The sequence below is a fragment of the Enterococcus sp. 2G9_DIV0600 genome (genome assembly GCF_002140615.1).
Lineage (GTDB): Bacteria > Bacillota > Bacilli > Lactobacillales > Enterococcaceae > Enterococcus_D > Enterococcus_D innesii.
In genome coordinates this window covers 1,403,092-1,460,762 of the sequence record NZ_NGLL01000001.1, presented here as the reverse complement: position 1 = coordinate 1,460,762, position 57,671 = coordinate 1,403,092, and the positions used below count along the sequence as shown (strand labels likewise).

Sequence of the window (57,671 nt, the reverse complement as noted above, 5' to 3'; positions counted from 1 at the left end):
TGCAGCAAACTCCTCTCCACTTTGTTCACATAAGAGCTTTCAATGCGGACAATTGGCTGGGGCTGATTGGCAAATTCCGCCGCAAAGACGGCATCTTCCAATACAAACACACGTTGACAAATTTGTCGGACGGCCGATAGTTCATGACTGACAAAAACGACTGCTGGCTGGAACGTCTGTTGAACTTTTTGCAGTAAAGCAAGTACATCGGCTTTCGTATCTTCATCCAGCGCACTAGTGGGTTCGTCACACAGCAAGATTTTCGGCTCACGGATCAACGCCCGTGCGATAGCTACTCGTTGTTTCTCCCCACCGCTCAACTTGGCTGGATAAATGTCGACTTTGTCTTCCATCCCAACAAATGAAAGCATCTCCAACACCTTCTCCGATGATTTCCCCATTAACTTCAAGGGCAAATAGACATTTTCAAAAACGGTTCGATTGTGTAACAGATTGTAATTTTGAAAAATCATGCCGATTTCTTGTTGCGCATGTAGCAGCTGTTTTTTGTTCGATGCATCGATTTTTTTGCCATCAAAAAGTAATTCCCCGCTGTCTGGGGTTTCAATCAAGTTTAAAAGCCGAAGCAACGTCGATTTTCCTGAGCCACTTTTGCCGACGACCCCAACGATTTCCCCTGCCTGAACCGAAAAAGACAAACCATCGAGAACCTTTCGATCGTAACGCTTTGTGAGATTGATCGCTTCTAACATCTTTTTCCTCCTAATCAAACAGCAATGCTAAAAATTCAGAAGTGGTCATCTGATGGATAAATTGCTCGATGGCGATTCCCTCTAGCAAGCGGCTGATGGTACTTTGTTCAAAATCAACCCCTTGCAACATTGCTTCCAGTTCACTGATCTCTTTTTGCCCAAAAAAGTCACCCGTAATTTGGAGTGCTGCGATCTTGCCTTTGTTCACAGTAAAATCGACTTCAACGATCCCTACTTGTTCAAACCGCTTTCTTTTTTGCCATTCAAATGCTGGGGCTTCATTGAAAATCCACTCATTATTCGCATACCGCTCTTCAAACAACGTTTGGATCGCTTGTCGATCGGTTTCCGTCAAGACGATCTCTTGATCACTGATTTCATCGATGGTGGCTACTTCGTAGATATGGCAAAGGAGTGTATCTCGAAATTCCTTGGTATCCATTGATTGGTATTGCTCTGCCAAATAAGGTTTGATATTCGTCACACTTTTCCGCACGGATTTCGTTGCTTTAGAAGCAATTTTTTCTTGGGCAACGTGTAGAACGTTCGTCAATTCTTCCAGGTTCACATCATACATCAATGTGCCATGAGAATACGTCCGGCCTTTTTTTGTATACATCGCATTGCCAGAAAACTTTTTCCCATCAATGAACAAATCATTGCGACCGTGTACTTCAATATCCTTGGCTCCCATTGCCGCTAACCCCTTCATGATAGGTTGCGTCGCACTTTGATAATCGCCAAAACTTGTGGCATCTTTTTTAGTGACAAAACTAAAACTCATGTTGCCTAGATCGTCATAAACCGCTCCACCACCAGATGTCCTGCGAGTCAAAACGATATTACGGCTTCGCAAATACTCAAAATCGATCTCTTGATACGCATTTTGATTTCTACCGATTATAACACATGGTTTTTGTATGTATAACAGAAGACAAGGTTCTGAAACATCTATGTTATCCATCAAGTACTCTTCAGTTGCCAAATTGTAACGGATATCTTCACTAAGCATACGATAAAATTTCATTATAAGCCCCTCGTTCTCATTAGATTTCTATGGACATTCTCGCTTTTCTTTCGAAAAAATGCAATCAAATTGCTTGAAGATAAGATACACATGTTTTTTTATCTGTTTTTAAACTGTATTATTGATTAGATTTATCGTAACCGTTTCTTACAAACAAATCAAGGGGAATAAGTAAAAAAGGAACAAAAAAGACCAAAGCAAATGCCTTGGTCTTCCTCATTTCATTTATACGGAGCTTTAACGGCGCGGCTCGTCTTCCTCAAAATCTTTGCGGAAATAGCGGCGTTCTTCCTCAGGTTCCACTTCGCCGTCTTCAGGGTCGTGGAAGATCACCCGAATCTTCAAGACCCGTGAGCCTTCCATTTCTTCAGAGATCAGCTTTACGTTGTCCACTTCAAAGGAAAGTTTTTCTCCTTCATCAGGGATCAATCCTAAAGCAGTGATCAAATATCCCGCCATCGTGTCCACATCACTCATATGCAAGCTCATGTTGAAGGCTTCATTAAAATCATCGATCAACATGCGGCCTTGAATGACATATTCTTTATCAGAGATTTTTTCATAAAGTTCTTCGACTTCATCTGATTCATCATCGATCTCGCCGACGATTTCTTCAAGCAAGTCTTCTAGTGTAACCAACCCAACGACGCCGCCATATTCATCAAGCAAAATCGCCATTTGGTTTTGGGTTTTCTTTAATTCATAAAGCAAATCATCGATAAAGACCGTTTCTGGCACAAACAATGGTTCTTGTAGAATTTGTTTGATGTCCATCGTATCAAAGCCGTATTTGTACGCACACTTCAATAGATTTTTGGTATGTAGAATCCCTACGACTTTATCTTTATCTTCATTATATACAGGAATACGAGAATAATTTTCTGCTAAAATTTCAGTCAAAATTTCTTCTACTGAGTCATTGATGTCCACCATAAAGGCTGAGGTTCTAGGAACCATGACTTCCCGGGCGACTTTCGTGTCTAATGAAAAGATCCCTTGTAGCATCTCTAATTCATCTTCTTCAAAGACCCCTTCTGTTTCCAACATATACCGCATTTCATCACGGGTCATCTTCGTGTCTTCATCGTCAAATTCCATTGGAGTGATGCGCGCCAATAAACTTGTCGAAGCAGATAAGAACCAGACGAAAGGTTTGGCAATAATCCCGATCGTTCGAATGACACCAGAAGTGAACTGGGCAACTTCTTCTGATTTGTTCATGGCGATCCGTTTTGGATACAACTCACCGAAAACGATCGACACATACGTCAAGATCGCTAAAACGATAATGTTTGCTAAGCTTTTAGCTGCTGTTCCCCCACCTAATAAAGGTGCCAAACGGGTCGACAAGGTATCTGCCAGAGATGCCCCAGATAAAATATTCACCAAGGTAATCCCAACTTGGATCGTTGACAAGAAATTTGTTGGATTATCAATGATTTTCAATAATTTTTGTGATTTGACATTTCCTTCTTCCGCTTTTTGCTCGACACGGTTTTTGTTGACTGAGACGACTGCGATCTCAGAGGCCGCTAGAAAAGCGTTGATCAATGTCAAAACGATCAATAATAAAATTTGCGCTAGAAGCGACTGACTCTCGGGGTCAGCATTCATAATAGCATTCTCTCCTTATTTTTTCATTTTCTAAAAAAAATCGTGGGCTTAGCCCACGATAAAATCCTATCACAAAGTTTTTTTCTTTGCAATAAAAAACACCAGTCATTGATTATTCAATCAACCGTTCCTGATTTTTCTTAATTTTGTCATCTTTGATTAGGCGAACAATAAAGACGACAATCGTTCGGCAAATCGCATAAAATGGCACACCTAAGAAAATTCCTAATAAGCCAGCTAGATTACCAGCAACTAATAAGACCAAAATGATCGTTAACGGATGGATCGCCAATGATTTGCCGATCACATTCGGGTAAATAACATTTCCGTCTAATTGTTGGACGATCAGAACCACGATACAGCATAGTAGCGCTCGGAAAGGTTCATCAAAGACCGTCACTAATACCGCCGGAATCAAGCCAAGATAAGGACCTAAATATGGGATCAAGTTCGTAACCCCTGCGATCACACCGAATAAAAAGGCATAATTGACGCCAATCATCCAGTAACCGATGAAGGTGAAGGTACCAACAAAGATACATTCGATTGCTTGCCCACTGATGTAGTTGGACAATGTTTTGTTTAGGTCGCCCAGCAAGCCAACGATCTGCTCTCGTCTTCTTTCTGGAAAGACAGTTTTCAGATTAGGAACCAGCTTTTCCCCATCCTTCAGCATGTAAAACAAGATAAAAGGTACGGTCACGATGATCATTGTTGCGGAAGCGATCGTACTGACGATCGATCCTAAACTGGTGGATAATCCACTAAGAAACTGCTGTAGCAATGAGCCGTAAGAAAGATTTAGGTTTTCTAATTGCTGGGCGATATCGATTTGTTTGAAGAATGGATCATCTGCGATTCTTGAGATCCAGCTCTCCATATTCTTGGCAAATGTTGGAATATTTTCTGCCAATGAAGAAATCTGACTCACCAAATTAGGAATAACACTGACGAAAATCAAGATGATGGCTGCTACTAATAACAACAGAACGAGTATGACAGCAAACAGCCGTTTTATTTTGGTGGTTTTCATCAAAAATAAGACGATTGGATTTAGCAGATAATAGAGAAAGCCAGCAATCAATACTGGTGCAAATAAAGTAGAAAAAAACGTGCCGATCGGTGCAAATAGAAAATTGACTTTACTTAACACAAATACAAGTGTCACTAAAACCAATGCTTCCAAAGACCAAAAGAACAGTTTTGATTGTTTAAATTTGTCGAACAAAAGATTCCCTCCCTTTTTTATAACATTATAGATGATTTTGAAAAAAAAAGCTTGCGACTTTAGCCGCAAACAAAAGAAATTTGTAAAAAAAGTGGTATACTATTAAAAATAACGGAGAAATATTAGCTGAGGTGAGTTTTTTATGCATATCGCACAAACAAAAGATACGCTAAGTGACATTTATCTGGCGTCATTGAAAATACGAAATCAAGTGTTCGTGAAAGAGCAAGGTGTTCCATTAGCATTGGAAGTAGATGAAAATGAAGCATTGGCAGTCCACTTCGTCTTATATGACGATGATAATGAAGCAGTCGCAACCTTGCGTTTCTTACCTATCTCTGATCATGAAGTGAAGTTGCAGCGAATGGCAGTCCCCGCTGCTCATCGTGGTTCAGGTTACGGCAGACAACTGATCGAAGGTGCGGAAGCCTTCATTCAAAAACAAGGAGTCAAAAAGGTCACTTTAGGCGCTCAATTAACCGCCAAAGAGTTTTACTTGAAGTTAGGCTATCAGCCTGAAGGCGATGTCTTTTTAGACGCGGATATGCCCCATATCAAAATGAGCAAAACCTTTAACGAGAAGTGATTACTTAAAACAGCGACCATAAAACAGATCCTTCCTCTGTTTTGTGGTCGCTGTTTTTTTATTCCTCTGCTTCCACGATCTCTTTAATCGCTGCCAGCAACGCTTGCGCCACCTTTTGATCATAGCCGTCACTCGTGATCACTGACAGATCGGTGTCACTGTTCAAATAGCCTAACTCCAATAAAACTGCTGGAATATATTGTTCTCGCAAAACATAATAGTTACCAAAACGGGTACCGTTGGAACTCAATGCCACCGAGGAACTCAAATTGGCAGTGATCGTTTCTGCCATCTCTTTTGCCCCAGTATAGTAATAGTATGTTGTCAGTCCTTGATTGCTGTTTGGTATTTCTGAATTATCGTAATGAATGCTGATAAATAGATCTGGTTCTTCTGAAAGAGAAGCAGCGGTAATATCTGACAGCGAGAGATAACGATCTTCGGTGCGTGTATAACTGACTTGAATACCTGCTTTGGTCAGTGCTTCGCCGATCGTTTGGACCGTTGCTAACGTCAAATCTTTTTCCATGATCGTTTGATCCGTCGAAAGTGCCCCAGAATCTTCGCCGCCGTGACCTGCATCAAGGACGACTTTGAAGTTCGATAAATCTTTTGGTACTGCCGAAAGCGCGACTTCTTGAATCGATGCTGATTGCTTTTCAATGTAACCTGTTACCCCATCATCTGTTTGAATTTCAACCATCTCTTCTGTTTGACTGATGAAGGTTGCCCAACTTCCTCGATGGATTTTCCCAATGACTGTCTCTTGACTTGTTGTCTGATAGATCGATACATAATCGTTCTCACTTTCAACCGCTGCATCGTATTCTGAGGGATCTACATAAATTCGGACCATACTGACAGTCTGAGCGGTCTCTTCTGTTTGAGCGTTAGGCTCAGTTTGAGAAGTACTTTCTTGACTCTCCTCCCGAGCGGATTGGTCATTTCTCAACACAGCAAACCCCGCTACAAAAAGCAGAATCATGGTGGTCCCGATAACAAGCTTCCCTTTTTTCTTCATGTGCTTCCCCCACTTATTTTCTTAGTCTCTTTATCATGGGACTATCAGCTTAAACGGAACTTAAAGCCTGCTGATGGAAGCATTCCTTTAGAGACACAAAAAAACTCCAACCAATTTGGTTGAAGTTTCTTGGGAAAAATGAGCGATCCGACCCATTTCACTTATTTTTGAGACAACTGCTTGTAGCGATCATACCAAATGTCCACATACCCTTGCGAAAAGGGTCCTTTGCCATTATTGATCCAATCTACTAAAATTTTGACATTTTCTTTCAAGATAAAATCAATGTCTTGCGGATATTGCATAATCTTACTGTGCAATTCATACTCATCCACATCTAGTAAACGTTTCTCGCCATCAGGAAATACTTTGATATCAAGGTCATAATCGATATATTTCAATGCCTCTTCATCAAGTAAATACGGTGAAGCAAGATTACAATAATAGGAAACCCCCTTCTCTCGAATCATTGCAATAACATTAAACCAGTATTTTTTATGAAAATATACAATTGCTGGTTCACGGGTAACCCAGCGTCTTCCATCTGATTCGGTCACTAGTGTATGATCGTTGACCCCTATCACTGAGAATTCACTGGTCTTTAAGACCATCGTATCCCGCCACGTTCGATGCAAATTGCCGTCATGTTTGTAGCTTTGAATGCTGACAAACTCTCCTTCTTTTGGAACTCGCATAGCAACCCTTCCCTCAGCAAGAAAACTTGCGTTTTGTTTGGGTGTTCATTACACCGACATCGTTAATATTATAGCAATAAAAGAAAGCTTTGCCTAGAAATCTTTATCGAGTTTCTGATATTTCTTTAATTGCTCGACTAATTTCTGCTGAGGTTTTGGAAAAACATAGTTTTGAAAGGACTCTTTGGCAGCCCATTCGCTGTCTTGTAACGTGAGCTCTCCCCGTTTTCTGCCATAAAATAAAAGGACATGCCATTTCAAATGACTAAAGATATGCGTGATCTCACCAAAATGTCGTTTTTGCCAAACGACAGGCAGATCAGAAAAAATCTCGAGTGCATCATCTTCGGCAATCAAATCTAACTGCAACTGCTCCTCTTTTGCCCATGTCCGCTGCAAAGCCTCATATTGTTCTTTCGTTACTTCTACCAATGGGAAATGCCACATAGAGGCCAATAAGCCTGTTTCAGGTCGCTGCACAAGTAGAAACGAGCCTTGATCTTCGATGGCGCCTGCGATGTAGTAGACATCCTTGGGCTTAGCTTTTTTCGATTTCACTGGAAAGTCTGTTTGTCGATTCTCTGCATAAGCAAGACAGTACTGACTGATGGGACACTCTTCACATTTCGGTGTGGTGGGTGTACAGATTCGTGAGCCAAGATCCATCAAGGCTTGATTAAACTCACCGGGTTCATCGTGGGAAATGATCGTTCTCATCGCCTCGTCGAATGGTCTTCGGCTGCTAGCTTTCGCAATATCTGCTTCGATACAAAATAACCGACTGACGACCCGCATCACATTTCCATCGATCGCCGGTTCTGGTAAGCCAAAAGCAATACTGCCGATAGCACCAGCTGTATAGGGACCAATTCCTTTTAGTGAACGAATCTCCTCAATTGAATCGGGCATTTTCCCGTCGAATTCTGCCACGATTTGCTGGGCAGCCGCCTTCAGATTGCGGGCACGAGAGTAATAACCTAGACCTTCCCAAACCTTTAACAGCTTTTGTTCTTCAGCTTCAGCCAAGTCTTGGATCGTTGGGAATTGCTCCATAAAACGGTAAAAATAGCCAATCACTGTTTCCACTCGTGTTTGTTGAAGCATGATCTCTGAGATCCAGATTGCATACGGATCGTTGGTCGCCCGCCAAGGAAGATTGCGTTTTTCTTTATGATACCAAGTTAAAAATGTTTCTTGGAACGTCTCGATTTTTTCTTCATCCCAAGTTTCCCATTGCTTACTCATCCATTACTTCCTCATCTAAGAATCGTTGTATATCATCGATGGCAAACCCTTTTTGATAAAGGCCTTGCTTGATTTTCATTTTTCGTTTCATCAAGGGCAAACGTTGATGCCGCCGCATAAGGCGAGCACCTTCCCTTTGGAGCGCTTCATTTTCTTGGTCTTCATCTTTTTCCATCGGTAATTCATCCAAAATCATTTGAATGACTCCTTGATGAAAACCTTTTTGCATCAAATGCATTTTTATCTTTTGGATCATTTCTTTATGGCTTTTATTGTGAAAACGACGCATCGCTTTTTCAGCCGTATGATAACCGACTTCAAACTGCATTTCCTCGGTATACAAAGGCAGTACTTCTTGAATCACGGGATCTTTCAAGCCTTTTTTTCTCAATTGCTGGCTGATGACCACGGGTCCTTTATCACTCATACGGACTTGGGTGCGAATGTAGCTCTCTCCATAGTTTTTGTCATCGATCAAATTCAGCTCTTTTAGACGTTCAACAACTAAGTCTCGGTCTTGTTTTTCGATTTCTTTGTCTTTCAAATAGGTACGGACTTCCATTTCAGAACGCAGCTGATAGCTGATATAGTTCATGGCTTGCTGCAATCCTAAATCAAATCCTGCACTTTTTTTGATTTCTTTTAATTCTTCTTCACTCAGTTCCTTGCCTTTTAATAGCCGAAAACGGACCAAAAGATCTTCTGAGACCCGCAGCGTTTCACCTTCTGATGTCGCCACTTCATAAAAGGGTCCTTTTCCTTTATTGATACGAATAATTGTATTCATCTTCTTCACCTCGCGAACGTACATTCTATTTTACCACAACTACAATGAAATTCCTTCTAATCAAGCTGAAAAAATGTGGTAAAATGAACTGACTATTTTATTTAAGGAGTTCACATGGCAAATACACAAGTCCAGCTTGGACAAAAACTACAACTAACGATCAAACGCTTAGGGATCAACGGAGAAGGCATCGGTTATTACAAAAAGCTAATTATCTTTGTTCCCCGTGTTCTACCGGGGGAACAGGTCATTGCCGAAGTCACCAAAGCCTCTCCCCGCTTTGCTGAAGCCAAGATGACCAAAATCGTCAAGCCCAGCAGCGATCGCATCCAACCACCGTGCAAGTTTTATGACCGATGCGGCGGCTGCCAATTGCAGCATTTAGTCTACGATAAACAATTAGATTTCAAAAAAGACCTCTTGAAACAAGCACTTGAAAAATTTAAGCCAAATGGCTACCAACAGTTTGAACTAAGGGATACTTTAGGCATGGATGTTCCTTGGCATTACCGCAACAAAGCGCAATTTCAATTGCGTTACAACAGTCAAACCAAACGTATCGAAGCAGGTTTATACGAAATGGAATCCCATCGCTTAGTCGCCATTGATGATTGCCTCGTACAAGAACAAGATACGCAAAAAGTGATCAACGGCATCGTCCAGTTGTTGAATAAATACCAGATTCCCATTTACGATGAACGCAAAAACAGCGGCATTCTACGAACATTGATGGTTCGGATCGGGATCGCGACTGGCGAAGTTCAAGTCGTTTTCATTACCAATTCTGTCAAACTGCCACAAAAAAATGCGCTGATTCGCGAAATCAATCAGCGCTTGCCGCAAGTCGTTTCCATCATGCAAAATGTGCAAAACAAAAAAACATCAGTCGTCATGGGAGAGGAAACGATTCATCTTTGGGGCAAAGAAGCGATCGAAGAACGGTTGAATGAACTGACCTTCGACTTGTCCGCCCGCGCATTCTTCCAGCTGAATCCGCAGCAAACCAGCGTCTTGTATCAAGAAGGGTTAAAAGCCCTTGACTTGAGCAAAAATGAAACAGTCGTTGATGCCTACTGCGGCGTGGGAACGATTGGGTTGAGCGTGGCTCCTTATGCCAAAGAAGTCCGCGGTATGGACATTATTCCTCAAGCAATTGAAAATGCCCAAGAAAATGCGCGCCGCATTGGTGCCCAAAATACCCATTATGAAACGGGTACTGCGGAGGAGCTCTTACCAAAATGGTTCAATGAAGGCTTCAGACCTGATAGCATCATTGTTGATCCGCCGAGAACAGGCTTGGATGAACGATTATTGAAAGCTTTGCTGAAACAGCCACCGAAGAAGATGGTCTATATATCTTGTAATGTTTCTACTTTAGCAAGAGACTTAGTCCAACTAGCCAAAGTGTTTCACGTAGAATATCTGCAATCAGTAGATATGTTTCCACAAACCGCCCGCTGTGAAGTGGTAGTAAAATTGACCCGCAAATAAACATTCGCCTGACAACTCATCTTATGATCTGTCAGGCGAATGTTGTTTTCGTTGTCTTTTAAGCATAACGATTAATTGATTTGTAAGACGAGGACTTTCGTGGCAATAAAGGTGTCCCCTACTCGCTGCCCATACAGACTTACCGATCGTTCAAGCTGCAGATCTGCACGTGACCCCTCCACAATTCGAGAATTATGTGATTGTGCATCATATAGAATTACTTTTATCTCAGTCTCGCTAGTAATCGTAAAGGATAATCTTTCCTCAGATGCGATCGCCATATCAAAGACTTCGCCGTCTTCCCCTGTTCCTTGAGAAATGTTCGTCAACTCCATCTCAAAACGATCACCATCAATAAGAATGAGTGTGCCCGTTTCATCTGCTTGTGCCAATTCCTCATTCGCTCGCTCTGCATCTATCTGAGTCACTTGTTGCGCTTTTGTCTGATCGGTTTGATCGTGATTATTTTGGGTCTCGTCTCCACTTTGACTTGTTTGCGTTTGCGGCGTATTGATTTGGTTGTTGATCGGTACGTTGTCGTTGTTTGTCTGTGGGTCATTCGCAGCAACACCACAACCACTAAGTAATGCCACAAACAAGATAATTGCTGTTTGTTTTTTTATCATAAAAAACACCTTCCTTTTATTCATAGCGTAATGCTTCGATCGGTTTTAATTTCGACGCTTTATAAGCGGGTAAGTAACCAAAAATAGTACCGATCAGCATTGAAAATGACACACTGATCAAAATGGATAACAATGAGATCGTCATCGGATACTCTAACAGACGCAAAGCGATCAGACTGATCAACAGACCGACGATGATGCCAATCAGCCCCCCGATCACCGATAAAACGATTGCTTCAGTCAAAAATTGCTGCAAAATCACTTTACGTTTGGCACCCAATGCTTTCTTCAAACCGATCTCTCTGGTACGCTCTGTCACACTGACCAGCATCGTATTCATTACACCGATCCCACCGACGAGTAAGGAAATGCTAGCAATTCCCCCCAGTAAAATCATATTCGATCGATTGATATCATCGGTCATTTTCTGCACTTCATCATAGTTGCGGATGGAAAAAACAAAATCTGAAGGCGGAATACTCTTGGTCAATTCATGGCTGGCTTGAACGACTGCTGATTCTAAGATGTCCGCATTCGTTGCCTGAAACAGCACTGTTGGCCTTTGGTTGAGCTTTCCTTCGACGAAACTTTGGCTGCCTCGAGGGATGAAGACATATTTCCCTGACAGTTGCTCCGTGTCAGAAACAGCTACGCCAACGATGCGAAAGGGCGTCCCATTGATTTCGATCAGTTGATTGATAGGATCACGATACGAGAAAAAAATTTCCGCCAAATCTTTCGTAATCACCGCAACTTGCTTTTGTGTCTGCAATTCGGTTTCAGTCATTGCTCTGCCAGCAAGGATCGTATGGGGCAAAATTTCAAAGAACCCGCCATCCATGCCTAGCACTGTCGTATCGGTTTGCTGGTCTCTTTGGAAAACTGTCAGATTGGCTTCATAGAACAAGCTAACGTTCTTGGCGTGATCAATAGTCAACAGCTTTTGCAGCTCTCCTTCTGATAGTTGCGGGGCGTAATCAGGCAAACGGTCATTTCTGCCGCTTTCGCCCGCTAAAAAAGCACTTCTGGCGTCATATTCAATCCGCATCGAGTTAGTATCACCACCAATCAGCTGCTTTTTCATGTTCTCAGTATTTCCGTTGATGATACTCACAATGGAAATGATGGAGGCAATCCCGACAATGATTCCTAGCATCGTCAACAAGGAACGCAAACGATGCTGGTAGATTGCTTGAATGGCTAAGCGAATATTTTCGGTCATCTTGTGCCCTCCTCAACAACTTCACCATCTTTAATGACGATTTGCCGCTTTGCATAGTCCGCGACTTCTTGTTCGTGGGTAATCAAAACCACTGTTTTTCCTAGATGATTCAGCTTAGTAAATAGCGCCATGATCTCATGACTATTAGCGGTATCTAAAGAACCCGTCGGCTCATCCGCTAAGATCACATTTGCTTCTCCTGCTAATGCCCGAGCGATCGCTACTCGTTGTTTTTGCCCCCCTGACAACTGATTGATCCTAAAATCGATCCGATCCCTCAATCCGACACTTTCTAAAGCGTGAATTGCTCGAGTCGTTCGTTCTTCCTGATTGACACCAGCATACAAGAGCGGTAAGGCAGCATTTTGTAAAACGGATAGTTTGGGCAACAGTTCAAAATTTTGAAACACGAAGCCGATTTTTTGATTGCGGATCTCGGACAGTTCATCTTCACTCATTTGACTGGTATTTTTACCATCAAGTAGATAGCTGCCCGTTGTTGGCGTGTCTAAACAGCCAATAATATTCATCAAGGTCGACTTGCCTGATCCTGATCGGCCCATGATGGAAACAAACTCGCCAGCATTGATTGTTAAGTTGATTTTTTTCAAAACGTGAATCTCGCTAGTGCCCTGTGGGAACGTTTTGCAGACATCAATCAGTTGGATCATTTGGTCTCACATCCATTCCTTCTTGGATCCGAACTGTTGGGAAGACGAGCGCCACTTGCATATCCAGTTCACTTTCTAACAGATACATGGCTTCATCCGTTTCATCTTCCATGATTTCCACGGATAGTTTACTAATTTTATGGTCCTCAACGACGTAGATGAAGGGCCTATCTTCTTCATAAAATACGAAAGATTTGGGCAGCTTGATCGCGGTTTGCTCTTCCTCAATGCGTTCTACAAAACAATGGATGCCAATACTAGGTGGCTCCACACTTTCATCTAAAACGACCTCAAAACTAAATTGCGACAAATTAGGGTTTGCGCCTTGTTCTTCAACCACTACCGAAGGCTCTTTCATATCCCCAACTCGGGTGATCTTTCCAGTCCATCGCTGACTGCCGCCATTACGGTCTCTAAGTTCAAATTTTTGACCAGGCTCAAGTTGATTGCGACGAAATTCATCCACAGTCCCTTTTAAAAAGAGACGACTGGTATCAACGATCGTCATAAAAGGATTCTCTGGAGCCGCTTCACTTGCGCTTCGATTCATTTGTCGTTCGTCCACGTCTTTAACGATTCCATCAATTTCGGCTTCCACGACGTCTGAGCCATGCTGCTCTTTGACTGAACGTAGTTCTAATTCTGCCCGTTCCAGCTCTAATTCGGCATCGCCAATGCTGCTTTCCAAGTTTTGCGCTTCTAGCAGTAATTGACTTTGCTGCATTTCCAAATCGGTTTTACGATCTTCCAGCCCTTCTTTGTCCTCTTCTTCCGCACTGGCAATTTTTTGTTTCGTCTCCTCCAGCTGATTCGTGACCTTATTGTATTGTTCCCATTTTTGATTCGTTTGCCGTCTTGCTTGTTCCACAGCTCTCGAGCGATTTGCCGTCGCCTGTTCTGCTTCTTTAATGGCCAAAGCCCCCTCAGGGTTAGAGTAAACAAAAAGAGCTTGCCCTGCTTTGACTTGATCCCCTGCCTCTACTTTTTTCTCAACAACTGATCCTCTTGAGCTATCCACTTTGACTTCAACCGTTCTTGCTGGTTCAACGACTCCTACTAAGTAAAAATCTGCTCTCGGTTGCAGATCTTGCAAAGTTATTCGAGTGATGGAAGGGTCTTCACGACGAGCAATCCCCCAGGCACTCGTCCAGCCTAAACTGCCGATGATCAGTAAACTACTGATGATCATGAAACTCTTTTTTGATTTGTTCATATGCTTTCTCAAACATCTCACCTTCCTGATTGGTTAATCGAATGACCACCTTTATTTAACCATTGAATCAATTTCCGTTTTGAACGTTTCTCTTAATTTCTGCTGAAGATTTCTTAAGAAAATAGAATTTTTCCATTCTTTTTTTATTAATATGAAGATTTCTTAAGAAGAATTAGCTATTCGCTCCTACTCCTCTTTGCTATAATCAAGAAAGAATCAAGAACGAGTTAGAAAGGACTGTTTCATGCGTAGTAAATATTCTTCATTTGTCTTTTTTCTGGTTGGCTTCTTCTTATTGGTAGGTGCCTTATGGCTATTAAAGGAAACGAGACTCATTCAAATGGTGCTGGATAATTTTTTGTCAAACCTTGTTACAGATGGCATTGTGGAAACAAGTGATGGCGAAGGAGGGATGATCGTTGGTACCTTTGTCGACTGGCGCCCTATTAAACAATTGTTCTTAGCATTCTCCTTCTTTCTCGTTTTTGCCGTTACCTTGATTTGCTATTTTAGTTATCGTTATGTTTCAAGGAAAAAAATTGCAAGGATCGCCGAAGGAATTCAGCTCTTTTTCTCTCAATCGGAAGCAAGTTCGACGGGCAGCCTAGCAATCGATCATGAATTATTAAAAATAAAAGATACGATGAACCGCAATGAGGCTCTTTTAAAGGAAGAAACACAACGCACCAAGGACTTGATCACCTATTTGGCGCATGACTTGAAGACTCCCTTAGCTTCAGTGATCGGCTATCTCAATCTATTGTTGGATACGAAAAACTTGACCCATGAACAAATGACGCAATCCTTGACGATTGCTTTAGAAAAGTCTGAGCGTTTGGAAACGCTGATGAATGAATTTTTCGACATCACCCGTTTTAATCTGCAAGACATCCAATTGTATCAACGGGAACTTGATTTCGTCTTCTTACTGAAGCAAATCCAAGAAGAATTCTATCCGCTGCTTAAAGAAAAAGAACAAACCATCTGCTACTCTGGACCAGAGAGCTTGAAATTAAAAGCCGATAGTGAACAGTTAGCGCGAGTGTTAAACAATCTGTTAAAAAATGCCATTGCCTATGCGCCTGATCAAACCACGATCACAATGCAGCTAACCGTAGACGAACAAGCAGCCACTTTCATCCTAGCAAATCAAAGTGAGCCGATCGAACAAGAACAATTGGAGGCATTATTTGAAAAATTTTATCGTCTGGATCAAGCTCGTTCAACCAAGACAGGTGGAGCAGGTCTCGGATTGTCGATCGCCAAAGAAATTATTTTGGCGCATCAGGGAACGATCCGAGCTGCTAGCAAGAACAATGAGATTCAAATGATCGTCACATTGCCTTTAGCGACAAACCAACACGAAAAAACTAGAAAGTCAGTTAACTGAAAAGGAAGGTCAATACGAGTGGAAAAGATACTTTTAGTTGAAGATGAAAAAGAAATTTCAGATTTGATTGCCTTTTATTTACGAAACGAAAATTTTTCTGTCATCACTTGTGCAGATGGGCATGAAGCTCAGGTACAGATCGAGCAAAATAGCTTTTCTTTGGCGATTCTTGATGTCATGCTGCCAGATATCACAGGCTTTGACCTGTGTAAAATCATCCGCAAAAAGCATCATTACCCAATTATTATGTTGACAGCTAAATCTGAGGAAATCGATAAGATCACTGGTTTGACAATTGGTGCCGATGATTACATCACGAAGCCCTTTCGTCCGTTGGAAGTGATCGCTCGGGTGAAAGCTCAGATACGTCGCTCGACCCAATACAACGGCTCAGATCAAAACAAATTGATCGTGAGGGAGTTGGAATTAGATATCAATAAGCGAAGATGTTTCTTGCAAGAAGAAGAACTTTCCCTGACGCCCATCGAGTTTTCCATTTTAAAATTATTGATGGAGCGAAAAGGCCAAGTGGTAAGCTCTGAGGAAATGTTTCAAGAGGTTTGGGGAGAAAAATATTACACGTCTTCCAATAATACCATCATGGTCCACGTTCGAAACCTTCGGGAAAAAATGCACGATACCCACAAGAAGTCCTCTTATATCAAAACCGTTTGGGGGATCGGCTATAAAATTTAACACCAAAAACCGTCCTTTCATTGTACGAAAAGGACGGTTTTCTTGGGACTGAACACAAGCAAATCGAGAAACATAGAAAAAAGCCAGAACTGATTCTTTGCTGGGCTCCCCGTCAAGTGGACAATGAAATAGAATAAAATTATTTTGACGACTGTCTACCGAAATTCGGTAGGCAGTTTTTATGTTTTTTACTTTGTTTAACCTCAACTTTGCTCGACTGGCCTCCTTCTTGGTTAAGCGGATTTATTCTATTCGCTTGTCCAAGAGGGGGAGTGATTAAGCTGCCATTAATAATTCTTGATGAACTTGGATCGGTGTTTTGCTCTTCAAACATCGTTGATAGCGACCATTGTTGTAATAGTTCATGTATTTCTCGATCATTTCAACGAGACTTTCTCTACTGATAAACTTTCGCCGATAATATTTTTCTCGCTTAAGCATTCCCCAGAAGCCTTCCATTGGACCATTATCGGTACAACGGGCGACACGAGACATACTCTGCTTCATTTTCGCTTTCTTTAGCTTTGTGCAAAAAACTTTACTTGTATATTGAAATCCGCGATCGCTATGAAATAGCGGATGAGCGGTTGGTTCGGCGGCGACTGCTTGATCGAAGGTATCAAAGACTAATTTATTGTCATTTTTGTCGCTGATGACAAATGAAACAATGCGACGATCGGCGAGATCGAGAATAGCGCTCAAATAGATTTTCTTCACTTCAGCCCCTTCATAATACTTGAATTCACTCACATCTGTTAGCCATTTTTGATTCGGTTGATCCGCATTGAACTTTCGATTCAAATAATTTTTCGCAATATGATACGGAGTCTTGGATGCCTTAGTGATACTATTGCCTGAATGCTTGATGGTTGATTGGATTTGAAGTTTGCGACAGATTCGAAGAATACGCTTGTCATTCACTTGAAAGCCATAATCATTCACGAGATCTTCACAGATTCTGCGATATCCTTTATCGTTGTCTGCTTCATAAATATAACGAACAAGGTCAGCCAACTGTTCATTCAATACCACTTCAGGCAGTTTGGGATTTTTTAACCAACGATAATAGGCCGATCTTGTGACATGGAGCAGGGTACACATGGTGTTAATTGGATAGCTTTTTGTCTCGTGCAGCTCTTTGATCGATTGGTATTCAAACGTATGACGAACTAATTCAAATCCCGCCTCCTTTCTAACTCGCTGACTTTTTTTAACAGGTCATTTTCCATTTCAAGCAACTTGATCCGTCGTTCTTGTTGAGCCAGTTTATCGCGCATTTCTTCTTCGGGTGTTCTGGCAGGTTTACTTCCCGCTCGTTGCCCTCGACGGTCTTCTAAGCCTTTTTCTCCCATCTCGTCGTATTTCAACACCCAGTTCCGAACTTGTTGGTAAGAGACTTGGTACTGAATCGCGGTTTTCCCATAGTCTCGACCGTTGATAATACAGTCATGCACAATTTTAATTCGTTCATTCAATGTTGTTTTTCTGGATTTACTCATTCTACTTCCACCACTTTCTGATTTGAAGTTTCTATGAGTATTATATATCTTTAACCAGTCTTCTAATTGTTTTTTGTTACGAAGCCCGTATTTCTTGGCGACAGCTCTTAAGCTACCATGTGTTCCAGCTAAATAATCATGGACCGCATTCAGTTTCAACTCTGTTGAGTATGATTGATTCCTTTTTGTAGGGAGTAAACCTGTGGGTCCTTCATTCTCATAAAGAGTGATCCACCTTTCTATCGTACTGAAACTTACTTGTGCTTCTTTGGCCAGGCTATTTATGCTAGCTTCATTTCTTAAAGCTCTTTCTACAAAAGCTAGCCGTTTTTCTGAACTTAATTTCATTTTTCCTCTAGACATACAAACTCCCCCTATATAAGCCACTTTATATTTCAGTGTCCTATATAGGGGGAGCATATCACTTTCAGTTCCAGCTTTTTTTATTTAGAAACCTGCAACTGCAAGCTTCCTTTTTATTTCGTAATCAAAGCATCTAAACTAGCAACCGCCAGACTCATCTTCGCGATTTTATCCAACAAGGCAAAACGATTGCGGCGAATATTTTCATCTTCAACCATGACCATTGTTTGATCAAAATAAGCTTCGATCAATGGGCGCAGTGCTACTAAGCTTTGGTAATTTTCTTCCATCGTTTGATGTGGGAACTTGTCCTCTACTGTTAAGACCGCTTCATACAAGGCAGTTTCAGAGTCGTTTTCAAACAAGGCGGGATCAATGGCTACTTGTTCCAATTCGGCTTTTTTCGCTAAATTGATGACTCGAGTCAAGGCTTCCATTGATGGTTTGAAGTCGGTGTCTTGCAGATGTTCTCTTAACATTTGAGCCGTTTCAAATAACGTACTGATATCTGCTTGACGAGCGCCTAAAACAGCTTCAATAACATCATGACGCGTATTTTTGCTGAGTAAGAATTGACGCAGACGGCCTTTCACAAAATCAGTCACTTGTTCTTGACCTGCGGCAAGTTGAATCCCAAAAACTTCCGGTTGGGCATTAATGGCTTCGCGAATCTCTTCTTGTAACTGAGCAAATGGGAAATACCAGCGTTTTTCAGCTAGGATGCGGATAATCCCGTAGGTTTGACGGCGTAAAGCATAAGGATCGTTTGAACCACTTGGAACCATATCAACGGCAAAGAACGCAAGTAAGCTATCTAATTTATCCGCAATGGCTAAAATAGCCCCGATTTTCGATTGTGGCAGCTCGCCTTCTGCTGAGATCGGCATGTAGTGTTCACGAATCGCTTGGGCAACTGCTGGTTTCTCTCCTTGGATCAGGGCATATTTTTCCCCCATGATTCCTTGCAACTCAGGGAATTCCCCTACCATATTGGTCACTAAATCAAATTTATAGATTTGAGCTGCCCGTTGAAGGTCGGTCAGTTCTTCTTCTGTTAAACCAACCGTCTTCCCGATGATTTGTGCAGCTAATCCAACACGCTGCATTTTTTCATACAAACTGCCGATTTTTTCGTGGAACGTGACTTGCTTAAGCTTTTCCACACAATGGTCGATGGTTAGCTTTTTGTCCTCATTGTAGAAAAACTCAGCATCTTCTAAACGGGCGGTCAGTACTTTTTGGTTTCCTTTGATAACATTATCGATTTTCACAGCATCCCCGTTGCGGGCAGAGATGAAATGCGGCAGCAATTCTCCATCAAGGGTGCGGACATCGAAGTAGCGTTGATGTTCTTTCATAGAAGTAACTAACACTTCTTCAGGTACAGAAAGATATTTTTCTTCAAAGTCCCCTACAAAGGCTGTTGGGTATTCAACCAGATTTGTCACTTCTTCTAGTAAGTCTTCATCTAAATCGATCCGCCAGTTGTTTTCTTGAGCGATTTCGTTGATTTGTGCAGTGATCATTTGTTGACGTTCGCTTGGATCAGCAATGACAAACTGATGCTTCATTTTTTCCAAATACTCGTCCGCATGATCAAACGTGACTGCCTCACCTAAGAAACGATGACCTTTTGACTCGCGACCGGTAGCAATATCAAGGATTTGGAAAGGAATGACTTGCTCACCAAAGAGTGCAACGATCCAATGAATGGGTCGGATGTATTCAAAATCGTAATCTGCCCAGTGCATCGTTACTGGGAACGTCAAACTTGTGATTACTTCCTGCAATCCTTTCAATACCTCAACGGTTGCTTGACCTTGGGTATGTTTCGTTACATAGACATACTCAACCCCTTTTAATTCACGGAAGGTGATGTCATCGGTTGTCAATCCTTGTCCCCGAACAAATCCTTGAGCTGCTTTCGACCAGTTGCCAGCTTCGTCTAAGGCGATTTTTTTCGCTGGTCCTTTGACGTCTTCTTGTGTATCGGCTTGTTTTTCAGGAATACCGGTGACATAAACTGCCAAGCGGCGAGGTGTTGAATAGGCTTCGATTGCTGTATAAGGTAATGCATGAGCATCTAAGAAAGCTGCCGTTTTTTCTTGTAATTGTTTCATACTTGGGGTTACGACATGCGCAGGTAATTCCTCTAAGCCGATTTCTAATAATAGGTTTTGTGCCATCTTATTTTCCCTCCTCAATCAGTTTTTGCGCCACTTCTGGATCAAGCAATGGATAACCGATGTTTTCCCGTTCTGCTACAAATAGTTTTGCTACTTGACGCGCCATATTCCGGATTCGTGCGAGGTACCCAGCACGTTCAGTGACGGAGACTGCGCCACGTGCATCCAACAAATTGAAGGTATGGCTGCATTTTAAGATATAGTCGTAAGCTGGATGAACTAAGCGTTCATCGATACAACGTTTTGCTTCTTGTTCAAAACGATCGAAGTTCCCTAAAAGCAAGTCTTGGTCACTGACTTCAAAGGAGTATTTTGAATGTTCATACTCAGGTTGGCGGAAAATCTCACCATATTTGACACCTGCAGACCATTCAAGATCGTAGACACTTTCAACTTCTTGAATATAAGATGCTAGACGTTCTAAGCCGTAAGTGATCTCTGATGTCACTGGCTTACATGCTAAGCCGCCAACTTGTTGGAAGTACGTAAACTGAGTGATCTCCATCCCATCTAACCAAACTTCCCAACCAAGACCTGCACAACCCATTGAGGGATTTTCCCAGTTATCTTCGACAAAACGAATATCATGTTCTAATGGATCGATCCCTAAAAGACGCAGGCTTTCTAAATAAAGCTCTTGGATATTTTCAGGAGAAGGCTTCATCACGACTTGGAACTGGTGGTGCTGATACAAACGATTTGGGTTTTCCCCGTAGCGGCCATCAGCTGGACGGCGAGAAGGTTCTACGTAAGCGGCGTTCCATGGTTCTGGACCGATTGCACGTAAAAATGTATATGGGCTCATGGTTCCAGCCCCTTTTTCTGTATCATAGGCCTGCATCAGCATACAGCCGTTTTCAGACCAGAATTTTTGCAGGGTCAAAATCATTTCTTGCACAGTTAGTTTACTCATCTTTTTCTTCCTTTCTTATAACGCATTGACGACAGGATAAAATTCGACAACTGATCCGGGGATCAATTTCACTTCGACCACGACATCTGCTTCTAAAACATCAGATAAGTCGTAAAGCATTTGGTCTGGACTCGTTGTAAATTCATGGATAAGCTGTTCATCCTTTAAAAGGCGAACCTGCAGCGGAATACTTGCTAATACTTTGAGCTTTTTTTCGGTAAACGCACTTGCTGGAATCGTCATATCAAATAACATAAAAAAACCTCCTTTGTTTTTGGCTATTCTTGGTGTGAAACATAAAAAAGTCCCTATATCTATACGGAGTGTATAGATATAGGGACGATACATTCGCGGTTCCACCCTACTTCCGACAAGTCGGCAGCTTCATTGATCATGCTCACGGACGCCTGCGAAATAAGGTTCCAACTTGGCTTTCACTCTCCCAAGTTCGCTTCATGGAATGGACTTCTTTCTTTCTTCCGGTCATAGCACGGATTCGATTACCCTTATGATAGTAGTTGAAGCTAGGGTTTGTCAATGACTAATTTGAACTTTTATGCTTCTGGACCTAAATCCGCGTGATCATGAAAGACGATCTCATCAGCGATTTTCCCATCACTTTCAAAAACGATGATCTCGTTTATTCCAGTTTTCAAAAACGGTGCCGGGACGTACAAGCGTTGCTGCGGTCCTTTTTCCCAGAAACGGCCGATCATATGACCATTGACTTGGACAAACCCTTTACCCCAGCCTGGCAATTCGATAAAGGTATCTGCACATTCATCAAAAACACATTCAAAGCGTGAGAAACTTGGTTGTCCTTTTTGCCATTTTCCTTGGAAATCAATGGCATGCAAATTATCCATCGGTAAGGGATAGATTTCCCAGTTGCTTTGGAAGGCGCCATTGATGATCACACCGTCTTTGATGCCTTTGTGCTGATGGTTCATTTTTACGGAATAATTGACCCGCCCCATATTCTCCACCAAGATCCCCAACTCGTTTTCTGATTCTGATAAATCGAAACTGTAGGTTTGACCGATTTCTTGATCATAATCGATGCGCAAAAGTTCCTGGTTGATAAATGTATGGGCACGATCCATCGTATTGATCAGACGGTAGTCGGCAATCTTCCGAGCAGACCCAATCAGTGAGCGATAATAGATATAACCTGTCGCTTGATTGCAGGCTTCCATCGATAAGGGGTAATTACTTATGATCGGTTGACTGATCGCGTCGATCGTCGAAAACAAGGAGACTCGTTCTTTCACTGAGAATGTTCCATAAGCTTTTCGCTCAATTTCCATACTCAAGGGAAACTCAGGAATTTCCGTATAGTCAGCAATCACCTTTTTGAAGGCTTGGTATTTGGCAGTAGGTTCTCCCCATTCTGTCAGTAAGGCATCGTAATCATAGCTAGTGACATCCGGCGCTAAGCGTTCATAATAGTTTGACCCGTTCATAAAGCCAAAATTGGTCCCACCATGAAACATATAGATATTGACAGAACCCAATGCTAAACAATCCTGTAATTCCTTTACTGCATCTTCTGTGGAGGTCGTATGATGCTGGTCGTCACCCCAGGCATCAAACCAGCCGATCCAAAATTCCATGACCATCAATGGCCGTTTTTCTCCGTGAAATCTTCGAAGTTTTTCAAAGTTTTCCTTGATGTTGGAGCCGCAGTTGATCGTAGGCAAAGCCAAGTCTTTGATACTGCCGTTTTCTAGCATATCGTGCCAAGGTCCGTCAGAGGTCACTAACGGCGTTTCTACACCATGCTGCCGCATCGCAGCCACCATTTTTCGCAAATACTCTTTGTCATTGGCGTAGCTGCCGTATTCATTTTCTACTTGCATCATTAAAATCGGACCACCTTGGGTGATCTGCAGATCCCGCACTTGTGGAAACAAATGGGCGAAATAACGAGTGATTTTTTCCATAAATGGTGGATAATCAAACCGAAGCTTCATCATAGGATCTTGCAATAGCCAATAAGGCAGCCCACCAAATTCCCACTCCGCACAAATATAAGGTGCTGGTCGCAAAATGACATAAAGCCCTACTTCTTGTGCCGTTTGGATAAACCGCCGCAAATCAAGGATCCCCTCAAACTGATAGACACCTTCTTGTGCTTCATGGAGATTCCAAGGAACATAGGTTTCCACGGTATTACAGCCCATCAAGCGTAGCTTCTCTAAACGATCTTGCCAATATTCAGGAACGACACGAAAATAGTGGATCGCTCCAGAGATCACTTTAAAAGGCTTGTTGTCTAAATAAAAGTCATCTTCAATAGCAAAAGTTCGCATCAGTTACGCTCCTCTTTGACGATATAGGTGGTGTACTGTGCCAGTTTCGTTTCTGAAGAAAGAACCTCACCCGTCAGGAGATCCGTTTCTCCGACGAAAATTTCTGGTAAAGGTTGTGCTTCTTCGTGGAAATTAATGATAACGAAGAATTTCGCCTCTGCATTTTCACGACAAGCAACTTCCAGTTTTGTTGCCTCCTCGATCACTGGGGTAATACCGGTTTCTTCGACGATTGTTTTGAAAAGCTGATCTTGTAGCTGATCTTCCAACTGGCCACCAAAGTAATAGACAGTTCCTTCACCAAACGTATTTTTCGTCACTGCCGGTATTCCTGCATAAAAATTGCTTGTATAATGCGCTAGCGCTTCAGCGGTTTCTAAATGGATCAGATCGCTGACTAAATTACTGGTTCCTGTCAGTTCTTCATTGACTAAGGAAACCCCGTTTGATTGTTCTGGGGCTAATGCATCGATTTCTTCCACCCAGATGCCAGATAACTCCCGCAAGGGGCCAGGGTAACCGCCTAAGTGAACATTGTCTGATTGATCAACGATGCCGCTCATATACGTTGTAAGTAAAGCACCGCCTTGCTTAACGAAATCAGTGAGCCGCTCTTGCATCCCTTCTTTGATCATGTAGAGAACCGGTGCTGCGACTAATTTGTATTTTGATAAGTCAGCATCCACGGGAATCAAGTCGACGGCAATATTTTGTTCGTAAAAATACCGATAGTAGCGATGGATCTGTTCTACGTATTTCAGATCAACGGTCGGACCACTGGTGTATTCTAATGCCCAGTAATTGTCCCAATCAAAAATCAAAGCAACTTGTGCTTGAGATTGCGTCCCAATGATGTCTGAAAGCTGCGCTAATTCCGCCCCAAGAGCGGCTGTTTCTCGAAAAACTCGCGTGTCTTCATGACCGACATGTTCGATGACCGCGCCATGGAATTTCTCACAAGCGCCAACGGAACGTCGTAATTGAAAGTATTGGATCGTATCCGCCCCATGCGCGATGGTTTGGTAACTTTGTGCCCGCATTTGTCCCGGTTTTTTCAACGAGTTATAAGGTTGCCAGTTTTGTTGCGAAGGTGTTTGTTCCATCAACATAAAGGGCTGTTGTTTCAAGCCACGCATTAGATCATGGGTCATGGCTACTAAACTCCATGGCGTATTATATGATGGATAATTATCCCACGAAACAAGGTCCATTTCCTTTGCCCACTTGAAATAATCCAGTCCTTTAAAGGTTCCCATCAAATTCGTTGTAATCGGAGTTGTCGGATCAATTTTTCGAATAGCGTCCCGTTCCATCATATAGTTTTTTAAAAGACTATCCGAGTTGAACCGTCGGTAGTCAATGGAAATACCCGCAAATGCTGTCTTCTCATAGCCGATTCCTTCTGACAGCGCATTTGGCAGCACGATTTCATCCCATTCATACACGGTATGACCCCAAAATTCCATATTCCAGGCTTTATTCAGTGCTTCGATCGTATGATATTTATCCTTTAACCAGACACGAAACGCTTTTTCACAGTTGTCGCAATAACATTCGCCGCCGTATTCATTATTGATGTGCCAACAAGTCACTTGTGGATTTTCGCCGTAACGTTCGGCTAATTTCGTTGCCAAGCGTTCTGCGTATTTTTGATAAACCAAACTGTTGGGACAGGCATTGTGCCGTTGCCCAAACTTATGATGGCGTCCATCATAATCGGTGCGAGCGACTTCTGGATACTTCTTAAACATCCAAGCTGGCAAAGCAGCTGTGGAAGTGGCTAAGACGATGTCGAAACCTTCCGTACTTAATTTTTCGATGATTTGATCCAATTCCTCAAAATCATAACAATTTTCAGAGGGTTGGATCTTTGCCCATGAAAAAACATTGACGGTCGCGCTATTGATACTTGCTTTTTTAAAGATCCGAATGTCTTCTTCCCAAATCTCTTTCGGCCACTGATTTGGATTATAATCGCCGCCAAATAGTATTCTATCAAAAAATTTTGTCATGTAAGTGAACGCTCCTTTAAAATAAAATGATTTCTACTCTCTTATTGTAAGACTTTTCATTCTGTTGTAGTATAATACATGAAACACTATTTTATAACTTTTCGAAACACGGAGGTACACTATGCCTATCTACTTTTATCAAACCAATCAGCAGCTGCCTTTATCTCTGGAAAGCATCGGCAACGATTGGGCGCAAGATGACGTCGCTCGTCCTGATGGCTATCCCTACTTCCATTGGCTGCAAACCGAGCAAGGGGAAGGCCGAATCACATTTGGTCAGGAATCGTTTATCTTACGTCCGAATGAAGGCATTTTGATTTTTCCTTTTACGCCCCATCGCTATTATCCATTGACTAACTGGAAAACATCCTTCGCCACATTCCAAGGCCCTTTGGCAGCTGAGGTGTTAAAGCAGTACACGAATCAGCCCTATATATTAGCTGAAGAGTCAGAAACCTTTTCTTATGTCACCTGGATCAATCAACGGATCAAAGGAGACCAACAAATCAGTTGGGACCCGCTACGGGCTTCTAGCGAATGTTACCGCTTTTTATTGGCGATCATGCAAGAACGCTCAGGGAATCCGACAGAAAAACACCCGCTGTTCCAACAATATCTGGTTCCCGTTATACAAGAAATCGAAACGAATTACGATCAGGCGATCACGATCAAAGAACTAGCAGGGCTCGTCTATGTTTCACCACAGTATCTTTCACGTTTGTTCCAACGTTTTTTGGGGCAATCTACTGCACAATATTTATTGAACTACCGCATGACCCGAGCCAAAGAGCTTTTGGTGGCACAGCCAGATCTGCCCATTCAACAAGCTGCCTTCGCAGTGGGGTTTCAAGATGCAAGTCACTTTACAGCATTATTCAAAAAAAGAGTCGGCTTAACTCCATTGAAGTTTCGCCAACTCTATCATTGATTTTTCGGTTTTAAGACGTCTTGCCATTGCCCCATCTGATCGATAAACTTCTTACTTTTTAAATGAATGCCCACATATTCATCATATAATAAATCAATCACTCGTCGGATCGCGGCTTTCGTTTCTGGCTTTAATTTGATTGAAGCAATCTGCTCGTAGGATATTTGAGAAAATAAGCGAATAAAATGGATCGCCCGAGAATCAGCATGATAACGACGTTCGTCCATCCCCCAGTGCTGTTCACATAAAATACCGCTATATTTTGAGGAATAGTCAAACCGACCGTCGGTTTTTCCGCAGATCGCACAATGGGTCCAATTCGGGGTGATCCCGAAACGGTGCAAAATCTGGATCTCAAAGATATTGGTGATGATCTCTGCGTCGTTTTCATGGTCCATTAATTGCAAGGCCTCATGTAAAAATTGGTATAGATGTGGGTCATAGACTCGATCATCAATAGCAGAATCAGCCAAATTCAATAAGTAGGTTGCATAACCAGCAATAAAAATATCACTTTGGATCGTACGAAAAGGATGGATGTCTTTGGCATTGTTTAAAAAGGACAAGCCTTCCGTTTTGATGGTTCCCATGTAGGTGGCTTCAGTATAGGAGAGCAGCGCTGGTGCCAAGGGGTTGTTTTTCCGATGGGCACCCTTGACATAAAACATTTGCTTCCCAGCAGATTCCGTAAAGATTTTGACTAGCTTGTCTTTTTCTTTATGGTCTTTTGAAAAAAGCAAGATTCCTTTTGTTTCAACAAGATTCATCGTCGCACCCCATTTCTTTAAAAAAACTGATCCAGTTCGCTAACTGCATCAGTTTTTCTTCATTAAAACAGATCATGTTTGATCTGCATGTCATCAATACTCATCTTTGCGATAGCCATAATCTGTTAAGAATGTTTGCTTGTCGCGCCAATCTTTTTGAACTTTTACCCATAATTCCAAGAAGACTTTGTCATCTAACAAGTGTTCAATGTCTAAACGAGCTTTCGTACCGATCTGTTTCAGCATTTTTCCGCCTTTGCCGATGATAATGCCTTTTTGACTGTCACGTTCGACAATGATCGTCGCTTGAATATGCACCTTGTCATTGTGGTCTCGTTTCATGGAGTCAACCACGACCGCTACTGAGTGAGGTACTTCATCTCTGGTCAGTAGCAAGACTTTTTCCCGCACCAATTCGGAAACGATAAAGTATTCTGGATGATCCGTGATTTGATCCTCTGGGAAGTACTGAGGCCCTTCTGGCATTTCATCGATCAGTAGCTTCATTAACGTTTCGAAATTATTGCCTTCTGTTGCGGAAATCGGTACGATCTCAGCAAAATCCATTTGTGAGGAGTAGTCTTCAATAATTGCCAATAAGGCATCTGGATGGACTTTATCAATTTTATTGATCACGAGGAAAACCGGTGTCTGACTTTGGCGCAATCGTTCGATAATAAAATCATCGCCCTTGCCACGCTTTTGGTCCGCACTGATCATAAATAGCGTCACGTCAACTTCTCGCAGTGCACTATAGGCGGTTTCAACCATAAAATCGCCTAAACGGTGTTTGGGTTTATGGATCCCTGGTGTATCGATAAAGATCAGCTGTGCGTCATCCGTCGTGTAGACCCCTTGGATTTTGTTACGGGTCGTTTGCGCTTTGTCACTCATGATCGCGATTTTTTGTCCTACGACTCGATTTAGTAGTGTTGATTTCCCAACATTTGGCCGCCCGACGATCGCAACGAAGCCTGATTTGTGTGTTGTCATTGTTGTTCCCCTTTATCTTGTGGTTTTGGTGCGCATCAGAAGAGCTGCAGCAATTTTGGCAAGAAGATGATCGCTGCGACGACTAACGCAAAAACTGCAGTCATCAGCACGGCACCAGCTGCCATATCTTTGATTTTTTTTCCAATAGGATGGAAATGGAAATCTGTAAACATATCTACGACGTTTTCAAAGACGGTGTTGATGATCTCAACGATCCAGACTAAGAAAACAGCTAGCAGCAACCAGAGCCATTCCATTTGACTCAAACGGAAAATAAAACCCGTAATGATCGCAACGATTCCTAGTGCAACATGTTTACGCATATTGCGTTCCTCTTTAAAGACGGTTTTTATACCAGTGAAAGCAAATTCGATCGACGAAATAAATTGTTTGTTTTTCCCAATATTCTTATCTTTTGAGTCCATAGGCATCCAGTATTTCCTTTTGCAATCCAAACATTTCCTTTTCATCTTCAGGTGTCATATGATCATAGCCATTGATATGCAAGAAACCATGTAACGCCAAGAAACCCAGCTCCCGATCATAGGTATGCCCGTATTCAGCAGCTTGTTCTTTCGCTCGTTCAATGGAAATCATAATATCTCCAAGATCACGCGGCAGCTCTTCAAGGGCTTCGTCAAAAATGATCGACAGCTCTTCGTCTGTTTCTTCTTCAAAGGCAAAACTGATGACATCTGTTGGCATATCTTTGCCGCGGTACTCCCGATTGATTTCTTGGATCGCCGCATTGTCCATAAATGTGACGGACATTTCTGTATCCTCTGGAAGTTCTAAATGTCCTGCAGCAAATTGCAGCAGTCCTTCGATCTCTTTGATCTTGGTTTCCCCCACTGAATTTGTCTCATCTAAAAAGGTAATCTCCATTAGCGCTCTCTTCTTTCTTGTTCTTCTTTCATTTTCTCTGCTTCCGACTTCATTTTTGGATATTTGATCCGTGAATGGAAGGTACTGCAAAGTCCGTTGACCAGTGATTTTTCAATCATTCGGATTTCTTTCAAAGTCAGGCCTGTTTCATCCAGTTGACCGTCTAAGATCCGATCATTGATGAGATTTGCAACAAATTCTTGAATCTTTTGATTTGTTGGATTTTCCATCGCTCGAACAGCTGCTTCACAACTATCCGCGATACTCACAACGCCAGCTTCTCGTGTTTGCGGTTTTGGACCAGGATAACGGAAATCTTCTTCCGTCACCTCGGGATTACGCTCTTTGGCTTTCACGTAGAAATAACGCATCAAGGTCGTGCCATGGTGTTGACGACAAATGTCGATCACCATGCGCGGCATTTTGGCTTCTTCGAGAATTTCCGCCCCATCGATCACGTGACCGAAGATGATTTGTTTGCTGTCTTCAGGCAACAAGAAATTATGCGGGTTTTCGGCACCAGCAGGTAAATTTTCTACGAAGAAATTGGCATGTTTGACCTTGCCGATATCATGGTAATAACAAGCCACACGAGTCAGTAAGCTTTGCCCGCCGATTTCGGCAACGGCATTGGCACTAAGATTGGCAACCATCATACTGTGATGATACGTTCCTGGCGCTTCTTCCAGCAACTGTTTTAACAATGGATGATTCGGGTTACTCAATTCATTTAACACGATCATACTCTCATCCGTCACCAACAATTCGATGTAAGGATGTAGTCCCATCGTTAGCAAATAGCTTAAGAGAGAGCCTGCTAAGCCACAAATGATCGTGGTCCAAGTGTTCCCGCGAGCAAAATCCATTCCTTGGAAAATCACCAGCACAAAACTCAGTAAGAGCGGAAAGACGATCACCCACGCTACTGCCGTTTTCCCTTGACTAGCGATGCGGGCGCGCTTGATCATCGTTCCCATCAAGCCAGAGAACAAATAGGTGACTAAGACGGTCGTCAACAAGTTGGTTCCGCTAGAATCAAAGTAAATAAAGAGTGCGCTGATTACTTGGAAAATCGCTGACAAAATCCCCAAACGACGGCTGGAGAAAATACTCAGGATCAACGGTGTAAACGCAGCTGGGAAAAACAGCGGGATAAAGGTCACTAATTCAGATTGGAAAAGTTGGAAAAACTTCATGATCAAAATACTGAATGCCATTGCCAAAATATAAAACGTGACCGCATTCATCCGTTTTTCCACGTCTTTCGTCTGTTTCGTGTAATAAAACACCATCAGCATCTGTAAGACTGTTGCTAAAACTAAAGCGATCAATGGAAAAACAGAAAAGGTCTGATTAGTCATTCCTAAAAGCTGCAGCTTCTCTAGGGCATTGGCATCAATCTGCGAGCCCTCACGGACAATGATCTCTCCTTGATAAATCATTACTGGAGGAACAGCATCCATGGCAGTTTGCCGTGCTTCTTCTGTCCGTTTTTCATTTGGGATATCGTTCACGACGATTCCTTGATTGACTAAGAAACGTAAGACAGAAGCCATGTCTGAGCTAACGTCTAAGAACTGGATCTTATCTTCCGCCTCAGAACGAAACGTACTTAATTCCGTTTGGCGGATCTGTTTCGCCATTTGTTCATCAACTAATTGTAGCGCATAGGTACGCACTGTATTTAATTCATCATCACTTAATGAGAACATCGTCGTCAAAAAATTATTGGTAAATGACTGATAAAAATCCAGTTCATCATCACTCATTTTTTCAAATTCTTGTTTTAAGGCTGCGATATATTCATCTGTACTAGGTTTAGGGATATTTTCATCCTCATCGGCCTCAGCCACTTTTTTTTCATGGGCTTCATCCACTGATTTTTTGACTGAAGCAATTAAGTCAAATAAATGATCGATACGATCATGCTGCGTTTGCGCCAGTGTATCCTGATACGTGTACTCTGGTGGTACAGCTTCGGCAGCCAGTTTACGTTTTTGTTCCGTCGCAGCGGTATTTTCGATCGTTTTATTGGCACGGATATTTTCTTCCGCCACTTGACCTTCGCTATAATCGACATTGTTTTGTTTGACGCTGGTGTACATGATACCAATCGAAAAAAGAAAGAAAAGGAACATCAAAACTGGTAGATAGAATTTCCCAAGTCTTTCTCTAAATTTCCGTAGTGGTTGAATGATCATAGTTCTCCTCCTAAAAGACGATCAGCGCTTGTCTTTAAGATCTGCTTCTTCATATGCGCGAATGATCTCGGCAACAACTGGATGCCGCACGACATCTCCTGCTTCAAAATTAGCAAAAGCAATTTTGGGGATCTCTTGCAACGTTCGCTCCGCATGGATCAAACCGCTTAAAGTTCCCTTTGGCAAGTCGATCTGACTCGTATCGCCATTGACGATCATTTTGGAGTTGAATCCTAAACGTGTCAGAAACATTTTCATTTGAGCGATCGTCGTGTTTTGGGCTTCATCTAAAATTACAAAGGCATCTTCTAACGTGCGCCCTCGCATATATGCTAATGGAGCGATCTCTATGACGCCACGTTCCATTAAACGATTCGTATGATCCATCCCGAAAATTTGATACAACGCATCATAAACGGGTCGTAAGTAAGGATCGACTTTTTCTTTCAAGTCTCCCGGTAGGAAACCAAGGTTTTCTCCTGCTTCCACAGCGGGCCGTGTCAAAATGATCTTTTGCACTTGGCCTTTCTTTAAAGCAGCGATCGCCATGACAACGGCTAAAAAGGTTTTTCCTGTTCCAGCTGGTCCGACACCAAAGACCACATCATGTTTGCGAACAGCTTCGATATATTTCTTTTGACCGGCATTTTTCGCCCGAATCGGTTTACCATTACGGTCCTTGATGATTTCTTCCTCATACATATCTTTGAAATAATCAAGACTGCCTTTGTTCACCATATTCAACGCTGTGATCACATCAGGGGTACTGATATTGATACCTCGTTTGATCAACTCTTGCAACGCTCGAATCACAGATTGTGCTTTTTCTGCTGCATCCGCTTCGCCGACGATTTGGATTAGCTCACCACGAGTGTGAATGACCGTCCCTGTCGAGTCTTCAATAATTTTAATGTTTTTATCGTGAGCACCTAATAGCAAACGAACATCATCGTTTTCACTAAGTGTTATCTCGATCGTCATAGTTTTGTCTGTCAAATATGTTACAGCTCCTTTTTTGGCGTTCTTATTAATAATAACATAAGATGGAAAAAAGAAAAATTACTTATAAAGCCCAAAGGTAGTTTCCTTTTGTCCTTATGCTTTTTTTAAGTTTTCGAAATCAGAAAAAAGCCGCAAGCATGTCATCCATACTTGCGGCGTGAGCTTACATTTGATCCAATAATTCTTTAACGATCGCATTGACTTGATTGCCGTCTGCTTTGCCTTTGACTTGCGGCATTACAGCACCCATCACTTTTCCAAATTCTTTGGAAGAAGAAGCACCAGTCTTTTCAATCGCTCCAGCAACGATTTGGCGGATTTCCGCTTCATCAAGTTGCGCTGGTAAATATTTTTCAACAACTGCAATTTCAACTTTGACTTTCTCGGCTAGATCTTTTCGGTCAGCTTTCTCAAACTCATTTAAAGAGTCCCGACGTTGCTTCATCTCACGAGATAAAACAGTCAACTCTTCTTCTTCATTCAAGTCAGTACCTTTTTTGATCTGCTCATTTTGAATTGATGCTTTCAACATGCGGATCACCTGCAAGGTTTCCTTGTCTTTGGCTTTCATCGCTGTCTTCATGTCATCATTCAGTGTACTTAGTAGTGTCACACTACCAGCTCCAATTCTCAAAACAGTAGAAAATTAGAATTTTTTGCGTTTTCTAGCTGCTTCAGATTTTTTCTTACGCTTTACGCTAGGTTTTTCGTAAAATTCACGTTTACGAGATTCCTGTAAAGTACCCGCTTTTGACACGGAACGTTTGAAGCGACGAAGAGCATCGTCAAGTGATTCGTTTTTGCGAACGACTGTTTTTGACATGTAAATTCCCTCCCTCCGAGCTTAAAAAGTAACCGTAGTTGTTATTGAAATAAAATCCCAAAAAACACGACTGTCCTTTAAAAATTATAGCTAACCCCTGAAAAAGTGTCAAGGCATTCTGGTAAAAAAGTCTTCGATACTGTCAAGTTTGTTTGGGTTTTCATTGACATTCTTCACAACGCCCCAGAATCTCGAAGCGATGACCCTCGATCAAACAACCAGGAAGCTGTTCTTGAAAGAAGTCCATTGGACAAATATGCAGTTCTTTTGTTTTGCCGCAGACTGTACAAATGAAATGATGGTGGTGATGGTCTTCTAATTCTGCACAGCAGTTATAGCGAAACTTCATCTCACCGTTCAGCTCTGTTTCTTCTAAAATACCGATCTCAGAAAAATCGTGCAAATTCCGGTAGATCGTATCATAACTCAAACCAGGATACTTTTCCGACATGTATTCATGAATTTCTTTTGCTGGTAAATAGCGATTGCGTTTGACTAAATAGGTGATGATCGCTTCTCTTTTTTTGGTGTATTTAAAGCCATTTTCTTTCAATGTTGTCATGGCATGCTCAATAAGTGTTTGATTTTTCATCGTAGGCCCTCCTGATAAATCAAAATCATTCCGATTCTATCGATCTTAAGTATGGTATAATGAAATCAATAAAAAAGCAAGAGAGGATTTTTCTTATGAAGCCAACTGAACCTGAACAACCAGACTTGCAAGAAAAATTGCAAACCAGTGCCGCAGTGACGATGTTCGTATTGTCTGACTCTGCCGGCGAAACGGCATCGAAGCTTGCACAAGCGACAATGGCCCAATACCCCAGCGTCGAATTCAACCTTTTCAGACGCACGTTTATCCATACGAAAGAGCACTTGATCAAAGCATTATCAGATGCAAAAAAACACAATGCCATTATTCTTCATACCTTGATCAAAGAAGAGCTAGTGGACTTGACGAATCATTTTTGTGAAGAAGCGGATCTCTATCATTTTGATGTACTGACACCGCCTGTGAGTGAAGTTGAACGCCGCACTGGGGTGGCACCGTCACGAGAACCCGGCGCTTTGCATCACTTGAATGAAAATTATTTCAAACGCATCAAAGCCATGGAGTTTGCTGTGATGTATGATGACGGGAAAGACCCCCGTGGCTTTTTAGAGGCGGATGTCGTTTTATTGGGTGTTTCTCGGACCTCAAAAACGCCTTTGAGTCTATTTTTAGCGAACAAAAACTTAAAAGTCGCTAATTTGCCTTTGGTTCCGCAAGCCCACATCCCGAAACAGCTCTGGGAAATCGATCCGAAAAAAATCGTTGGGTTAACAAACGATCCGAATGTATTAAACAGTATCCGCAAAGAACGGATGCGCTCCTACGGCTTGAACCCCGATTCTGCGTATTCCGATATCGAAAAAATCAAAGCGGAGCTGACGTTTGCCAATGATCTTTATGAGAAATTAGGTTGTGTCGTGATCAATGTCGCTTCTCTTTCCATCGAAGAAACCGCCTCGATGATTTTAAATGCATTAAACTTAGAAGATCATAGCTATTACACCTCAGAGACGAAAGATTAACCACTATTAAGCAATAAAAAACGATGAGCGGACTGAGTCTGCTCATCGTTTTTGGTATATTTTTCATTTTAAATCTCTTTAGAAAACTTGTAGCCCTTCACGATCGATTTGCAATTGTTCGATATACGCATTACTTTCCAGCGCATGCAAAAGTTTTGAGATACGTTCTGCCTTGTCTTCTGGGACGATTGCTAAGACAGTGGGACCTGCGCCACTCAAGAAACAGCCATAACCGCCTTCTTCTTCACAAATCTGGCGAATGGTCGACAAGTGTGGAACAAGTTTCTCACGATAGGCTTCATGAAAACGATCTTGCTGCATCAATTTCCCTGCAAGAGGCAGATTGCCATTGATGACTGCTGCGATCATAACATTGGCGATCGCACTGGCTTCGACTGCTTGCTCGTGAGAAAGTGTCTGGGGCAAGACTTGGCGACTTGCTTCCGTCAACAACTCATCGTGAGGGATATAGGCGATGATCTCACATTCAGGAAAATGATGTTTGACTAAATACGTATGCTTGTGCTGATGATCATAGGCAGCAATCGCAAAATCTCCATAGATCGCTGGTCCGACGTTGTCAGGATGCCCTTCAATGGCGGTTGCGATCTCAAGTTTTTGTGCTGCACTCAGATTCATATGCGCCATGCGGTTGGCTAGTTCAATCCCAGCAACAATAACAGAAGAACTGCTGCCTAAGCCTCGTGCCAATGGAATATCTGAGCTCATACGAATCTTCAATGGTTTCATGTCTGGTGCTAATTTCAAAGCCACACGCAAAAGTAAATTGGTTTCATCGGTTGGAATCTCTGAGCCTAACTCATGGATGATTTCCCACGTATCGTTTTCTTTTAAAACTTCAATGAACAAATACTTTGACAGGGCAATCCCGCAGGAATCAAAACCAGGCCCTAAATTCGCACTGGTTGCAGGAACGCGGATCTTCATAGATTGGCAACTCCTTCACGAAGATGCTGACGCATTTCTTCTAAATCACTCATTTTATTGATGGTTACTTCGGTTGCTTTAATTGCTGTATCCGGATCTTTCAGACCATTTCCAGTAAAGACAGCAACGACAGTTTCACCTGATTTGATTTTTCCTGCTTTCACGTGCTGGATAACGCCGGCAAGTGATGCGGCTGAACCTGGTTCAATAAATACACCATCTTGCGCAGCGATTTTACGGTAAGCATTCAAAATTTCCTCATCGGTTACTGCATCAATATGTCCTTTTGATTCATCACGAGCGGCTTCTGCCAACTGCCAGCTGGCCGGATTGCCGATCCGAATCGCTGTAGCGATCGTTTCCGGCTGTTCGATGACTTCACCACGGACGATGGCAGCAGCACCTTCAGCTTCAAACCCATGCATTCTTGGCAACGTGGTGCCTTTTTTCTCATGCCATTCTTTGAACCCTTTCCAATATGCCGAGATATTTCCTGCATTACCGACAGGAATCGCAAGAACATCTGGCGCTTGTCCTAATTGTTCGCATACTTCAAAGGCCGCTGTTTTTTGTCCTTCTAAACGATAAGGATTGACTGAGTTTACTAGCGCCACGGCTTCCGTTTCTGCAATATCCCGGACCGCTTTTAACGCTTCATCAAAGTTTCCTGGAATCGAAATGATATCGGCTCCATAAACGATTGCTTGCGCCAATTTTCCCATAGCGATCTTGCCATCTGGAATGACAACGTAGGCTTTGATACCCGCTCTGGTGGCATAAGCTGCTGCTGCCGCACTAGTATTTCCTGTCGAGGCACAGACGATTGCTTTGGCGCCTTCTTCCACCGCTTTTGCCACCGCCATGACCATCCCGCGGTCTTTAAATGAGCCTGTTGGATTCAGCCCTTCGTATTTTCCATACAATTGGATCCCTAATTCCTTGGAAAGGCTTGGTAAGGGAATCAACGGCGTGTTACCTTCTGCCAGTGACAATGCTGGGGTATTTTCATTAACTGGGAGATATTCTTTGTATTGATGCAATAATCCTTGATACATGTCTATTCCTCCATCACTTTCATTATTTGAATGCTTTGTGCATCGGTATAAGTTGCGAGTTTTTCTGCTAGCTCATTTTCGCTCATTGAATTGGTGATTCCAACAATTCGTTGGTCTGCTTCGTTGAACACCGTTTGCTCAAACGCAAACCATTCTGGAAGAGCGTTCGCTTTGATCTCTTGACTTGAAAAAGACACATAATGCCGGCTGGGAACTTCTCGGACAGCAGCTAATGCTGTTTCTTTTTCAAAGGTTAGAAATGGTTCCACGATCCCATAGCTTTTATTTTTTGCTAGCACGGTTAAATCCGCAACCACGCTGGTGGCCGTCGGTCGCGATCCTGCTCCTGGTCCATAAACCATTGATTGATCAATGCCTTCGCTCTCGATAAAAATACCATTAAACTCGTTTTGGATCGTCGCTAACGCATGGTTTTTCGGTACTAATACAGGTCCAACTGACACAGTAAGGGAACCGTCAACTGTCTTTTGAGCTGCGCCGATCAACTTCACTTCATAACCAAAGGCTTGCGCCTGCTTAATATCTGCCACAGCTAATCCGCGGATGCCTTTCGTTGCAACATCATCAATGCTGATCGTTTTCCCAAAGGCAAATTTCGTCAAAATCACCATTTTGTAAGCAGCATCAATGCCATCGACATCATTGGTAGGATCTGATTCCGCAAAGCCTTTTGCTTGAGCTTGCGACAAAGCATCTTCATAGGTCATGCCATCTTCCGTCATTTTCGTCAGCATATAATTGGTCGTCCCATTGACGATACCAAAAATCCCTGTGATGGTATCAGGCAGATAGTGGGTGCTCAATGTGCGCAAAATCGGAATGCCGCCACCTACACTGGCTTCATAATAAAGAGAAACACCGGCTTTTTCAGCAATTGCCAGCAGTTCAGGTCCATGGGTGGCAATCAAATCTTTATTTGCCGTCACAACATGCTTTTTATTTTCTAAAGCAGCAGAAATAAACGCTTTTGCCGGATCGATCTTCCCGATCAATTCCACAATTACGTCGATAGTCTCATCTTCAAACAACTCATTTGCCTCATATGTCAAGGCAAACCCATACTTAGCCGCCAACGCAGACTTGTCCTCATAAGGCGATGCTAATGCTTTCGTGATTTGCACATTGACTCCTGTCCGTGCCAGAATGGCTTCTTTTTGTTCCGCCAGCACTTGACAGACTCCACTGCCGACAACACCCATTCCTAATAATCCAATGTTCAATTGCTTACCCATAATGCCCCCTAACTGAAAACGTTATTAAAAACCGTTCATCTAATTTTAATATTTCCACTAGCATACCAAAAACAATAAGAAAAAACTAGGACTTTTGAGAAATTCTCGCCCTAGTTTTAACGGTGATGGATATGTTCAAATGTTTTTTGCAAAATATCCACAACATGTTTGTCATCGAGACTATAAAGAATCGTTTTTCCTTGTCTCTCTGACTTTACGATCCGATTATCTTTCAAAAGTTTCAACTGATGAGAAACTGCTGATTGTTCCATATGTACTTGTTCCGCAATCGAAGTGACGTTGCGTTCACCTTCTTGAAGGGACAACAAAATTTTTAGTCTGGTGGGATCACTAAGCATCTTAAAAATCTGTGTTACTTGCTGAATTTCCTCTAATTTCGGCGTAGTCATCGCGCCACATCCTCTCTTATTTCCTTTTGCATTTTAGCCCTTGGTTGACGGCTTGTCAATCCACCTTTGATGAGCAAGGGAAAGAAAATAGATAAAAGACACGAATAGATCCAAGTGTCAGAAAATTTCTTCTCGAAGCTTTGATTCCTCAACAGCGAGGTGCTGAGGAATCGAAGCTTCGTTTCTACCACTCGGATCATTCAGTCAGTTGCAATTTCTTGGTATTGGAGACATCAGGTAGTTTTATTCCCCAGTGATCTCTTCGATGGCTGCTTGCAGATCAGCAATTTTTTGTTCTGCCTCTTCTGCCGATTCGCCTTTCACACCAATATAAAACTTGATTTTCGGTTCAGTTCCAGAAGGACGCACAGCAATCCAGCTTTCATCTTCTAATGTGTATTTCAAAACATCAGAAGGCGGTGTCGTCATTTTTTGCAGGTGTCCATCTAAGCCCACACGAGTCAACAGTTTAAAGTCTTCTGTTTGAACGACAGGAGTTCCTGCGAAAACAGAAGGAGCTTTTTCACGGAAAGTCTTCATCAAGGCAGCAATCTTAGTTGCCCCCTCCATACCGCTCATCGTTACTGAAATGGTTTTTTCTGCGTAATAACCATATTCTTCAAAAATATCTTGCAGACCATCATAAAGGGTTTTGTCTGATTGTTTGTAAAAAGCCGCCACTTCTGCTAATAAAACGAGCGCTTGGATCGCGTCCTTGTCCCGTACAAATGGTTTCACTAAGTAACCATAACTTTCTTCAAAACCAAACATGAAGGTTTGCGAATGATCTTTTTCAAATTGTTGGATTTTTTCGGCGATGAACTTAAAGCCGGTCAAAACATTGATCATATCCACATTGTAAGATTTGGCGATCGCTGTTGGCAATTCACTAGAAACGATCGATTTTAAGACTGCTGCATTTTCAGGCAAGGTTCCTGCTGTTTTATGAGCTTCTAGAATATAACGGATCATCAATGCGCCTAATTGGTTTCCAGTCAACACTTGGTAATTGCCATCTGGCATTCTTACTGCAGCCCCCAAGCGATCGGCATCTGGGTCCGTGGCGATCAATAGGTCGGCTCCTTCTTTTTCTCCTAAAGCAATCGCATATTCAAAGGCAGAGTGCTCTTCTGGATTCGGTGATTTTACTGTACTGAAATTTGGATCGGCAACCGCTTGAGAAGGTTCAATAATGAATTGTTGGAAACCAGCTTGTTTCAATGCTTTCTCACCAAGCATCCGTCCTGTTCCATGAAGTGGTGTATAGACAAGTTTCAAATCTTTGCCCACCGAATCGATCAATTCTTGATTGATGGTAACTTCTTTGATCTCTTTCAAATAGGCAGTGTCGATCTCTTCGCCAATAATAGAGATCAAGCCGCTGTTTTTGGCTTCTTCTTCACTTAATACAGGGATCTCCAATGGATTTTCAATTTCCCGAACGAATTTGGTCAATGCATCCGCATCTGCAGGTGGCATTTGTCCACCATCTTCCCCATATACTTTGTAGCCATTGTATTCGGCTGGATTGTGAGAAGCAGTGATCATGATTCCGGTGAAAGTTTTTAGGTAACGCACAGCAAAAGATAATTCTGGCGTCGGACGTAAGCTTTCAAAGACGAAGGCTGGAATATCATGTTTTGCCAATGTTTTCGCTGCTTCCATCGCAAACTCAGGTGAAAAATGACGGGAATCATAGGCGATCGCTACGCCACGACGTCTTGTTTCAGGATCTTGTGTATCCATAAAGCGAGCCAATCCTTCGGTTGCTTGACGAATCGTATAAATGTTCATCCGGTTGATCCCAGGCCCTAAAATCCCTCGCATACCGGCAGTCCCAAATTCCAAAGGCATATAAAAAGCGTCTTCTAGCATCGCAGGATCTGCTTCTAATGCGGTCAATTGTTCTTTTAGTTGTGGATCTAAGTGTTCACTGTTTTTCCATTGATTAAATGTTTGTTCCCATGCCATAAAATAACCTCTCCTTTTTCCGTTAAAATGCTCTAAAATTAGTATAACACTACTTACAGATTTCTCAAAGAATAACCAAACGAAAAATAAAAACAGCTGCTATCAAAAGTGATTGACACTTTAAAAATAACAGCTGATTCCATTAGGTTATTTCGTTAATTGAGCATCTTTTTGTGTTTCAATAAAATCAAACACTTGTTGACCAGCAACACTGCCATCGCCGACTGCCGTCGTGATTTGACGCAAGCCTTTTTCACGAACATCGCCAACCGCGTAAACACCAGGAATTGAAGTTTCCATCTGATCATTGGTTAAGATCCAGCCAGCATCATTCGTGATACCGCTGGCTTTGAATGGCTCTGTCAACGGATCTAAACCAACATAGATAAAGACACCGCCAGCAGCTTCTTCTGTCACTTCATCCGTTTTTAAGTTTCTAATTTGCACGCCAGTTACGACCATCTCATTGCCTTTGATTTCTTCCACAACAGAATCCCAAATAAAAGAGATTTTCTCGTTGGCAAATGCGCGGTCTTGGATGATTTTTTGTGCTCGTAATTCGTCACGACGGTGAACGATCGTTACTTCAGAAGCAAATTGTGTTAAGTAGATAGCTTCTTCGACTGCCGAGTCGCCTCCACCAACAACAATCAAGCGTTTGTTACGGAAAAAGGCACCGTCACAAACCGCACAGTATGAAACACCGCGTCCAGCAAATTCTTCTTCGCCTTTGACGCCTAACTTTCTATGTACACACCCTGTGGCAATAATGACTGTTTTTCCTTGATAAGTTTTGTCTTCGGTCACAACTTCTTTAAACTCACCTTGGTCAGTGATGTTTTGAACGATTCCATAAGCATTTTCAACACCAAATTTTATGGCACCTTCATACATCTTGAATGCTAGCTCAGGGCCTAAGATTGACTCGTATCCTGGGTAGTTTTCAACTTCAGCCGTATTATTCATTTGACCGCCAGGTGCACCTCGTTCAATCATTAGTACTGATAAATTCGATCTTGACGCATAAAGCGCTGCTGTCATCCCCGCAGGGCCTGCGCCGATGATAATTACATCATACATATATTTCCCTCCAATTTGGACTACCCATACTTTACTTTCAAAAGCAAATTCTTTCAACTCATCTGCTTACAAAAAATAATAAGATATTCCTGCTTTTACTTTTGAAAATTACATTGACTTTCTTTTCAATTTTTGTAAAATTTTCACGATACGTCTATTATATAGAAAATAAGGAGTCCTTACAATTGAATAAGAAAAAACTTTTAGGAAAATCAGATCGCGAACTGCTTTTCCTCAGCTGGCCGATTTTTGTTGAGTTATTTTTGCGGGTCGTTATTGGGAATATCAACGTTTGGATGATTTCTCATTACTCCGAGCCAGCAGTAGCGGCTGTCAGTGCCGCCAATCAACTGTTAAATTTAACGGTCTTTATTTACGGTTTCATAACCGTGGGTACTCAGATCATTATCGCCCAATTAATTGGTGCAAAAAAACGGGACCAGATCCCGAAAGTCATCAATACCGCTCTTTTTGGCTCATTATTCATTGGAATTTTAATCAGCTTAATGTTCCTTTTTGGCTCAACCTATCTCTTGCGTTTCATGGGACTGGATGCTGAATTAGTTGCCCTCGGGCATGGGTACTTACAAGTATATGGCGGAAGTCTGTTCCTTTCCTCGATCACGGCGGTCATAATTGCTGTCATGCGTAGCCACAGTTTCACAAAACCTGCGTTATTGGTACCGATGTTTGCTAGTATTCTAGCCGTGATTGGGAATTATTTTGTCTTATACAGCCCCTTCGGATTGCCGAATTTCGGTGTGACTGGATTGGCATTTTCTAGCGTCTTTGGTAATTCGATCGGTTTAGTAATTGCCGCAGTACTACTGAAGAAGCACGTGAATTTTTCTGTTTTGTCTGTCCGTTTTTCGAACGTCTCTTGGGGTGTGATGAAAAACATTTTGACTTACGGATTGCCTTCTTCTGGCGAATCTCTTTCCTATCAAGGTGCGCAAGTCGTGGTGACGATGATTGTGGCTCAACTTGGTGCAAGTGTCTTGATTGCAAAATCTTACGTAACAGCTATCACCCAATTTGTTTATTTGATTGCCTCCGCATTGAGTCAAGGGAATCAAATCATGATTGGCCGCAATGTCGGTGCTGGAGAATTCGATCGCGCGCATCAGCGAGGCATGCGCACGATGGTGATCGGGATCATTGCCTCAGTGACGATCTGTCTATTGACTTACTTGTTTATTGAGCCAATCATGGGAATCTTTACCTCCAACGCGGAAGTGATCGAGATTGCTAAAGGTGTCTTTTTGGTAGAGATCGTCTTAGAAACAGCTCGTGCAGTCAATATGATCCTTGTGGGTTCCTTGAATGCAAGTGGCGACGTGAAGTTCCCATTGATCTGCAGTCTGGTTGTTCTATGGGTCATCAGCTTACCGTTTTCTTACTCATTGGCCATCGTCTTTAAATTCGGTTTGATCGGCGTTTGGATCGCTTATGCCATTGACGAAGCACTCCGCAGTATCTTAATGATCTATCGCTGGCATTCTGGTGTCTGGAAAACCAAAGCTGTCGTTCATCCCCAAGAAGCCGAACCAGAAGTCTTACCGGAAGCATAATTAAAGTCCAGCGGTCTCGGTGACTGCTGGACTTTTTTGTTTTCCATAAAAAATAAGATACGCCAAGAAGTTTGCTTGGTTTTTTTGAAGACTTTGCTCTATACTTGTCTCAGAAGCTATCGACTATGATTTACATTAAAAGGAGCGTTTGCTATGTCAATCTATGACTACCAAGCAACATTAGAAAACGGCGAAACCTATTCGCTAGCAAAATACGAAGGTCAACCGCTAGTGATTGTCAATACAGCTACGAAGTGCGGTTTGAGTCCGCAGTTCAAAGAATTACAAGGTCTTTATGAAACCTATAAAGACCAAGGGTTGGTCGTTTTAGGATTTCCTTCTGACCAGTTCAAACAAGAAGTCGGTTCAGCCGAAGAAGCCGCAGCCGCTTGCCGAACCACCTATGGTGTTGATTTTCCGATGCACAAGTTAACGGTGATCAATGGCAAAGACGCGGATCCCTTGTTTCGCTATTTGGAAGAAGAAGCACCGGGCACGCTAGGCAAAGCCATTAAATGGAATTTCACGAAATTTTTAGTGGATCGCCAAGGCAGAGTCGTTGAGCGTTTTGCTCCACAAACCAATCCTCAAAAAATGATTCCTGAAATTGAAAAAGTTCTTTAAAAAATTGATAAAGGCGACCTTAAGGGCAAAATATGTCATCCTTAAGGTCGCCGTTTTGTAATTGCTGCAACGCAAACATTTTACAACACTCTCATTGTTGGTTATCAAAAATATTTGAGCCTCCATTTCTTCTTAAAGAAGCCATTCGTTACAAAAGTTTTTAAAAAGACTTAAAAAAACGGCTCTATAATTTATGGGACTGATGAATCAGAATTGATTCTTCAGCCCCATTTTCATTTTAGGTATTAAAAAACATATCGTTCTCTAGTATGATTAAATCACCACAAAATAAACAACTGAGAGGACGATATGCTATATGAATGATTCTATCAAAAAAATGCTGAGAATAACAGAGAAAGATTTGATGATTACAGAGGTCTCTTACGAGACCCTTCAGAAGAAAAAGACATTGGTCGTCGATGCTGTTCTCTCGCCTAATCCTCGTGCTTGTAGAAGTTGTGGTTCTACTGTGGTAGATGGAAACGGGAAATCAATTATAGTGAAAAATGGGAAGAAGGAAACGATTGTCCGTTTTGAGCAATACAATCATATGCCTTTGGTTATGCGCCTAAAAAAGCAGCGCTATACCTGTAAAAACTGTCGCACCCATTGGACTGCTCAAAGTTATTTTGTCCAACCCAGACATTCAATCGCAAATCATGTGAGATATAAAATTGCTTCTTTACTGACTGAAAAAGTATCTTTATCTTTTATTGCGAAAAGCTGTCAGGTATCTTTGACCACCGTTATTCGTACATTAAAAGAGTTTAAAAGCTATTTACCAAAACAATCTAAGAAGATTCTCCCAAGAGTATTGATGGTTGATGAATTTCGTTCGCATGCTTCCATAGAAGATAAAATGAGCTTTATTTGCGCAGATGGTGAAACAGGAAAATTAATCGATGTTTTGCCTACGCGTAAATTACCTCGATTAACAAGCTATTTCTTAGGGTGTACCAATCCAGAAGAAGTAGAATTTTTGGTGACAGACATGAACGCCGCCTACTTCCAGCTCACCAAACGTGTTCTGCCAAAAGCGAAAATAGTGATTGATCGGTTTCATATTGTCAAACACATGAATCAAGCGTTCAATGAGTTGCGTATCCGTGAAATGAATGAACTTCGTAAAGCAGGACAGAAAAGCCAGGCAGAAAAACTGAAAAAGAATTGGCGCTTTTTGCTAAAAAATCGTGCAAACATCAACCATTATGAATACAAAACATGGAAAAGTTTCCGAGCACCAAAATACCCATTTCTTACTGAAGCAATGATGATTGATCGATTGCTTGAGTTTTCTACGCCCCTGAAGGAGGCGTATCCCTTTTTTCATGAATTAGTTGAAGCCTTTCGAGACAAAGACCCTGACTTATTTTTCTCCTTATTGACAGAACTTCCTGAAACGTTAGATGACAGCTTTCGGGAAAAGCTTCAAAACCTTCTTACCCATGAAGAAGGCATCACCAACGCAATGATCTATCCTTATTCCAATGGAAAAATAGAAGCGAAGAATACCCACATAAAGACAATGAAACGAGTATCCTACGGATTTAAATCATTCGAGAACATGAGAATTAGAATCTTTTTGATCAATCAATTAATCAAAGTGAGATAACAAAAAATCTGAGCCAGAATGTGGTTCATTCTGACCCAGATTTGATTTTGCACAACTCATCAGTCCTTATTGACAAAGAGCCAAAAAAACTGCCGTTGATCTCCTTAGATTTCTCTAAAAGATCAACGGCAGCTTCTTTTGATTAGTTATTCGACAAATCTTCACCGTTTGAAGCAATCACTTGTTTGTACCAATCAAATGATTTTTTCTTTGTTCGTTTCAAGGTGCCGTTTCCTTCATTGTCACGATCCACATAAATGAAACCATAGCGTTTTTTCATTTCACCGGTTCCAGCTGAAACTAAATCGATACAACCCCATGTGGTGTAGCCCAATAAATCGACACCATCTTGTTCAACCGCATCTTTCATTGCTTGAATATGCTCTGCCAAATATTGGATTCGATAGTCATCTTCCACATAACCATCTGCATCCGGTGTATCGACAGCTCCTAAGCCGTTTTCAACGATGAACAATGGTTTTTGGTAGCGATCATAAATGTCATTCATCGTGATCCGCAAACCAAGTGGATCAATTTGCCACCCCCACTCACTTGCTTCCAAGTATGGGTTTTTCACAGAGGCAAAAATATTGCCAGCAGTTTGTTCTAACAATTCAGCGTCCGTTGTTGATACGCGGGAAGAATAGTAAGAGAAAGAAATAAAGTCAACGGTATGAGCTTTCAACAGCTCAAGGTCGCCTTCTTCCATTTTGATTTCGATCCCATTGCGTTCCATTTCTTTCAGCGCATATTGTGGATATTCCCCACGTGATTGAACATCAATAAAGAAATAGTTTTCGCGATCTGCTTTGCGTGACTCCCAGACATCTTCTGGTTTGCTTGTATATGGATAGTATGCGCCAGCAGCTAACATACAACCTACTTTGTTCTCAGGATCGACTTCATGAGCGATTTTCGTTGCGATCGCAGAGGCCAACAGCTCATGGTGAGCCGCTTGGTATTTCACTTGCTCAACGTTATCGCCTTCTTCAAAGTACAAACCAGCTCCCATAAATGGCGCATGGAGAATCATGTTGATTTCGTTAAAGGTCAACCAGTATTTTACTAATCCTTTGTAGCGGTTGAAAATCACGTTACACAAGTTTTCATAGAATCCGACTAATTCACGGGAACGCCATGCCCCGTATTTTTCAACTAAATGCATTGGACAATCAAAGTGAGTGATCGTTACTAACGGTTCGATCCCATATTTGTGGCATTCTTTGAAAAGATCTTCATAGAATTTCAAGCCGTCTTCATTTGGTTCTGTTTCATCTCCTTTAGGGAAAATCCGACTCCAAGCGATCGACAAGCGGTAGGTTTTAAAGCCCATTTCGCCAAATAATGCGATGTCTTCTTTGTAGCGATGATACATATCGATCGCTTCTTTTGCTGGGTAGAAATGTTCGTCATCAAAATCAAACATTTTCATTTGACCAGTAATCACTGGAAAACGATCTTTGCCGATCGGTACCACGTCTACGTTTGCTAAGCCGCGTCCGCCTTCTTGGTAGCCTCCTTCACATTGATTGGCAGCTGTTGCGCCGCCCCATAAAAAGTCTTTTCTAAATGCCATGTTTCTTTCCTACTTTCTCTTTATTTAACTAGTTCGCGATCAAGTTCGCGGGCTACTTCATCTTGTACTTCGACGCCTTCTTTTTCAAGACGTGCGATTGTTTCCTTAAATTTCGGCAAGTGATCTTTGTGGGCAATAAACAGTTCGTCCATGACACGTTTTGCCGTATCCCCTGATGGAACCAGTGGGTTGATGGTGAATGCTTGTAATGCGATATTGTAATCCCCAGTCACAGCGGCTTCGATCGTCAATAATTCCATTGCTTTCATTACCTGTAACCAACCTTTTTCAGCTGTCGGTAACTCACCAAAGGCAACATTTCTCGCGCCTTGTCCACCAACGTAAGCGGTCACTTCAACTACGCAATCGGCAGGTAGATCAGGAACGGCGCCTTCATTTTTGGTTGAAACGACGATTTGGGTATTTTTATTAGCATAAATGGAAGCAATCGTTTCACACGCTGCATCTGAGTAGTAAGCACCACCACGTTTTTGCAGCTGTTCAGGTTTATGATCCAATTCAGGATCTTTGTACAACTCAAACAATTCGGCTTCGGTTTGTTTTACTTGCTGTGCGCGTGTACCGACAGTCTTGTACTCTTCAATCGCATGATTCAACATTTCTTCTTGACGATAGTAATAACGGTGATACCCGCAAGGAATCATCTTCATTTGTTCCAGCTGTTCTTTGTAAAATGGTACATCAAAGATATTCTTCGGTAAGCCATTGTCTTCTTCATACATTTTATCAATAATGTCCATCGTTACATCGTTGCCGTGTGAATCAGCAACTTTGTGCCAGTGGAAGTGGTTCAATCCTGCAAATTTGTAAATCAATTCATCCGGTTCTTTGCCAATTAAGGCTGGCTCAATCATGGTTGCCATGACTGGCACATTACACAACCCGATGACTTTGTCCCATTTTCCGTAACGCACGATTGCTTCAGTTACCATGCCGCTTGGATTCGCAAAATTGATCAACCAAGCATCCGGACATAAACGTTTCATGTCTTCAACAATTTCAAGAATGATCGGTACCGTACGGAACGCTTTGAACATTCCCCCAGGGCCATTGGTTTCTTGACCAATCATGCCGTAATAGGCAGGAATTCGTTCATCTTTGATGCGGGCATTCAGCAACCCTACTCGGAATTGAGTCGTAACGAAATCGGCATCCTTTAACGCTTCTTCTCGATCCAACGTCATGTGGATTTTTACATCATAAGGCGTGGCGTCCCACATTCGTTGTGCCATCGCACCTACGATTTCTAATTTCTCTTTTCCTTCTTCGATATCTACTAGCCAAATTTCACGAATCGGCAATTCTTCATAGCGTTTGATAAAGCCTTCCATTAACTCCGGGGTATAGCTGCTGCCGCCACCAATGGTTGCAATTTTAATTCCTTTTGTCATTGTATTGCTCCTTTGCTATTTTATTTACATTCTTATTATCATTCATAAAAACATTTGATTCAATGTAAATAGCTTATTTAGAAAAAGCGTTTGCAAATCTCGCTTCTTCTTGCTGGTGTTTTGTAAAAAAGATTTACAAAGAGCATAAAATAAGGAATAATTAGGATGTAAACGATTCGCTAATTACTTAATAAAGAAGAATTTCTGTAAAAAACATTTACAAATAATCATAAAAAAATGTAAAAAGGAGCATACATACCATGTTGCTACAAGAAAAAATGCGCCAAATCAAACTAGCACCCGCGGAACGATCGTTAATCGATTATTTATTAGCCAACCCGACTGCGATGGCGGATCAAACCATCAAGGAATTGTCAGAAAAAACCTACGTTCATCCTTCTACTTTTATTCGGATCGCCAAAAAATTAGGCTTCAATGGTTGGCTCGATTTAAAAACGGCCTTTGTGGAAGAGCAAACTTATATGAGCAGCCATTTTACCGATGTGGATGCGAACTTTCCCTTTTCCTCCCATGACGGCATTATGACCATCGCCAAAAAGTTGGCAAAGCTTGAACAAACAACGATTGAAGATACACTTTCCTTGATCCATCATGATGAATTACAAAAGGCGAAACAATCGTTGCTCAATGCCAACCATATCAAGATCTTCGCCAGTAATGCCAATACATTGATTTCTCAAGACTTTGTTTTGAAGATGCGACGTTTAGGAAAAAACATCCACGTCTGCGATACCTTCGGCGAAAGTGCCTATGAGGCTTCCAACTGTACCTCCGATACGACTGCGATTTTGATCTCTTATACTGGCGAAAATAAAATGGTCAAAGAAATTGGGAAGATCCTTGCCGAACGGCAGGTTTCCATCATTGGCATGACGAGTATCGGGGAGAACTCCTTGGCAAAATTAAGTAATTGTGTTTTGAATATCACGACAAGAGAAAGGCTCTACTCAAAGATCGCCAACTTTACGATCAATACATCGGTTTGCTACTTGCTGGATTTGTTGTATGCAGTCGTTTTTTCTGAGCATTATGAGAAAAATCTGCAGCATTTGATAGATATTGGGATGGCTTACGACAAGCGCCCTACATCATCAACGATTATTGCTGAACCAACCTACGATAAAAATCTTCATTATAAAGACTCACTGTTTCCCAATTAAATGAATATCAAAAAGCGATCGCGCCTTCACGACCGATCGCTTTTATCTCTATATAGCTGTTTTGTAGGTAAACATTTTCTAAACTAAAGCCGTGATCAAATCATCGGAACAGCCAACTTCTCGTTTGTCAGACTCAATGATATCCAAATAATCGGCGGAGTTGGTAACTAATACTGGCGTCTCAATATTGAATCCAGCTTTGATCAATGCATCTTTATCAAAGCTGATCAGTTTTTGTCCACGAGTGACTTTATCTCCTTGCTTCACATGCGCTTCAAAGAATTCGCCATTTAACTGAACCGTATCCAAACCAATATGAATCAATAGCTCTAAGCCGTTATCAGAAATCAAGCCAATGGCATGTTTCGTTGGGAACAAGGTCATTACTGTGCCATCAAAAGGAGCCACAACTTCACCTTTTGAAGGGTGGATCAAGATGCCTTTTCCTAGCACTCCTTGAGCAAAGGCTTCATCTTTTGCGCTGCTTAATGGTGCGATGGTTCCTTCCACTGGAGAAGTGATCACTTCTTTTCGAACAGTCATCGCTGGTTGTCCTTCTGCAATTTCTTCTTCCACTGCATCATCTTTCCAGAAAGCCATCGTCAAACCAAAGCCAATCGCTGCAGCGATCAAGATTCCGAAGACAGAGAACCACATGCCACTAGCGTCGCCTTCTGGAGTGATATAGTTGAAAATGCCAAAGACCCCTAACCCACCAGAGGTGTAGCTCGTTGTACCATTGATCATCAAGAAGGCACCTGCGACCGCACCACCAATCATTGAAAAGAAGAACGGCATTTTTTTCGGTAACGTGATCCCATAAATTGCTGGTTCTGTTACACCAAAAAGTCCTGAAATAATGGCTGGTGGACATAGAGCTTTTAGTTTCTTATCTTTCAGTTTAAAGTACATCGCCATCACAACTGCTGTTTGAGCAAAGCTGGCACCAAATGATGCTACTAAAATCTGACTGTAGCCTAGTTGTGTCACTTGCATAATGTGTAGCGGAACAACTGACCAATGCAAACCGAAAATAACCAAGACTTGCCAGAAGAAGCCTAATAACAAACCATAAATCGCTGGAGAGAAGTCCATCAACGCTTCAAATCCCGAGCTCAAAAGATCCGTCAACATACTGATCACAGGTCCAATCACCAAAAAACCAATTGGCAATGCAATCAATAAAACCAAGAAAGGCACTAAGAACGTTTGGACAACAGACGGAATGATTTTTTTCGCAAATTTTTGAACTTGCGCAGCAAAGGCAATGATAAAGATGACCGGCACCACACTGCTAGTATACGTTGCGCCAACCCACGGAATTCCTAAAAACGTTTCGTACGCAGGCAAGCCTAACAAGCTATACGGTGCAGCAGCTCCCTCACCAGCTCCGGCAACAAACGCTGCTTGCAAAGCAGATCCTTGAATTGTTGGGTAACAAAGCGCTGACCCGATCACGATTCCCACCATTGGATTTAAGCGAAACTTTTTCGCTGACGTATACCCTAAAATCACCGGCATAAACATGAAGATCGAATCGCCGATCGCATTGAACATCACATAGGTACCAGTCGTTGTTGTATAATCGATCAAGCCTGTTGTACCAATAAAAAGCAACAGTGCATTTAGACCTTTGATCATCCCGGCCGCACACAAAGCCCCTAAGAAGGGTTGGAAGCAGCCGCTCAAAATATCGATCAAACGATCAAACAAGTTGCCACCTGAAGCTGTTTCTTCAGCATCACCACTGATTCCTGCAACATCGATCACTTCTGCATAGACATCTGGCACATGGTTTCCGATAACCACCTGGTATTGACCGCCACTCTTCATGACCGTCACGACACCATCCATGTTCTTTAAGACTTCATCATTTGCGACGCCTTCATCCTTTAATTTAAAACGTAGGCGTGTGATACAATGTGTCAAGCTATTGATGTTCTCTTTCCCACCGACATTTGCGACGATTTTTTCTGCTAATTCACGATATTTTCCCATTTTTGATTCCTCCAATTTTTTTGTATTGAAGGTTTAGCCAACTGAATGTCACTATCCAAAATGTTTTCTTTTTTTGATTTCTTGCTGCATGGTCAGATGTCTTGAAGCTGATGTTTAGTAAGAATCATTGCAAAGAAATTCTTCTTTTTCGACATCTTCTCATGAATCAAGAAATCCTTCTCCTTTCTTGTTTTTTTTTCAATCAACGATTTTTTTGCACAAGTCTGGCAATATGAATCGTTAAATACAAACTTTCGTCACTGGACATTTGATACTGATACTGATTTTCTAATAGTTCAGCGATTTTTTGTACGCATTGATACGCATTTCGGTATTTCACTTTGACCATAGCCAAAAGATCTTCATCAGTTTCATCCGCATGAGGGGTATGGTTCTGCATTCTTGAGACAAAAAACTTCAGATGCGTGGTGAAGCGATAAAAATAAACGGATTCTTCATCAAAGGTTGTTTTAAAAAAATATTTAACAATGTTAATAATGTCTTGCATCGTTTGGGTTAGTTCAGCCACATTTCCTTGGTCACCATTCTCGGTTTGTGCATTGACGAGATGCAGAGCAATAAAGCCAGCTTCGTCATCTGGTAGCTGAATCCCGTAATGTTCTTTGATTTTTTCTACTGTTTTGCAGCCTATTTGGTACTCATCGGGGAAAAAACGCTTGATATCCCACAATAAGACATTTTTGACCGTCATTCCTTTTTTTGATCGTTCAATGGCACAGTGCATGTGATCCGTCAACGAAATGTAAATGGAATCATTGATTGGGGAAGACAATTCTCGCCGAGCATACTCAATGATCTCATTGGATAATTCAAGGTATTCCAGTGGTAAGTCAGCAAGCAGCTCTTGAAATTGAGATAAGATCGTCTGATTTTCTAAGCGATACACTTTATCGATCGCTTCTGAAGAAATGTCATCCCCCACTTTTTTCTTAAAGGCAATCCCCCGCCCCATAACAATAATCTCGTTTTGACTTTGATCGGTAGTGATCACAACATTATTGTTTAACACTTTACTGATTTTCATGTCCTACCCCCACTTACTTTATCATTGCGGATATGGTTCATTGCTTGTCTTTATTGCTGAGCCAACAGTCAACACAGAAAAAACCTCATGAAAGCAGCGCAAATACCGCAGCTTCATCAGGTTTAGCTTGTTAAAAATCAACAATCACTATCCATTAGAACCAGTTCTATTATCTTTATCATAGCAAAGGTAGAAAGCGCTGTCAATCGTTGTTCGTTATTTTTACCGACACCTAATACGAATCTATTGATAGTTTCTTAAAAACACCAGCGATCAATTTCTATTCGTTCTTATCTTAGATAAAGACAAAACCCTTAGCGAAAGAAAAAAACCGCTCCCCAAAGATTTGACTGGTCAGTCTAATAATGGGGAGTCGGCTATGGTATCATTTGCTTCTTGTTTTTACAAAAAAACCTAATCATCTTGTTTACGATAATTTTTTTTGATGTAGGGCTGATTTTCTTGGTTCATACGGATAACGATTTTGTCAAAACTATTGTCACTCACTTGTGTCGAACCACTCATTTTGATTTTTGGCTGTACTTCGATCACCTTTGGTTTATACTGCATTTTCCCTTTTGAGATCCGCTTGACTAAAAGTTCAGCAGCTTGTGAACCAATCTCATACGACGGTTTTTCAATCACAGACATTTCATGATGATAAAGTTTGTTCCAGCCTAAATCATCATAGCCCCCAATCGCAACATCTTCTGGAATCCGTAAGCCCAAGCTATAGATCACATGGATCAACGCAAACATCAACTCACTGTTTTCAGCTAATATTGCTAAACGATAGCCTTGATTTTTTTTCAACAATTCGTTTAGTGATTCCTTACACGCGTCAAATGCCGCTTGTGTTTCTTCGATCTCAAATGCTAGTTGTTCAGGATTTCTGACTGCGATTTTAGAACTTTCCAGAAAAAGAGCAAGCTTTTTCTTCCGACTAGGCGTTATGAGCGGTGGTGTAAAGTAAGCGACTCGATCAAAGCCTTCTGAATAAATACGTTGAATCATCTCGGCCGTCGCTTTTTCATTATCAACGATGACTGTATCAATCATCAATTCTTCGATCGTGCAATCAGCCAGCACGATCTTGACCTTTTGCTCAGTCAAGCTTTTCACGAATGCTTCGTCCTGATTCGACGACAGAATCAGCCCTTCCACTTGACGGTCGATCAACGCTTGAATTTGATCCTGCTGAGAAATATTTTTGTGATCGGTTTCAACAAGAATCACCTGAAAAGATTTTCGTATACAATAATCATTGACACCTCGAACTAAAGCTGCTACTTCCGGGATCATGATATTGCTGACAACGATGCCGATCAATCCCGTTTTATTGTTTTTCAACCCCTGTGCTAGCGCATTTGGACGGTATTCAAGCTCTTCGATCACTTCTTCGATGCGCTTTTTTGTCTCTGCTGACATAAATTCATATTTGCCATTCAAATATCTAGAAACGGTGGTTTTTGAAACATTTGCTTTTTCTGACACCATCTTAATGGTGATTTTCTCATTTGCCATTCAATCCACGCCTTGCTTTTTGCTGTTGGTCAATTATATCATGGAACCCTTGAAAAATGAACAAGGACCGATTTCGTTCGACATGGACTGTCCTATCTCAATAGTGACGGATCGTAAAGAAGCCGCTAAGTGAGCGATTTTCAAAGAACTAGCCCATTGCTTCAATGTGGCGCATTTCTTGCTGCACGACTTCATATATACTTTTTGAAAAGTCGACTTCCAACGGATAAGAAAGCAAAATATCTAACATTTGAGGCAAAAAGTCTGTCTCACACAGTTCTTTTGCAAAGGCCATCGCCGCAATTTCCGAAGCACAACCAACCGTTGAACGGTGCTCGTAGGAAAAAAAGCGCCACAGTGGAATCGTTTTGGTGATATGGTACATCGTTGCCCCATGTTGCTCTTCTAAATAGTGAAAAATTTCATGAGCGATCAAGACTCCTCGGATAACTTCTGGTTTAGGCAATATTTCCGAAGATTGAGTCAGCTCGGTGTAAGCAGCAATGGGTTCAGTGATCAATTCAATGGAGCGCTCCATGATAAACTGCGCAAAGACCATACGAAACTTCGTCGGTTTTCCAGATCTTTCCGTAATCGATAAACCAAGCTTATTCGCCAAGTACCAGGCACGATCTGCCTTTTCCTGTTTTTTTAAATCAAACTGGTCAAGCATTTTTTGCGCCCATGTTCTACCACATAGAATGGCTTCTTCAATGATTTCGTTTTTTTCCTCTTCACTCACTTTATTACGCAGCATCTCGCGGGTAAACTCAAATACTCCCCAACTGAATTCGTTGATGGGCATGAGCTGTTCATACCACGTTTCTAATAATGCCAGATCAACCGTATGTTGCTGTTTTAAGAAAAACCTCTGCTTGATCATAGGGAATTCGCCGCCAGAACCATCACTTCTTCATTTGGATCTAAAGTCGACATTTCGATATCGATCAACAACATCAATGCCTCTAAATCGTTTACTGAAAAGTCCATCACCCGTGGTCCGGCACAAATATAGAAATCTGGACGCAAAATCACTTCTGTCTGATAGATCGCCAAGTCATCCCACAGTTGCTCGACTGCTTGCACATAATTCTCCGCGGTAGTTTTGATGACCTTCCCTGAAGCTCGTTGTACTTTAATAAAGCCTTTTTTATCAAGGATTCGAATTGCCGGATTGTCTCCTGTGGAAACACGGGTTCCAAACACATAAAAATGCGAGCTTTTCTCTAAAAGATCAATTTCGTTGGTAGGTAGCCCCAAATCACCTGCTGCTAATTCTTGGGCTTCCTCGACGGTCGCCTCTGCTAAAAGATCCGTCGTCTTGACTTCGGTGGAACCAGTCGCAATGGCTGTGACTTTAGACGTTTGAGGATCGATTTCGATAAAGACTTCTACACTTTCTGGGGTAGCCCCACTCTCAATGGCTTTATTGATAGCCTCTGTTTTGATTGATCGCAAGTCTTCTTTCGAAGGGGAAGGGATAATCCGTTCAACGACATCTCGCACCATCGCTAGGGCGACACCAATTGAGGAAATCACCTCAGCATTCTCCGGAATCGAATATTTTACGCCCATTTTTTCTGACAAGTAGATAATTAATGACGAAGCGCCGCCACCAACTCCTACTAATGAAATTTGGCTTTTTTCTAATTTGTATTTTTCTGCTAAAGCCAAAATGACTGGCTCTAATTTTGCGTAAGAACGCTCCATGATTTGAGTCGCGATATCTTCGATCGTCGTGCCACAATATTCCGCTAATACGCCCATCGCTTTTCGAGCTGCTTCGATATTCCCATAAGAAAAATGTTCCGGTTTGATCAAGCCCAACACGTTTGCTGCACATGAGTTGGTGATGGTTACCCGTTCACCATTATCAAATTTGATTGCAACATAATCTGCGGGATCGCCTTCTTTCGGACTAAAGAATTCAACCTCTCCTCCTGTCCAATTGGTTGGATCAGAGTAGACAGCGTAGTCAAGACCGGCAATATGTGCAGAACGAGGCCCTACATCTACCACTCCATTAGCAGTTGCACGAATCATGGAACCCCCTGCACAGCCCGTGATCCGAACGTCCAAACTGGAAATGTATGTTTCATGTCCACCAACGACAGAATAGTCGATCGCTGGCCGTCCGTTTTTAATGACACCGATATTGGTGGTTGTACCGCCTACTTCAAAATACACGCCATTTGATGCTCGTAAATACATCAGTGAGCCCATTACTGATGCTGCTGGACCCGAGAGCATAGTCAGAACTGGTCGCTTTTTCATCTCAGCAATCTCCATAACCCCACCATCGCCGCGCATGATCATCAAGGGTACATCTACTCCTGACTCCTTCACAGAGACTTCCGTTGAATTTGCGACAGATAACATTTTAGGTAAAATGCTTGCATTGATAGTAGCAGTTCGTGTTCTTCTGGTCAATCCGTAAAGTTTCGTGATATCCGAAGCAACGGTACATGGAATTCCTTTTTCTGTACAAACTTCCATCACTAGATTTTCAGCATCATTATTATCTACTCCAAAAGCCATACTAGCGACGATCACTTCTGATCCTTGCCTCACTAGATCATCGATCATCTCTTCCACACTCGCTTTATTCATTCCTTTGAGTTTTGAGAAGGCATTGATGATCTTAATGGATCGCTGATTCCCTAGGACGATATCGGCAATTTTTAATTGACGCTTTGCCAGAAACCCTTCGAAACCACCACGAGCCATACCGAAAACACCAATGTCAGCCACATCCCCTTCAATCAAAGCGTTCGTGGCTTGGGTGGTTGAATGAGCAACAAAAATCACACTTTTTGGGTCAATATCATTTTCTTTCATACAATTTTGAAAACTCTCGACAACGCCAGCAGCTACCCCCCGTTCATGATCATGGGTGGTCTTCACGCTGGATTTTCCTATGATCTCGTGAGTCAGATTATCGATAGCGACAGCTTTTGTATGGGTACCACCTACATCGATCCCCATTCTAACTTTTCTTAATTCACTCATTTCCACTTTCCTCCTACATCCATAGTTGCATGATTTATTGATTAGCTATGTTCTTTCGTCGACTAGTTATTCAATCCGAACAAAATGAGCGCAATGATACACAGGATCGCACTAGAAAGCCACCCAGCTGGTATCGAAAACTTCATGAAATCTTTCGAACCCACTTTATGATGTCCTAGCCCCCATGCTACCCATGACTGAGTAATATCCAAATGCTGAGGAGCGATCGTGACCACAGCGAAAAGTGGAAAAATGAATGCCAGATCCCAATTTGTGGCAGCTAAGATCACTGCCGCTACTGCTCCTCCTGATCCGACTAAGTTCAAAGGACCACGGAAGAAACCGAGGGGTGCTAAGATGGCAAATAAGATCGCAAGAGCCACGGTACTATGAGGAACTAGACCGCCAACGATTGGTTCAAAGAAAGGAACCGCTAGACTTGCAGCTGAATTAAACATAGCCAGCACTAATAAGAAACCTACCAGGGGCGCAACATCGACAGCGCCATCTGCAAATTGTTTAGCTAACATGCGGCAAATATTCACAAAACCACCTTTTAATTTTCCGCAAGTCAGTAAGGCGTACAAAGCTGCTAGAATAAATGCAGGAATAATAGGAAACTCAGCAAACACTACGAGTAAGACTGGTGCGATCACAGCAACCCAAGAATACCAAGGAGCATCGCCTGAAGTTGCACCAGGTGTGGAAGCCCACGCTT

Annotated in this window: 53 protein-coding genes (3 of these 53 cut by a window edge); 10 read left to right on the top strand and 43 right to left on the bottom strand. The window is 42.0% G+C overall.

Annotation, left to right across the window (positions count from 1 at the left end; all coding sequences use genetic code 11):
• Position 1: a 1-nt sliver of a methionine ABC transporter permease gene (locus tag A5870_RS06975; protein WP_086292225.1), read on the bottom strand. Its footprint begins 668 nt before the window's first position; only 1 of the gene's 669 nt is visible here; the start codon is cut by the window's left edge — 1 of its three bases falls inside, at position 1; its stop codon lies beyond the left edge, outside the window.
• On the bottom strand, positions 1-713 hold the 5' portion of the coding sequence (locus A5870_RS06970) for a methionine ABC transporter ATP-binding protein (protein WP_086292224.1). The gene continues 13 nt to the left of window position 1, outside the view; the window shows 713 of its 726 coding nt (coding positions 1-713); the start codon lies at positions 711-713; the stop codon falls past the left edge of the window. The genes A5870_RS06975 and A5870_RS06970 overlap by 14 nt, the downstream gene beginning before the upstream one ends.
• 10 nt (positions 714-723) lie before the next feature.
• The gene (locus A5870_RS06965; protein ID WP_086292223.1) at positions 724-1,740 is read right to left on the bottom strand and encodes a lipoate--protein ligase; all 1,017 of its coding nucleotides are present in this window, start codon (positions 1,738-1,740) and stop codon (positions 724-726) included.
• 237 nt (positions 1,741-1,977) lie between these two features.
• Positions 1,978-3,354 (bottom strand): hemolysin family protein, encoded by a 1,377-nt coding sequence (locus A5870_RS06960; protein WP_077454399.1) that lies wholly within the window; start codon positions 3,352-3,354, stop codon positions 1,978-1,980.
• Positions 3,355-3,466: 112 nt separating this feature from the next.
• Positions 3,467-4,582, bottom strand: a complete 1,116-nt coding sequence (locus A5870_RS06955) for an AI-2E family transporter (protein ID WP_077454400.1) — start codon at positions 4,580-4,582, stop codon at positions 3,467-3,469.
• A 142-nt stretch (positions 4,583-4,724) separates the two neighbouring features.
• On the opposite strand from A5870_RS06955, the gene A5870_RS06950 reads away from it, so the two are divergent.
• The gene (locus tag A5870_RS06950) at positions 4,725-5,168 is read left to right on the top strand and encodes a GNAT family N-acetyltransferase (RefSeq protein WP_081118119.1); all 444 of its coding nucleotides are present in this window, start codon (positions 4,725-4,727) and stop codon (positions 5,166-5,168) included.
• 58 nt (positions 5,169-5,226) lie between these two features.
• Here A5870_RS06950 and A5870_RS06945 read toward each other — a convergent pair whose 3' ends face one another.
• The 4 genes from A5870_RS06945 to recX form a co-directional block, all read right to left on the bottom strand.
• Positions 5,227-6,189, bottom strand: coding sequence for an N-acetylmuramoyl-L-alanine amidase family protein (locus A5870_RS06945; RefSeq protein ID WP_086292222.1), 963 nt, complete (start codon positions 6,187-6,189; stop codon positions 5,227-5,229).
• A gap of 161 nt (positions 6,190-6,350) precedes the next feature.
• Positions 6,351-6,884 carry a nucleoside tri-diphosphate phosphatase gene (gene ntdP / locus A5870_RS06940; RefSeq protein WP_005225863.1) on the bottom strand — a complete coding sequence of 178 codons (534 nt, stop codon included), beginning with the start codon at positions 6,882-6,884 and terminating at the stop codon, positions 6,351-6,353.
• A 93-nt stretch (positions 6,885-6,977) separates the two neighbouring features.
• Positions 6,978-8,129 (bottom strand): A/G-specific adenine glycosylase, encoded by a 1,152-nt coding sequence (gene mutY, locus A5870_RS06935; protein ID WP_086292221.1) that lies wholly within the window; start codon positions 8,127-8,129, stop codon positions 6,978-6,980.
• The gene (gene recX, locus A5870_RS06930) at positions 8,122-8,916 is read right to left on the bottom strand and encodes a recombination regulator RecX (RefSeq protein ID WP_008378247.1); all 795 of its coding nucleotides are present in this window, start codon (positions 8,914-8,916) and stop codon (positions 8,122-8,124) included. The genes mutY and recX overlap by 8 nt, the downstream gene beginning before the upstream one ends.
• 114 nt (positions 8,917-9,030) lie before the next feature.
• Between recX and rlmD the strand changes: the two genes are divergently transcribed.
• Positions 9,031-10,407, top strand: coding sequence for a 23S rRNA (uracil(1939)-C(5))-methyltransferase RlmD (rlmD, locus tag A5870_RS06925; RefSeq protein WP_086292220.1), 1,377 nt, complete (start codon positions 9,031-9,033; stop codon positions 10,405-10,407).
• A gap of 71 nt (positions 10,408-10,478) precedes the next feature.
• Here rlmD and A5870_RS06920 read toward each other — a convergent pair whose 3' ends face one another.
• The 4 genes from A5870_RS06920 to A5870_RS06905 are packed head-to-tail and all read right to left on the bottom strand — an operon-like array spanning position 10,479 to position 14,139.
• Positions 10,479-11,033, bottom strand: a complete 555-nt coding sequence (locus A5870_RS06920; RefSeq protein ID WP_236598488.1) for a hypothetical protein — start codon at positions 11,031-11,033, stop codon at positions 10,479-10,481.
• Positions 11,034-11,049: 16 nt separating this feature from the next.
• Positions 11,050-12,255: an ABC transporter permease gene (locus A5870_RS06915; RefSeq protein ID WP_086292218.1), complete on the bottom strand. Its 1,206-nt coding sequence runs from the start codon at positions 12,253-12,255 to the stop codon at positions 11,050-11,052.
• A complete protein-coding gene (locus tag A5870_RS06910; RefSeq protein WP_086292217.1) occupies positions 12,252-12,926 on the bottom strand; it encodes an ABC transporter ATP-binding protein in 675 nt (224 codons plus the stop codon). Before A5870_RS06910 ends, A5870_RS06915 begins: the two co-directional genes overlap by 4 nt.
• Complete coding sequence (locus A5870_RS06905; protein WP_086292216.1) at positions 12,910-14,139, bottom strand: efflux RND transporter periplasmic adaptor subunit; 1,230 nt, start codon at positions 14,137-14,139, stop codon at positions 12,910-12,912. The genes A5870_RS06910 and A5870_RS06905 overlap by 17 nt, the downstream gene beginning before the upstream one ends.
• A 244-nt stretch (positions 14,140-14,383) precedes the next feature.
• Between A5870_RS06905 and A5870_RS06900 the strand changes: the two genes are divergently transcribed.
• Positions 14,384-15,529: a sensor histidine kinase gene (locus A5870_RS06900; RefSeq protein ID WP_086292215.1), complete on the top strand. Its 1,146-nt coding sequence runs from the start codon at positions 14,384-14,386 to the stop codon at positions 15,527-15,529.
• A gap of 18 nt (positions 15,530-15,547) precedes the next feature.
• Complete coding sequence (locus A5870_RS06895) at positions 15,548-16,225, top strand: response regulator transcription factor (RefSeq protein WP_086292214.1); 678 nt, start codon at positions 15,548-15,550, stop codon at positions 16,223-16,225.
• 276 nt (positions 16,226-16,501) lie between these two features.
• On the opposite strand, the gene A5870_RS17480 is transcribed toward A5870_RS06895, so the two are convergent.
• The 7 genes from A5870_RS17480 to A5870_RS06860 form a co-directional block, all read right to left on the bottom strand.
• Positions 16,502-17,359 (bottom strand): IS3 family transposase, encoded by an 858-nt coding sequence (locus tag A5870_RS17480; RefSeq protein WP_236596275.1) that lies wholly within the window; start codon positions 17,357-17,359, stop codon positions 16,502-16,504.
• A 35-nt stretch (positions 17,360-17,394) separates the two neighbouring features.
• Positions 17,395-18,087, bottom strand: a complete 693-nt coding sequence (locus A5870_RS17475) for a helix-turn-helix domain-containing protein (protein WP_086291571.1) — start codon at positions 18,085-18,087, stop codon at positions 17,395-17,397.
• A gap of 113 nt (positions 18,088-18,200) precedes the next feature.
• The gene (glyS, locus tag A5870_RS06880; RefSeq protein ID WP_081118114.1) at positions 18,201-20,273 is read right to left on the bottom strand and encodes a glycine--tRNA ligase subunit beta; all 2,073 of its coding nucleotides are present in this window, start codon (positions 20,271-20,273) and stop codon (positions 18,201-18,203) included.
• Position 20,274: 1 nt separating this feature from the next.
• Positions 20,275-21,186 carry a glycine--tRNA ligase subunit alpha gene (gene glyQ / locus A5870_RS06875; RefSeq protein WP_086292213.1) on the bottom strand — a complete coding sequence of 304 codons (912 nt, stop codon included), beginning with the start codon at positions 21,184-21,186 and terminating at the stop codon, positions 20,275-20,277.
• A 15-nt stretch (positions 21,187-21,201) separates the two neighbouring features.
• A complete protein-coding gene (locus A5870_RS06870; protein WP_081118113.1) occupies positions 21,202-21,441 on the bottom strand; it encodes a hypothetical protein in 240 nt (79 codons plus the stop codon).
• 299 nt (positions 21,442-21,740) lie between these two features.
• Complete coding sequence (locus tag A5870_RS06865; protein WP_086292212.1) at positions 21,741-23,498, bottom strand: glycoside hydrolase family 35 protein; 1,758 nt, start codon at positions 23,496-23,498, stop codon at positions 21,741-21,743.
• On the bottom strand, positions 23,498-25,510 hold the full coding sequence (locus A5870_RS06860) for a beta-galactosidase (RefSeq protein WP_086292211.1): 2,013 nt from the start codon (positions 25,508-25,510) through the stop codon (positions 23,498-23,500). The genes A5870_RS06865 and A5870_RS06860 overlap by 1 nt, the downstream gene beginning before the upstream one ends.
• A gap of 121 nt (positions 25,511-25,631) precedes the next feature.
• Here A5870_RS06860 and A5870_RS06855 point away from each other — a divergent pair, with 121 nt between their 5' ends.
• A complete protein-coding gene (locus A5870_RS06855) occupies positions 25,632-26,438 on the top strand; it encodes an AraC family transcriptional regulator (protein ID WP_086292210.1) in 807 nt (268 codons plus the stop codon).
• On the opposite strand, the gene recO is transcribed toward A5870_RS06855, so the two are convergent.
• From recO to A5870_RS06810, 9 genes are all read right to left on the bottom strand, one after another.
• A complete protein-coding gene (gene recO / locus A5870_RS06850) occupies positions 26,432-27,205 on the bottom strand; it encodes a DNA repair protein RecO (RefSeq protein ID WP_086292209.1) in 774 nt (257 codons plus the stop codon). The two genes, A5870_RS06855 and recO, sit on opposite strands and share 7 nt — an antisense overlap.
• Before the next feature lie 93 nt (positions 27,206-27,298).
• The gene (era, locus tag A5870_RS06845; RefSeq protein WP_005225846.1) at positions 27,299-28,198 is read right to left on the bottom strand and encodes a GTPase Era; all 900 of its coding nucleotides are present in this window, start codon (positions 28,196-28,198) and stop codon (positions 27,299-27,301) included.
• Positions 28,199-28,233: 35 nt separating this feature from the next.
• Positions 28,234-28,623 carry a diacylglycerol kinase family protein gene (locus A5870_RS06840; protein WP_170924104.1) on the bottom strand — a complete coding sequence of 130 codons (390 nt, stop codon included), beginning with the start codon at positions 28,621-28,623 and terminating at the stop codon, positions 28,234-28,236.
• Positions 28,607-29,083 (bottom strand): rRNA maturation RNase YbeY, encoded by a 477-nt coding sequence (gene ybeY / locus A5870_RS06835; protein WP_005225844.1) that lies wholly within the window; start codon positions 29,081-29,083, stop codon positions 28,607-28,609. Before ybeY ends, A5870_RS06840 begins: the two co-directional genes overlap by 17 nt.
• The gene (locus A5870_RS06830) at positions 29,083-31,284 is read right to left on the bottom strand and encodes an HD family phosphohydrolase (protein WP_086292207.1); all 2,202 of its coding nucleotides are present in this window, start codon (positions 31,282-31,284) and stop codon (positions 29,083-29,085) included. Before A5870_RS06830 ends, ybeY begins: the two co-directional genes overlap by 1 nt.
• A 21-nt stretch (positions 31,285-31,305) precedes the next feature.
• Positions 31,306-32,265 carry a PhoH family protein gene (locus tag A5870_RS06825; RefSeq protein WP_371875354.1) on the bottom strand — a complete coding sequence of 320 codons (960 nt, stop codon included), beginning with the start codon at positions 32,263-32,265 and terminating at the stop codon, positions 31,306-31,308.
• Between the two features lie 184 nt (positions 32,266-32,449).
• Entirely contained in the window at positions 32,450-32,899 is a 450-nt protein-coding gene (locus tag A5870_RS06820; RefSeq protein ID WP_077454289.1) for a GatB/YqeY domain-containing protein, read from the bottom strand.
• A gap of 33 nt (positions 32,900-32,932) precedes the next feature.
• Positions 32,933-33,109, bottom strand: coding sequence for a 30S ribosomal protein S21 (rpsU, locus tag A5870_RS06815; protein WP_002356740.1), 177 nt, complete (start codon positions 33,107-33,109; stop codon positions 32,933-32,935).
• A gap of 160 nt (positions 33,110-33,269) precedes the next feature.
• The gene (locus A5870_RS06810) at positions 33,270-33,701 is read right to left on the bottom strand and encodes a Fur family transcriptional regulator (protein ID WP_005225833.1); all 432 of its coding nucleotides are present in this window, start codon (positions 33,699-33,701) and stop codon (positions 33,270-33,272) included.
• A 95-nt stretch (positions 33,702-33,796) separates the two neighbouring features.
• Here A5870_RS06810 and A5870_RS06805 point away from each other — a divergent pair, with 95 nt between their 5' ends.
• On the top strand, positions 33,797-34,684 hold the full coding sequence (locus tag A5870_RS06805) for a pyruvate, water dikinase regulatory protein (protein ID WP_010748043.1): 888 nt from the start codon (positions 33,797-33,799) through the stop codon (positions 34,682-34,684).
• A gap of 78 nt (positions 34,685-34,762) precedes the next feature.
• Here the strand turns inward: A5870_RS06805 and thrB are convergent, their stop codons facing one another.
• The 6 genes from thrB to trxB form a co-directional block, all read right to left on the bottom strand.
• The gene (gene thrB / locus A5870_RS06800) at positions 34,763-35,632 is read right to left on the bottom strand and encodes a homoserine kinase (RefSeq protein WP_077454291.1); all 870 of its coding nucleotides are present in this window, start codon (positions 35,630-35,632) and stop codon (positions 34,763-34,765) included.
• The gene (gene thrC, locus A5870_RS06795) at positions 35,629-36,687 is read right to left on the bottom strand and encodes a threonine synthase (RefSeq protein WP_086292206.1); all 1,059 of its coding nucleotides are present in this window, start codon (positions 36,685-36,687) and stop codon (positions 35,629-35,631) included. Before thrC ends, thrB begins: the two co-directional genes overlap by 4 nt.
• A 2-nt stretch (positions 36,688-36,689) precedes the next feature.
• On the bottom strand, positions 36,690-37,940 hold the full coding sequence (locus A5870_RS06790) for a homoserine dehydrogenase (protein ID WP_086292205.1): 1,251 nt from the start codon (positions 37,938-37,940) through the stop codon (positions 36,690-36,692).
• Between the two features lie 116 nt (positions 37,941-38,056).
• Positions 38,057-38,350, bottom strand: coding sequence for an ArsR/SmtB family transcription factor (locus A5870_RS06785; RefSeq protein ID WP_005225828.1), 294 nt, complete (start codon positions 38,348-38,350; stop codon positions 38,057-38,059).
• A 243-nt stretch (positions 38,351-38,593) separates the two neighbouring features.
• On the bottom strand, positions 38,594-40,321 hold the full coding sequence (locus A5870_RS06780; RefSeq protein WP_086292204.1) for a phospho-sugar mutase: 1,728 nt from the start codon (positions 40,319-40,321) through the stop codon (positions 38,594-38,596).
• 147 nt (positions 40,322-40,468) lie between these two features.
• On the bottom strand, positions 40,469-41,401 hold the full coding sequence (gene trxB / locus A5870_RS06775; protein ID WP_086292203.1) for a thioredoxin-disulfide reductase: 933 nt from the start codon (positions 41,399-41,401) through the stop codon (positions 40,469-40,471).
• Between the two features lie 185 nt (positions 41,402-41,586).
• Here trxB and A5870_RS06770 point away from each other — a divergent pair, with 185 nt between their 5' ends.
• The 3 genes from A5870_RS06770 to A5870_RS06760 all read left to right on the top strand — a co-directional run bounded on the left by A5870_RS06770 (position 41,587) and on the right by A5870_RS06760 (position 45,208).
• The gene (locus tag A5870_RS06770) at positions 41,587-42,972 is read left to right on the top strand and encodes an MATE family efflux transporter (protein ID WP_086292202.1); all 1,386 of its coding nucleotides are present in this window, start codon (positions 41,587-41,589) and stop codon (positions 42,970-42,972) included.
• 153 nt (positions 42,973-43,125) lie between these two features.
• Positions 43,126-43,596, top strand: coding sequence for a glutathione peroxidase (locus A5870_RS06765; protein WP_077454296.1), 471 nt, complete (start codon positions 43,126-43,128; stop codon positions 43,594-43,596).
• 316 nt (positions 43,597-43,912) lie between these two features.
• Entirely contained in the window at positions 43,913-45,208 is a 1,296-nt protein-coding gene (locus A5870_RS06760; RefSeq protein WP_086292156.1) for an ISL3 family transposase, read from the top strand.
• A gap of 142 nt (positions 45,209-45,350) precedes the next feature.
• On the opposite strand, the gene A5870_RS06755 is transcribed toward A5870_RS06760, so the two are convergent.
• Both A5870_RS06755 and A5870_RS06750 read right to left on the bottom strand, forming a co-directional pair.
• A complete protein-coding gene (locus A5870_RS06755) occupies positions 45,351-46,784 on the bottom strand; it encodes a 6-phospho-beta-glucosidase (protein WP_008378424.1) in 1,434 nt (477 codons plus the stop codon).
• 20 nt (positions 46,785-46,804) lie between these two features.
• The gene (locus A5870_RS06750) at positions 46,805-48,196 is read right to left on the bottom strand and encodes a 6-phospho-beta-glucosidase (protein WP_086292201.1); all 1,392 of its coding nucleotides are present in this window, start codon (positions 48,194-48,196) and stop codon (positions 46,805-46,807) included.
• Between the two features lie 260 nt (positions 48,197-48,456).
• Between A5870_RS06750 and A5870_RS06740 the strand changes: the two genes are divergently transcribed.
• The gene (locus A5870_RS06740) at positions 48,457-49,377 is read left to right on the top strand and encodes a MurR/RpiR family transcriptional regulator (RefSeq protein ID WP_005235454.1); all 921 of its coding nucleotides are present in this window, start codon (positions 48,457-48,459) and stop codon (positions 49,375-49,377) included.
• Positions 49,378-49,455: 78 nt separating this feature from the next.
• Here the strand turns inward: A5870_RS06740 and A5870_RS06735 are convergent, their stop codons facing one another.
• From A5870_RS06735 to A5870_RS06710, 6 genes are all read right to left on the bottom strand, one after another.
• A complete protein-coding gene (locus A5870_RS06735; RefSeq protein ID WP_086292200.1) occupies positions 49,456-51,375 on the bottom strand; it encodes a beta-glucoside-specific PTS transporter subunit IIABC in 1,920 nt (639 codons plus the stop codon).
• Between the two features lie 202 nt (positions 51,376-51,577).
• Positions 51,578-52,420, bottom strand: coding sequence for a BglG family transcription antiterminator LicT (licT, locus tag A5870_RS06730; protein ID WP_086292199.1), 843 nt, complete (start codon positions 52,418-52,420; stop codon positions 51,578-51,580).
• A 414-nt stretch (positions 52,421-52,834) separates the two neighbouring features.
• On the bottom strand, positions 52,835-53,944 hold the full coding sequence (locus A5870_RS06725; protein WP_086292198.1) for a LacI family DNA-binding transcriptional regulator: 1,110 nt from the start codon (positions 53,942-53,944) through the stop codon (positions 52,835-52,837).
• A gap of 148 nt (positions 53,945-54,092) precedes the next feature.
• Complete coding sequence (locus tag A5870_RS06720; protein WP_086292197.1) at positions 54,093-54,827, bottom strand: hypothetical protein; 735 nt, start codon at positions 54,825-54,827, stop codon at positions 54,093-54,095.
• Positions 54,824-56,953, bottom strand: a complete 2,130-nt coding sequence (locus tag A5870_RS06715) for a hydantoinase/oxoprolinase family protein (RefSeq protein ID WP_086292196.1) — start codon at positions 56,951-56,953, stop codon at positions 54,824-54,826. The genes A5870_RS06720 and A5870_RS06715 overlap by 4 nt, the downstream gene beginning before the upstream one ends.
• A gap of 62 nt (positions 56,954-57,015) precedes the next feature.
• Positions 57,016-57,671: the end of an SLC13 family permease gene (locus A5870_RS06710; RefSeq protein WP_086292195.1), read on the bottom strand. The gene runs 697 nt beyond the window's last position; 656 of the gene's 1,353 nt are visible here — the last part of the coding sequence; its start codon lies beyond the right edge, outside the window; its stop codon occupies positions 57,016-57,018.

What these genes read in the sequence shown, in the direction of transcription:
- A5870_RS06785 (WP_005225828.1), bottom strand. Translation starts at nt 38,350, where the DNA reads ATGACTACGCCGAAATTAGAGGAAATTCAGCAAGTAACACAGATTTTT.
- ybeY (WP_005225844.1), bottom strand. Translation starts at nt 29,083, where the DNA reads ATGGAGATTACCTTTTTAGATGAGACAAATTCAGTGGGGGAAACCAAG.
- A5870_RS06810 (WP_005225833.1), bottom strand. Translation starts at nt 33,701, where the DNA reads ATGAAAAATCAAACACTTATTGAGCATGCCATGACAACATTGAAAGAA.
- thrB (WP_077454291.1), bottom strand. Translation starts at nt 35,632, where the DNA reads ATGAAGATCCGCGTTCCTGCAACCAGTGCGAATTTAGGGCCTGGTTTT.
- era (WP_005225846.1), bottom strand. Translation starts at nt 28,198, where the DNA reads ATGACAACACACAAATCAGGCTTCGTTGCGATCGTCGGGCGGCCAAAT.
- A5870_RS06920 (WP_236598488.1), bottom strand. Translation starts at nt 11,033, where the DNA reads ATGATAAAAAAACAAACAGCAATTATCTTGTTTGTGGCATTACTTAGT.
- A5870_RS06840 (WP_170924104.1), bottom strand. Translation starts at nt 28,623, where the DNA reads ATGGACTCAAAAGATAAGAATATTGGGAAAAACAAACAATTTATTTCG.
- A5870_RS06965 (WP_086292223.1), bottom strand. Translation starts at nt 1,740, where the DNA reads ATGAAATTTTATCGTATGCTTAGTGAAGATATCCGTTACAATTTGGCA.
- A5870_RS06715 (WP_086292196.1), bottom strand. Translation starts at nt 56,953, where the DNA reads ATGAGTGAATTAAGAAAAGTTAGAATGGGGATCGATGTAGGTGGTACC.
- A5870_RS06805 (WP_010748043.1), top strand. Translation starts at nt 33,797, where the DNA reads ATGAAGCCAACTGAACCTGAACAACCAGACTTGCAAGAAAAATTGCAA.
- ntdP (WP_005225863.1), bottom strand. Translation starts at nt 6,884, where the DNA reads ATGCGAGTTCCAAAAGAAGGAGAGTTTGTCAGCATTCAAAGCTACAAA.
- recX (WP_008378247.1), bottom strand. Translation starts at nt 8,916, where the DNA reads ATGAATACAATTATTCGTATCAATAAAGGAAAAGGACCCTTTTATGAA.
- A5870_RS06755 (WP_008378424.1), bottom strand. Translation starts at nt 46,784, where the DNA reads ATGGCATTTAGAAAAGACTTTTTATGGGGCGGCGCAACAGCTGCCAAT.
- rpsU (WP_002356740.1), bottom strand. Translation starts at nt 33,109, where the DNA reads ATGTCAAAAACAGTCGTTCGCAAAAACGAATCACTTGACGATGCTCTT.
- A5870_RS06945 (WP_086292222.1), bottom strand. Translation starts at nt 6,189, where the DNA reads ATGAAGAAAAAAGGGAAGCTTGTTATCGGGACCACCATGATTCTGCTT.
- A5870_RS06900 (WP_086292215.1), top strand. Translation starts at nt 14,384, where the DNA reads ATGCGTAGTAAATATTCTTCATTTGTCTTTTTTCTGGTTGGCTTCTTC.
- recO (WP_086292209.1), bottom strand. Translation starts at nt 27,205, where the DNA reads ATGAATCTTGTTGAAACAAAAGGAATCTTGCTTTTTTCAAAAGACCAT.
- A5870_RS06765 (WP_077454296.1), top strand. Translation starts at nt 43,126, where the DNA reads ATGTCAATCTATGACTACCAAGCAACATTAGAAAACGGCGAAACCTAT.
- A5870_RS06860 (WP_086292211.1), bottom strand. Translation starts at nt 25,510, where the DNA reads ATGACAAAATTTTTTGATAGAATACTATTTGGCGGCGATTATAATCCA.
- A5870_RS06855 (WP_086292210.1), top strand. Translation starts at nt 25,632, where the DNA reads ATGCCTATCTACTTTTATCAAACCAATCAGCAGCTGCCTTTATCTCTG.
- mutY (WP_086292221.1), bottom strand. Translation starts at nt 8,129, where the DNA reads ATGAGTAAGCAATGGGAAACTTGGGATGAAGAAAAAATCGAGACGTTC.
- A5870_RS06740 (WP_005235454.1), top strand. Translation starts at nt 48,457, where the DNA reads ATGTTGCTACAAGAAAAAATGCGCCAAATCAAACTAGCACCCGCGGAA.
- glyS (WP_081118114.1), bottom strand. Translation starts at nt 20,273, where the DNA reads ATGGCACAAAACCTATTATTAGAAATCGGCTTAGAGGAATTACCTGCG.
- thrC (WP_086292206.1), bottom strand. Translation starts at nt 36,687, where the DNA reads ATGTATCAAGGATTATTGCATCAATACAAAGAATATCTCCCAGTTAAT.
- licT (WP_086292199.1), bottom strand. Translation starts at nt 52,420, where the DNA reads ATGAAAATCAGTAAAGTGTTAAACAATAATGTTGTGATCACTACCGAT.
- A5870_RS06780 (WP_086292204.1), bottom strand. Translation starts at nt 40,321, where the DNA reads ATGGCATGGGAACAAACATTTAATCAATGGAAAAACAGTGAACACTTA.
- A5870_RS06750 (WP_086292201.1), bottom strand. Translation starts at nt 48,196, where the DNA reads ATGACAAAAGGAATTAAAATTGCAACCATTGGTGGCGGCAGCAGCTAT.
- A5870_RS06915 (WP_086292218.1), bottom strand. Translation starts at nt 12,255, where the DNA reads ATGACCGAAAATATTCGCTTAGCCATTCAAGCAATCTACCAGCATCGT.
- glyQ (WP_086292213.1), bottom strand. Translation starts at nt 21,186, where the DNA reads ATGAGTAAACTAACTGTGCAAGAAATGATTTTGACCCTGCAAAAATTC.
- A5870_RS06830 (WP_086292207.1), bottom strand. Translation starts at nt 31,284, where the DNA reads ATGATCATTCAACCACTACGGAAATTTAGAGAAAGACTTGGGAAATTC.
- A5870_RS06760 (WP_086292156.1), top strand. Translation starts at nt 43,913, where the DNA reads ATGAATGATTCTATCAAAAAAATGCTGAGAATAACAGAGAAAGATTTG.
- A5870_RS06725 (WP_086292198.1), bottom strand. Translation starts at nt 53,944, where the DNA reads ATGGCAAATGAGAAAATCACCATTAAGATGGTGTCAGAAAAAGCAAAT.
- A5870_RS06950 (WP_081118119.1), top strand. Translation starts at nt 4,725, where the DNA reads ATGCATATCGCACAAACAAAAGATACGCTAAGTGACATTTATCTGGCG.
- A5870_RS06825 (WP_371875354.1), bottom strand. Translation starts at nt 32,265, where the DNA reads ATGACGATCGAGATAACACTTAGTGAAAACGATGATGTTCGTTTGCTA.
- A5870_RS06870 (WP_081118113.1), bottom strand. Translation starts at nt 21,441, where the DNA reads ATGTTATTTGATATGACGATTCCAGCAAGTGCGTTTACCGAAAAAAAG.
- rlmD (WP_086292220.1), top strand. Translation starts at nt 9,031, where the DNA reads ATGGCAAATACACAAGTCCAGCTTGGACAAAAACTACAACTAACGATC.
- A5870_RS06905 (WP_086292216.1), bottom strand. Translation starts at nt 14,139, where the DNA reads ATGAACAAATCAAAAAAGAGTTTCATGATCATCAGTAGTTTACTGATC.
- A5870_RS06865 (WP_086292212.1), bottom strand. Translation starts at nt 23,498, where the DNA reads ATGCGAACTTTTGCTATTGAAGATGACTTTTATTTAGACAACAAGCCT.
- A5870_RS06910 (WP_086292217.1), bottom strand. Translation starts at nt 12,926, where the DNA reads ATGATCCAACTGATTGATGTCTGCAAAACGTTCCCACAGGGCACTAGC.
- A5870_RS06790 (WP_086292205.1), bottom strand. Translation starts at nt 37,940, where the DNA reads ATGGGTAAGCAATTGAACATTGGATTATTAGGAATGGGTGTTGTCGGC.
- A5870_RS06960 (WP_077454399.1), bottom strand. Translation starts at nt 3,354, where the DNA reads ATGAATGCTGACCCCGAGAGTCAGTCGCTTCTAGCGCAAATTTTATTA.
- A5870_RS06720 (WP_086292197.1), bottom strand. Translation starts at nt 54,827, where the DNA reads ATGATCAAGCAGAGGTTTTTCTTAAAACAGCAACATACGGTTGATCTG.
- A5870_RS06735 (WP_086292200.1), bottom strand. Translation starts at nt 51,375, where the DNA reads ATGGGAAAATATCGTGAATTAGCAGAAAAAATCGTCGCAAATGTCGGT.
- A5870_RS17475 (WP_086291571.1), bottom strand. Translation starts at nt 18,087, where the DNA reads ATGTCTAGAGGAAAAATGAAATTAAGTTCAGAAAAACGGCTAGCTTTT.
- trxB (WP_086292203.1), bottom strand. Translation starts at nt 41,401, where the DNA reads ATGTATGATGTAATTATCATCGGCGCAGGCCCTGCGGGGATGACAGCA.